The sequence below is a fragment of the Marinobacter daqiaonensis genome, from assembly GCF_900115285.1.
GTDB lineage: Bacteria > Pseudomonadota > Gammaproteobacteria > Pseudomonadales > Oleiphilaceae > Marinobacter > Marinobacter daqiaonensis.
In genome coordinates, this window is record NZ_FOYW01000001.1 from 172,315 (window position 1) to 228,960 (window position 56,646).

A 56,646-nucleotide genomic window follows, 5' to 3' on the forward strand; every position below is an offset into this window, starting at 1 on the left:
CGGGACAGATCACATGGAAATGGCGGGCCAGCTCAGGAGCCGCCTGGTGCCACATGGCATGGGTTTGCGGATAGCCGTGCAGCAGCAGCAGGGGAGGACCGGAGCCCCCATGAACCAGGTTGATCTCCGCTTCGGTGGTCTTTATCCGGATTTCTTCAAAGTCTCCTGGAAACAGCAAGCTTTTATCTCCGTGGCTGACACACAATCGATCCGTTCATGGGACTGTATTATGGCTCAAATCGCTGGGATCAAGTCCATCCGCTGCCGGATCCCCCTTACACCACCATTCCCAGGTTTCTCAGGTAATCATCATAGCTGCCACTGAAGTCGGTCACTCCGTTTTCCGACAGTTCGATGATGCGGGTGGCCAGGCTGGATACGAAAGCCCGGTCATGACTGACGAAGATCAACGTGCCCGGATAGTTCTCCAGGGCCAGGTTGAGGGCTTCGATGGATTCCATGTCCAGGTGGTTGGTGGGCTCGTCCATGACCAGCACGTTGGGCTTCTGCAGGATCAGTTTGCCGAACAGCATGCGACCCTGCTCACCGCCGGAGATCACCCGCACCGACTTGGCGATGTCGTCGGCGGAAAACAGCATGCGGCCCAGGGTTCCACGTACCAGCTGCTCGCCCCCGTCCGTCCATTGCGCCATCCAGTCGAAGAGGTTGTCGTCGCGGGCAAAGTCGTCGCCGTGTTCCTGGGCAAAATAGCCCACGTCGGCGGCGTCCGCCCACTTGACCGTCCCGCCACGGGGCGCCAGGTCGTCTACCAGCGTGCGGAGCATGGTGGTCTTGCCAATGCCGTTGGGGCCGATGATGGCGACCCGTTCGCCGGCCTCGATCTGGAGGCTGAGGTTCCGGAACAGTGTTTCCTCGTCGAAGCCCTGGCTGACCTTGTCCATAACCACGGCCTGGCGGTGGAGTTTACGGTTCTGGTCGAAGCGGATGAACGGGCTTACGCGGCTGGAGGGACGGACTTCCTCCAGCTGGATCTTGTCGATCTGACGGGCACGGCTGGTGGCCTGCTTGGCCTTGGACGCATTGGCGGAAAAACGGCTGACAAAGGTCTGTAACTCCGCGATCTGGGCCTTCTTCTTGGCATTGTCCGCCTGGACACGTTCCCGGGCCATGGTCGCAGCGGTCATGTATTCGTCATAGTTGCCGGGGAACTGGCGCAGTTCACCGTAATCCAGATCCGCCATGTGGGTACATACACTGTTCAGAAAGTGACGGTCGTGGGAGATGATGATGATGGTACTTTCCCGGGCGATCAGGATCTGCTCCAGCCAGCCGATGGTGTTGATGTCCAGGTGGTTGGTGGGCTCATCCAGCAACAGTATATCCGGATCGGAGAACAGGGCCTGGGCCAGCAGCACCCGCAGCTTCCAGCCCGGAGCAATCTCGCTCATGGGGCCGGTGTGCTGCTCCAGGGGAATGCCCAGCCCCATGAGGAGCTCGCCGGCACGGGACTCGGCGGTGTAGCCATCGAGTTCCGCGTATTCGTTCTCCAGCTCACCAATGGCCATGCCATCCTCTTCGGACATCTCTTCCTTGCCGTAGATGCGCTCCCGTTCCGCATGGACCCGCCACAGATCCTCGTGGCCCATGATAACCGTATCGAGTACCGTGAAGTCCTCATAGGCGAACTGGTCCTGGCGGAGCTTACCCAGACGCACGCCCGGCGCCAGCATGACCTGGCCGCTGCTGGGCTCAAGCTCCCCGCCAAGAATTTTCATGAAGGTGGACTTGCCGGAGCCGTTGGCGCCGATCAGGCCATAGCGGTTGCCACCGCCAAACTTGACGGAAACATTTTCAAACAGGGGCTTCGCCCCGAATTGCATGGTTATATTCGCGGTAGAGATCAAAAGAGACAGTCCTGGAGGGAAGAGCGATTGCAGCCACCGTCGGGCAACGGCAATAGCGGAAAAATTGGTCGCGTAGTGTACAGGCTATTGAGGAGGAGTCATAGGCGGCCTGACTCGGGAAATGCCGCTACGACTCTGCTCTTTCCGGGAAAGGCGTTCGTCGGCGACTGCATCCGGTGCAGGCACCATTCCCCCTTCCGGAAAACGATGCCTGCGCCCGGTCTATAGCTTGAAACTAAAGTCCGGGATGCCCGCTCAGTTTGCCGGCAGTTTTGCGTAGGCGTGACCGCCATCCACGGCAATGGTGTCGCCCACCACGTAATCGCCCGCCCTTGAGGCGAGGTAGATGGCGGCGCCGGCCATATCCTCGTCAGTACCCACCCGGCCAAGCGGTGTCTTCCTGGCCACTTCATCAGCCTCGTCCCGGGCCGTGCGATTCATTTCCGACGGGAATGGGCCCGGGGCAATGGCACTCACCACAATACGATCCTCGATCAGTTTTGCGGCTATCCGGCGGGTCAGGAAGATCAGGCCGGACTTGGAGGCATGGTAGGAATAGGTTTCCCAGGGATTCAGGCGGATGCCGTCGATTGAGGCGATATTGATCACCTTGGCGGGCTGCTGGTCGGAGGCACCGGCTTTCAGCATTCCATGGAGGGCCTGGGTCAGGAAGAACGGTGACTTCAGGTTCAGGTCCATGACCTTGTCCCAGCCGTGCTCTGGAAACTCGTCGAAGTCGGCGCCCCAGGCAGCACCGGCGTTGTTGACCAGGATGTCCAGGTGATCTTCCTGGGCCTTCAGCTTTTCGGTGAGCTCCCGGCAGCCTTCCACCGTTGAGATATCCTGGGGCAGGGAGATACACATGCCGTTGCCCTTGGAGAGTTCCTCAGCGGTCGCGTCGCACTGGTCCGCCTTGCGCGAGGAGATATACACCTTCGCACCCTGGGCGATAAAGCCCGCGGCAATCATCTTGCCAATGCCGCGGGATCCCCCGGTTACCAGCGCCGTACGGCCTTTCAGGGAAAACAGGTTCTCAAACATTGTTGTGTCTCCATTGGTTAATTTTTGTCATGGTTTCATGCAGATACAGGGGGCGCCATTCGCGCTCACTGCAAACGGTCGACAGGCAAAGGTAGCACTGCTGGCGGGATTGTTCACCACCTGATGATGAGTAGGGCGGGTGGGCGCCCATGATATGGCAATCTCCGGGGGCGGGCCGGCTCGACAGAAATGCCAGCGAAAACGACGACGGTACGGCCAGCCTGTCATGAAAAAAGCCAAGCCATGTGTTTGCGCCGTACCGTGAAGAGGCTGGCGAGGAACTGGAATTCATTGCCCGGGAGCTGGACGACATTTTCGAGGCGATTGGCAGGGAAGCAACTCAAAGGTAGCGCATCCGGCCTCGCCGGCTGCTCACGGGTTGCCGTGAGTGACGGGGAGGTGGCCGGTTTTCACCCAGATAATGGTTTCCTGTTCCACGAACGGGTGGTGCTGACTCAGGTGGGGGCTGCGTGTCCACGTGCCTGCGGGGTAGCGACCGTGTTCATCACAGAACTCACCCGAAAGGACGAAAATCTCCTCGCCGCCAAAATGACGGTGGGGCTGGAACTTCTCGCGGGTGGGCCACTTCACCAGCGCCACATGCTCGTGCTCGAACTCGTGTAGGGGCATCACTTCCAGCCCTCCGATTCCGGGCAGCCACGGTGTGGTCCGTGTATCCACCCGTACCCGGGCCTGGTCGCCAGGGGCGAACTGATGCAGCTTGACCAGCAGCGTACAACCTTCCCGCGAGAAGGGCGCATGGCCACTTCCCGGCGGATTGCGGAAGTAGGTGCCGGCGGGAAAATCTCCGGTTTCATCGGAGAATACCCCCTCCAGCACCAGGATTTCCTCGCCGAGGGGGTGTTCGTGGCGTTGGAAACTGGCGCCGGGCTCGTAACGTACCACGCTGGTGGCATGGCCCCGCTCCGCCTCCTGCCTCGCCAGAGGCTTGCGCAGTACGCCGCCGGCCGGACTGGGAATCCAGTCCTGCCGGTTGGTGTCGATGACCACCCTGCGGTCGAAGTCCATGTTCAGCATCTCTGATCCCCCAGTCATGAATTTGGTAAGATGCTTACGTAACCGGCGCTAGACCGGATGCTTATCCGCCACAGGCCTGCTCCGGGCCACAACGTTGCCGCCGGCTTTCGCCCCCCGCAAGGCGTGCAGTTTCCGGTAACTCTCGATCAGGCGCAGGTGCTTGTCCAGACCTTCCAGCTGCATGTTGGTTGGGGTCAGGCCGTGGAAACGCACCTCACCGTTCACCGAGCCGATCACCGCATCCATGGTTTCATCGCCAAACATTCGCCGGAGGTTGACCTCGTAGTCACTCAGCTCCAGCTCGTCATCAAGGGCGATTTCCAGAACCGCGTTCACCGCCCGGTAGAACAGGTTGCGTTCGACGGTATTGTCGTTGAACTGGAGGAAGGCTTCCGTCCGTTCCAGGGCTTCCTCGTGCTGCTGCAGGGCAAGGTTGATCAGCAGCTTCAGCTCCAGGATGGTGAGCTGGCCCCAGACCGTGTTCTCGTCGAACTCGATGCCGATGAGGGTAATGATGTCCGTGTAGTCGTCCATCTGGCTTTCTTCCAGACGCTCGGCCAGATCATTCAGTTGCTCGTCGTCCAGAGAGTGGAGGTTGAGGATGTCCTCCCGGTAGTCCAGGGCCTTGTTGGTGTTGTCCCAGATCAGGTCCTCCACCTCGTAAACCTCGGAATAGCCCGGCACCAGGATGCGGCAGACCGGCGCGCCCAGGTCCTCGTGCACTGCCATGTAGGCCTCCTTGCCCAGATCCTCGAGGATACCGAACAGACGGTTGGCTTCCTCTTCGTTGGTACCGGAGAAATCCCACTCGCAGAACTCGTAGTCCGACCGGGCACTGAAGAAACGCCAGGACACCACCCCGGTGGAGTCGATAAAGTGCTCCACGAAGTTATTGGGCTCGGCCACCGCCAGACTGTTGAAGGTGGGCGGCGGTACGTCATTCAGGCCTTCAAAGCTGCGGCCCTGCATAAGCTCGGTGAGGCTGCGCTCCAGGGCCACCTCGAAGCTTGGGTGCGCCCCGAAGGAGGCGAACACACCGCCGGTCCTGGGGTTCATCAGGGTCACGCACATCACCGGGAATTCACCACCCAGGGAGGCGTCCTTTACCAGCACGGGAAAGCCCTGTTGCTCCAGGCCCCGGATGCCTTCCAGAATGTTCGGGTACTTCTCCAGCACCGACAGGGGCACGTCCGGCAGCGCGATCTCTTCCTCGATAATCTGCTTTTTGACCGCCCGCTCGAAGATCTCCGACAGGCACTGTACCTGGGCCTCCTGCAGGGTGTTGCCGGCACTCATGCCGTTGCTGAGGAACAGGTTCTCGATGAGGTTCGAGGGAAAATACACCACCTCGCCGTCGGACTGCCGGACAAAGGGCAGGGCACAGATGCCCCGTTCCACCTTGCCGGAGTTCGTGTCGATGAGGTTGGAGCCGGCCAGCTCGCCGTCCGGGTTATAGATGGCCAGGCAATGGTCATCCAGAATGCCTTCGGGAAGCTCGTCGTTCGGTCCCGGTTTGAACCATTCTTCGTTCGGGTAATGGACAAAGGCGCTGTTGGCGATCTCCTCCCCGAAGAACTGATCGTTGTAGAAGAAGTTGCAGCTCAGGCGCTCAATGAACTCCCCCAGAGCGGAACACAGGGCGCTTTCCTTGGTGGCGCCCTTGCCGTTGGTAAAGCACATGGGCGACGCCGCATCGCGGATGTGCAGTGACCATACATGGGGGACGATATTACGCCAGGAGGAGATCTCGATCTTCATGCCCAGGTCCGCAAGGATGCCGGTCATGTTGGCGATGGTCTGCTCCAGGGGCAGGTCCTTGCCCTCAATGTAGGTGCTCTGCGCGCTGTCCGGTTTTACCATCAGCAGGGCCTGGGCGTCAGCGTCCAGGTTCTCCACTGTCTCGATTTCAAACGTTGGACCGGTCTGCACCACCTTCTTGACCGTGCAGCGATCGATCGATCGAAGGATGCCCTGCCGGTCCTTCTCGGAAATGTCCTCCGGCAACTCCACCTCAATCCTGAAAATCTGGTTATAGCGATTCTCGGGGTCGACGATGTTGTTCTGGGACAACCGGATATTCTCCGTGGGAATGTCCCGCGCCAGACAGTAAACCCGCACGAAATAGGCCGCGCAGAGCGCCGAGGACGCGAGGAAATAATCGAAGGGGCTGGGCGCCGAACCATCTCCCTTGTAGCGGATAGGCTGGTCCGTGACGACGGTGAAGTCATCAAACTTGGCTTCCAGTCTGAGGTTGTCGAGAAAATTGACGTTGATTTCCATTGCGAGGGTATCCGGATTGAAGAATTTGGCGCGCCAGGGCGTGGCTGGAGACATTATCCAGTTTTCGCGGGCCTTCGTCTCGACCAGTGGCGACAAAATGCGTTTCCGCGGACCTTCTCCGGCGGGTGTCTGCCACCGGATTGAATGGGAGCTGGACAGCTTCCCGCCACTAAAGTTTCCCGACGCCCCGCCGATCAGTAAAAGAGTTTGATATTCGTCAGGAATCTATCCCCCGGAGCATCTCGTATCAGGTGCACCGCCAGTCAGTCGGCAGAACGGTAACCCATAATGGCTCATTTGAAAGAATGGTTTGGATTGATACGGCACCGGGTCTATTTCCTGGTGGGGTTGGGCGTGATGGTGACCCTGCTGGCGGGCTCGGTCTCGTATTTCGTGTTCAATACCCTGGATGTGGTGACCCTGATCGCAAGGCTCGAGCGATCCCATACCGTTGATGTATTCAGGGCGAGTTCCAGCCTGCACCAGTACGTCAATACAGAGGATGAAGCCGACTACGGGGAATTCGAGGAACGCCTCGGACGCGCCCTGGCCTACAGCGAGCTTTTCGCGGCGACACCTGAACTTCTCGAAACAGAATCCACCTCGGCGTTTGCCCGGCAACTGCAGCAAACCTTCCGTGAGATCAGGGACGCGGACCAGGCCAGGGGCTTTGCCCTGCGCCTGGAGATACTCGAGAGCAATCCCATCGCCCAGCGGCTGATCGCATTATCGGCTGAAGTCTCTGGCGTCTCGGAACAGATACTCGCCGTTGCCGCGGAGCTCAGGAATACCACCGACCCGTCGCGGCGCCAACAGCTTATCGAGGAACTTGATGTCAGAGAAAGGGAGGTCAACGAACTGGCGCATCAGTTCTCGGATCTTACCGGTGAGCTCTCCCAGTTCGCGATTTCCCTGGCCGTGACGGTTCTCGTTCTTGTGCTGATCCTGGGCATGCTGGTGCTGGGGATTGTCGCCTGGCTGCTTCTCCGTCCCATGAATCGCTCGGTGGCCCAGGCCGTGGAGACTATCCAGAACCTTGCCGACGGGTACCTGGATTCCAGACAGTACACCGCTCCGGGGGAAATGGGTCAGATCCTGGCAGCCACCAACCGCCTTCAGCAACAACTGAGCCGTGTGGTCAGCGACAGCCATTCCATTTCCCAGACCCTGGCCAGCAGTGCCGAGGAGCTGTCGACAACCACAGACGCTCTGCTTCAGGGGGCCGAGGAGCAGTCACAGGGAGTGAAAGTGGTCAGTGGTTCCGTCCAGCAGATGTCGGAGAGTGAAGCGACGGTCGCTGGCAAGGCCAGGGAGACCCGCGACGTATCGATGCAGACCGAAACGCTTGCCCGGGAAGGCGGTGAGAGTGTGACCCGGGCCGTAGCGGGAATGAACCGCATGCAACAGGCGGTAAGCCAGTCCTCCACCACGACGGAAGCCCTCACCAGAGCCAGCGCGAGAGTCCATGAGGTGGTCGACACGATACAGGCCATTGCGGAACAGACCAATCTGCTGGCCCTGAATGCGGCCATTGAGGCGGCCAGGGCAGGGGAGCATGGCAGGGGCTTCTCCGTTGTTGCCGACGAGGTGCGGGCACTTTCGACCCGGACCCAGGAGGCAACCCAGGACGCCGCCAAGGCCCTGGATACCATTGAAACCCAGGTGTCACAGGCGACGACCTCGATGGAACTGTGCCAGTCAGAAGTCCAGGCGGCGCTGGATGTCACCAATGAGCTAGAGCGGGCGTTTCAGGGCATTATGGCTTCATCCAGTGAGGGCCGTTCCCATAATGAGCATATTGCCGGTGCTCTCCAGGAAAATGCGACGCGGGCAGAGCAGATCCTGGAACAGGTCAGTGGCATAAGCCGCATTACCTCAAATACAGAGCAGTCAAGCCAGCAGATCAATACTGCGGCAGACCAGCTCGCCAGGACCGCCGCGGAACTGAAGGACCTGCTGGAGTGGTTCAAGGCCAGTGGGCGCTCGAAGCGATAGCAGGAATTTCAGACTGTTCTACGATCTGGGTCAGGACCTGCGAAGGCCCGCCTGTCTGCTGCGCCCATTGTTTCCATAAGCGTCGCTGCGCTCTACTGCCAATTGGGACAACATGGCCATCGTTCTTTTCTCCGGGTGAAACCGATTCCCTATCGCCAAATGCGATATTTACCCATGTCCTCTTACCGACTTTAATGAAGGAACTCTTTCCTCCTTTGGCTCCAGGCTCCTCACAGCTTGGGGTGGCAGAAAGGAAGCAGCCACCGCCGCGCAGCGACAGAAGGACATAACCATGCCTTATCAGAAAAACTCTGAACTACCGGACAATATCAGGGATAACCTGCCGTCCCATGCCCAGGAAATCTACCGGAAGGCCTTTAACTCCGCCTGGGACGAGTACAGCGATCCGGACGATCGCCGTGGCGACGACAGCCGGGAAGAAACGGCTCACCGTGTCGCCTGGGCGGCGGTCAAGAAGGAGTACCATAAGAAAGGTGACCGCTGGGTCAGGGATGCGAATTGAGGGGAGGAACGCCAGCTTCGCCTTAACCTGCCTCACTGTTCCTTGTCGTAGTTAACGTCGGGGAACCGTTTTGACACGTATTCGCTGTGGCACTCGAGGCAGTTGCCCGTCATTTCACCGAAGATTCTGTGTTGTTCGTTTGTGTTCCGATTTCGACCTGCCTCAGCCAGTGATGCCGCCAGCCTGTGAAACTCCTTGTCCAGTTCTATAAAGCCTTCGGGCACCGCCGAGACGAGGTCTTTGCGGTCCTGCTCGGTCAATGACTGCTTAAGAATGAAGCTGTCATGAATCTGCTGGGCACTCTGTGCAACAGCCTCATGCTGGCCCATCACCATGGCTGAATGGATGGACGTCATGGCGCCCTGTATCGAACGCATTTCTTCCTGCAGCAGACGGCGTAGTTTGTCGGTGAGATCAGGCGTTACGGGCTCAGCCGCCAGGGGGCTGATTGCCAGGGCCAGGCACAGCGAAAAGCTTCCCAGGACTTTTCTGATGATGGCGATCATGAAATAGATTCCTTTTAATTGCAGGTTTAAAAAGACCATAGCATTGCATCTGGAGTTTGTCAGGGGAGGCGCCCTGGCCGGATTCAGGGTTAACAAGCCGTCCGCGTCAGGCGGGCGGCCCGACAGAGATTTGTCTTCGCTGCCCCATAAACTAGATTCTGAGTACCGGCCAAAGGAAAGCGGCGTTTGGTCATCACCAGTTAGCAGGGGAAGCTGAATGTCTGAAATAGCGGTCAAGCGGAACTTCAAACGATGGGCTCAGCTGGGCTATGGCTCGCGAGGTGTCGTTTACCTGGTGATAGGAGGCCTTGCCCTCCTTACCGCATTTGGTGAAGGTGGCGGTACTACCGACAGTCGCGGTGCGATTCTGGAAATACTCAGGCAGCCTTTTGGCCGGGTCTTGCTGGGATTAATGATAGTGGGCCTCCTGGGGTATGTGGCCTGGCGGTTCCTTCAGGCGGTCAAGGACACCGACGGCCACGGCCGTTCAGCAAAGGGTATCGTTGTGCGTGCGGGCCTGCTGGCAAGCTCGGTTACCCACGCTGTCCTGGCGGTCTGGGCCATCGGCCTGCTTATTCCCGGCAACGGCGGCTCTTCCGGCGGGCAGGGCAGGGAATCATTCCTCGCCACGGATGTAGGACAGATCGTTCTGGCCGTCGCGGGTATCGCGGTTTTTGTTGCCGGATTTGCGCAGGTATACAAGGGAGTGGCGGCCCGGTTCGAGCGCCACATGAGCATTCCCCCGGACAAAAAGGCCTGGGCGGATCCGGTTTGCCGCTTTGGCCTCATTGCGCGAGGTATCGTGTGGTTCATCATCGGCTGGTTCCTGGTCAACTCGGCGATAACCGCTTCTCAGGGTGAGATAAAGGGGATCGCGGCGGCGCTCGATGCCGTTCGTACCGCCGATTATGGTCAATGGTTGCTGGCCGTGGTCGCCGCGGGTCTGTTCTCTTTCGGAATCTATGGCATTCTCGAAGCGCTTTACCGTCGCATCGACATGCAGGAGGTCTGAACCATCAGACAGCTTCGGCTTCGGTGAGTGCTGGCCCCGGCAGGTGGCTGCTTTTTGAGGTTGGCTTCGCTATCGTCCCAGTGGTAATGATAACCCACTAAAAAACGACGTATACGGAGAGCTATCCCTTGAAAACAATAAATCCCACGTCCACCGCAATGTCCGAAGTGCTGTCAAAAACCCCAAAGGGCCAGCCAGTGGTAATGCTGAATCTGCTGAAGTTCCGCGAACAGGCGGACTATAAAGAGCGAGGCGGCGGTGTCAGTGGTCGTGACGCCTATCGGGAGTATGGGCGTGGGGCCATCCGTTGTATCCAGGCCGTCGGCGGGCAGCTGGTATGGTCCGGGAGGCCAACCGGTACCCTGATCGGCCCGGAAGACGAGCAGTGGGACGAGGTGCTGTTGGTGCGCTATCCCTCGCTGGATGCTTTCCTGAAAATGATCGACAGCCCTGAATACAAGAGCATTGTCCACCACCGGACAGCCGCTATCGAAGACTCCCGGCTGATGCCCATGCTGGAGTCGTAGAATACGCCAGCCAGAGTAAACACCTGTCCTCATCCTGATCTTTTACCAGTCCGTCTGCCCGAGCCGGGGGCAGACGGAGAAGCTGGGTCCTATCAAAGTGGGCATGGCGCCGACGCGTCCGGCGGTCAATATCTGCCCGTCTTTCGCGCTTCCCACCTCATACGTTGCCCCTGTCGCTCCAATCCGTAGATCAGGTCTCGAAAATTCCCTCTGACATTAATTTACAATCAGGAAACTGTCCGGAATTAATGCAGCGCCCCAGCAAAGGCCTCGACGGGTGCCTGCATCTGGTTCGACCGGGCAATCCGATTTTCCGAAAGACAAAGGGAAGCGATGGTGAGTGTCGTGATGGATCAGGCTGAGAACATCAACCTGGACAGCTGGAATCTGCCTGGTAATGACATGCAGCGCCAGACCTGGGCAGTCCCTCCCAGAAAGACCTGGAGGGTTGAGAACAAGTTTCGTCAGACCAGCGGCCGGGGCAAAACCAGTACGCTGTTCAAGCGATTCAACGGCCATTATCTCTCCATCAAGACTCATCGACGCAGAAAAGAGCTCCCCGAGCAGGTCATTGACCTGACTTTCGTGGAACCGACGCCCCGGGAGGTCAAGGATTACCGCTATGCACTCTGGTTCTTTTCCGTCTGCCTGCTGATACTGCCTGCGAGCGTTTATTCGCTGGTTCCGTTCTCGCCGCTTTGGCTTGGGGTGCCGGTGGTGGTCTCGCTGATACTGATGCTGGCGGCCGTGTGCCTGAGACGTCACCGGTTCGATTTCCTGGCGCTCAATAGTGACGTTGTGCTTTTCTACATAGACGCTCTGGCGACCGATCAGGAAAAGGTGACTGCCTTTATCGAAACGGTGTGCGACGGCATTGCGCGAGGCCAGCGACAACTGCCCGTGGGCAAGCAAAGGATACCCCTGGCAGTAGTGGAAATGCGCCGGCTCGCGGGTGAGGGGGTTATCACCTCAGGGCAATACGAAACCATCAAGAGGAACTGGTTTTCCCTTTAGGAGATTCACCTGGACGGTATTGATCGACGCAGAAAAGGGATGGCAGAGGCGGTCGCCTCTGCCTCCCGATTACTCAACCTTCAGTGGAGAAGGCTGGAAATTACTTCTGTGTTTCGTACTCAGGTGCAGACTGCAATTCCTCTCGGGTCAGGTTGATCCGAAGTTCCTGCTCATCCGCAGTGCCTGATTTCGTGAGGTGGTCCCAGCCAATGGCTACATCTTTTTCACCCATGCCGAGGAATCCGCCGACACCAACGACAAGAGCCACAACCTGCCCGTTCTTGTCGATAATCAGATCACTCACCGAGCCCACTTCCTCATCACCAGTGGTGTTGACCTCGGCACCGATCAGCTCGCTCGCCTGCATCCCTTCAGCGGGAGCGGATTGCATGTAGCGCTGGCTTGGCAGGGAAGACTTGTCCTGCATTTTGTTGTCGCCTTGCGCCATCCTGTCCTGGGATTGCATGGTGCCCTGGTCACTCTGGGAGCTCTGTTGATGCATCTCTTTGTCTTTGGTTTTGTCTGCGGATTGCTCAGCCAGCACGGAACCTGCCCCCAGCGTCATAATTGGGGCAACCAATGCGTAAAAGGCAACTGAATGTAGAGTTCTCATCTGATTCTCCTTCGAACCGGGTCCGTCAGTCGGACAGAATGTCCGTTTTTGACCGCTTCATCAGAGCTTTTTCTTCCCGGGTATCGTTCTTGGGTTTGAGACTGAATCACTGCCTAACATCGAGTTCAGGATGAGGTTTCAAGGTACGCCGGGTGAGTTGGCCGGTCGGTTCGCTGACGCACTGAGACGGCGTTTCTTTCATGACGCTTCTTTCATCCCATGGTAACCGGACGTCTCGGGGCTTAAAGGCGGCGGAATGGCAGCGACAGGAGCGTTGGAAAAAGGGGCTATGCGCTTAACATTTTCGCTACAGACATCTGTCAGCATTGCCAGTAACTTGCCGGAGCAATCCAGATCCTGACTTCATAGCCGGCATTCTGGAGCTGCTCGTTTCAGCTCGGGCATGAGTGAAAGGGGCCCCGCTTGCCGGGTCGATTCCGGTGATGTCAGTTACTTCTGTTCGGAGACTGCCGTGCGAACAGCTCTGGGTGCGCGTCGTTCCATGTTCGGGTTGGTATTGGCCACATTCCTGCCATTGGCGTGTCCACTGGCTGCCGATAACCGGGAAGTCGGATATCGGCTGCTCGAACTGGATGGCTACAAGGTCAAGTGGGGCGAGCAGAGGCTGGGTGAGGGGGCGAGCATCAGCTATGCCTTTGCTGACCAGGTAATGCGGTTTGATGATGCGCGCAACTGTGGTGACCTTGCACCGATGACAGCGCTTTCCGGGCAGGACCTGTCCTTTGAAACCCTGGTGCGCGAGACCACCGCGGCGTTCCGGGTCTGGGAGCGCGCCGCCAATCTGTCATTCCACCGGGTTGACGATGCCCGGGATGCGGATATTGTTCTCGGTGCCCAAGGTCAGCCGTTCGGACGCGCATTTGCCAATGTAGCCTACGGCCCCGACCTGAAAGACGATATCCGCGTCATCGACCAGGCCCTGATATGCCTGAACCCCCAGCACAGATGGAAAGTGGGCTTTGACGGCGACAATGAGGTCTACGATATCCGCTATGTGCTGATTCATGAGATCGGTCACGCCATCGGCCTGGATCACCCCGGCCCTTCCGGGCAGGTGATGGGGTTCCGCTATACCGAGGAATTCGCTGAACTGCAGCCAGGGGATCTCGACGGTGTCCGTCGGCTCTACGGCCATCGTACCGAAAGTCCCCAGGTGGCCACTGGTACCGACGCCCGTGTCATCGAGATGCTGCCCGAAGCGAACCATCCAATCATTCCCATCGACAATGCCGCAGCAGGCTCCACCGGGAACGAAGACGCGCGCACGCTCTGAGCCTGACCGGATGAACGACTATTCAAACGCCCACCGGCGTCCGACCGCTCTCAGGGGCGGGCGTCAGCAAACCCGGCAACGCGACGCACCGCATCAATATCGCCCTCGAATGTCATGGCCTTCTCCGAGCGGACCAGCGCCATCCGGGAGTGCGCCCGGGCTGTGGCCGTCATCGCCTTATCGCCCGTTTCGGCCAACGCATGAAAAGCCTTCTGAAGCCGGATGGACACTTCCACGATACCCGCGCCGTCCCGGGCGATTGCGGTAAAGGCATCGTCGAACAGGTCGTCAATCACCAGCGTCGGAACAGACACGCGGTCATAGGTGACTGGCTGTAACCGGTCATCGTCAAGGGGAGATTGCCAAAGGGTGAACAGTCTTACCAGTGCACCAATGACATTGATCGCGGTGCCCGGATCATTTATGCCGGGCGACAGCGCCTTGTCGGCGATCTCGGACAACGCAAGAAGTCCGAAGCGGGGATCATCCTCGAAGGTGCGGTTTGCCCCGATCGTGAAGGCTGAGGAGACGTCGTCCGGCTTGAACTCCGCACTCCCCTCGATGTAAAGCAGCGGCCTGCTCGTGCTCACAAATGTCCCGGGAAGAGTTGCCACCCTTACGCGGCAATTGAGCGCTTCGGCCCGGGATTGTAACGTCTCCAGATCAATATGCTGGATGTAACCAACCGTCGGAGCGTACACGGCGATACCCTGGTCTGCGTCCTGATGCGGGGAGGTTGCCAGAGCCCCGAGCGTGGGCGCATGGCGGCGACGATCCAGAGCATCACCGGCAGCGTTTTCGACCTGCTTGATGGTGTTCACCACCCTGCCCAGCCGGGCAATCCTGTCCACCCATCGAACGAACGTGACGATGACAACGGCCAGCACCAGGAGGGTGAGTACGAACACGGCAAACAGTCCGGCAGAGTCGAAAAGGTCATTCTGGACGGCTGTCAGGGAAACAACACTGAAGATGAAGGCCCCTATGAATACAGACAAGGCATTCTGGGAAACGTCATCATCAATAACCAGGGGTATGGAACGCGGCGTCGCGCCGGTGCTGGCGGAGGCATAAGCGGCGATCATGGAGCCCACCGCAAACGTCGCGATAACCAGCATGCTGGAGGCCATGATTGAGAGCAGGGACTCGACGGATTCCAGGTTAATCTCGGGCAACACGCTGGCAAGCCCGGTGTTGTCCGCCAGTCTCGCGAGGAATGTAGCACCGATCGAAAGCACGCACAGGACCAGGGGTTTCACCCACAATCGCTCCTTGATCCGGCTGTACAGAAAGCGCAGCCTGTCCGAGGTGAACAGTTTTGATCGGGCCATCGTCGTATCTTCCATGTAGTGTACAGGATGGACAGGAGCAGGGCATGAAAACGCCCGGACTTCCCGGCAGGATGGACTCGATGTTACGCCTGCATGGCGCAGGAGACACCATGTGCATGGTATGTTCCAGGCGGGGCTCCGCAGTGGAAGTCTGAACCCGGGTATATGTACCTACGGAAAACATTAGGTAATCGAGGGCTGCGTAGGTTACTGTGTGGGGGTAGAAAAGATTTGTTACGAACTTCAAGAATACGACGTTTCTCTGGTTATTACTGGTAGTGCCCGTCCTGTTTTCGAGTCTTCATATTTTTTCCGCATATCGCCGACCGGCCGTCATTCCGATGAACCGGCAGCACACCAGATGATTGATCTCAGGATATCTTTATATGTCTAACACCACCGGTACTGTTAAGTTCTTCAACGAAGCAAAAGGCTTTGGTTTCATCACGCGTGAAAGCGGCCCGGACGTCTTCGTTCACTTCAGCGCCATCCAGGGCAGCGGTTTCAAGACTCTGGCAGAAGGCCAGCAGGTTGAATTCGATGTCAGCCAGGGCCAGAAAGGTCCCCAGGCGGATAATGTTGTCGCTATCTGAATAGCGGCGGCATGATCAAAAAAGGCAGCTTCGGCTGCCTTTTTTGGTGATTATGGCCCGTTCAATTCGGTCTGATCCGGTTGAAGCGCTCTTACTCCTCAGGCGTGACCCGGTAGATTTTCCCCGCATCAACCGCCACATACAGGTCGCCGTCCGGACCCAGGGCCAGTGAGCGGAAACGGGCCGATCCCATGGGTGCCGGCATTTCGGTAACATCACTGACCGAGAGGCCATCGCTCTTCTCCAGTTCGATGAGGTCAATCCGTTCGCCCGCGGGCGTTCCTCCGAAACCGATTCCCAGGAAACTGACCGCCAGGCGACCGTCCCAGGCCCCCCATTTTTCGCCAGTCAGGAATACGGCACCACTTATGCCCTGAGAGAGGCGATTGTTATTCCAGAGTGGTTCCATGGCATCGGGATAGGTCTGTGTATCCGTCATCGGCATGTACTCCGCGCGCTTTTCCGGCTTCATACCCTCGTTCTGATTGGGCTGATAACCACAGTAGTCATCCGGACAATCGCCACGACCTGCCATGTTCGGTCTGGGATCCCAGCCGCTGTTGCCTCCGGCCACCAGCGCATTGACCTCATCGGAATGCCAGGGGCCATGCTCCGTGACGATAGGCTGGGAGGTCTCAGGGTGAAAGGCGAGGCCCTGCACGTTGCGATGGCCGTAGGTGAAGATCCGCGGGTCGAAGCCTTCCGGCGTCGCGTCAGCGTTTCCGGGCGCCGCTTCGCCGTTCCGGTCGATACGCAACACTTTGCCACCGAGTGAATCTCCGGATTGTGGCAACCTGCTGTTGTGATTATCGCCTGTGGTAACGTAAAGGTATCCGTCATCCGGGCTGAACTGGAGCCTGCCGCCGTTATGGGCGCCCGGTCCTCCAAAGGGGTGGTCAGTGGCGGCCTCTTTATAGGGAATGTCCTCGACGATATCGGTGCGGTTGGAGATCTCGCTGAAGTCATCGTTCAGCGTCAGTCTGAGCACCCGGTTTGTGGGTGGGCTGTTCATTTTAGAGACCGAGTAGACGTAAATGGTCCGGTTCTCCGCGAAATCGGGGTCAACGGCGACTCCGTTCATTCCGGCCTGTCCCTCACAGAAAAGGTCATCTTCGGTAGAGGCATAGCCCTCGGTGTCATTCATGCCCAGCAGGTTGTTGACGGTTCCGTCTGGCAGGCGTACTGACAGGCCGCGGCACTTTTCGGTGAAAAACAGCGTTTCATCCGGGAGAAGGGTCATGCCCCATGGGCTTTCGAGCCCCGATAACACGGTAGTATGTTGAAGGTCCGGAGTGTCCGTGCTTGAGGTTGCAGCAATCGGCCAGCCGGTAATCAGTAAAGATGCGGCGACCGCGGTAAGTGGCCGCCCGGATAGTTTCTGAGACATTTCGGGGTACTCCTTTCCTTGTGAATCTTTGTGGATTCTTTTGGTGCACGATTTGAGTCTAGATTCACCTATTGGATGGTCAAGTTTTAACCATTGGGCATTTTGCTTTTGGGGCACTAGGGAAAGGCGACCATCTTTTGCTGGCTCTCGTCCCAGAGTTTGAGCCGGAAGGTGTTCAGGCTCTGTCGGAGAGTCAGGGGCTCTTTGGCACGCATGGCCGGTACTTCCCTGTAACACTCGGGCAGACGGTAATTGGGGATTCGGGCGTTGAGGTGGTGGATATGGTGATAGCCAATGTTAGCCGAAAACCACCTCAGCACACCTGGAAGTTGATAGAAGGAACTGCCCTCCATGGCGGCGCGCAGTGGATTCCACTCACTCTTTCGTGCCCAGTAGCCGCCCTCGAACTGATGCTGGACGTAAAACAGCCAGATGCCGCCCATGCCGGCCAGCCACAGTACGGGCAGCTGGATCAGTAAATAGGTCTGCCAGCCGATCGTCAGTGCCGCAATCAGGAATACGCCGAGGATGGCAAGATTCGTGAGTAGTATGCTTATGCGCTGTTTGTGCTGCACTTTCCGGCCCGGCAACCGGTTCCGGAGCAGGAAATTGAATATGGCGCCGAAACCCAGAAGTATCAGAGGATTTCGGTAAAGCCTGTAAAACCAGCGTTGGTGCGTCGGCAGTCTGGCATATTCCCGCAGGGTGAGGGTCCAGATATCGCCAAAGCCGCGGGTATCGAGATTGGCGTAACTGACGTGGTGACGAAGGTGGCTGAGGCGCCAGTCGTCGAATGACGTAAACACGAGGACACCCAACAGGCGTCCTATCCAGGTGTTGGCCTGCTTCGACGGCAGGAAGGACCCGTGGACGCAGTCGTGGAACAGAATGAAAAGGCGGACCAGGAATGCCCCTGCCAATACCGCAAGCGCCAGGGTCCACCAATAGGAATAATCCTGCTGGATCGAAAGGATCATCAGGTACCACAGGCCCGCATAGGGGGCCAGAGTATTGACGAGTTGCCAGACGGCCCTGCCGCGACTGGGCACCCGGTAGGGGCCCAGGGCCGGACGAACATCCGGCCATGAGGATTCGTCTTTCATACCGCCTCCATTCGATCCTTGCGGAGCCCGGGCCAGACCGGATACGTCTGATTCCCAGGCTCTGGCGCTGGTCCTGCACCGTCCTTCTTAATCAACAACCGAAAGGATAAGGCCCGGTCAGGTCGGGAGAGCGGACCTGTGGCTCAGGTCCTTCCTCAGTTTGATACGGCTCCTTTTCAACGCCGTCATAGTGAGCCTAGCCGCTGCCGGAAGGTTTTCAATGGACCATGATTACCGTTAGCAAATGTTCGGTCGTGGTTTAGCGGGACGATATCGCCGACTGTGGTGGAAGCGACCGGACCGGCAGGAACGGGGGACTGTGGATCTGTGTCGACAACCGGGACTATCTACGGTCTGTGACCGCCCATGAATGTGTCTTTACTCGTCGCTCCTGGCCCTGTGTCAGATTCCATACAACGCCTTCAGGTGGGCCATGAATTCCGGGCGATTGGCTGCAGCGTCAGCCCGTACTTTCCTGACGTGGGGTCTTTCCTCCATGCGCCTGAAGTAGTTATCCAGTCCGGGCACCTCTGACAGGGGATCCCGGTCCAGGAACGCCTTGCCGACGTTCCGTACGATGGGAAGGTTCAGAATCGCGGCAATATCCGCCACGGTGAACTGATCGCCATAGGCATACCGCTCGAAAGTCGACAGTTTTGGCAGCGCCTCCACAGCCTTGTTGAGGCTCTTTTCGACTTCTTTCAACACCGCGGGATCTGGTTGGGTTCCGCCCAGCAGGTTCGGAATCAGGCGGCGCGCCACAAGCTCGAAATAGAGCTCGATGAACTGCGACAGTTCCTGCACTTTGGCTATGTCGAAGGGTGTGGCTGGAAGCAGTGAAGGCTCCGGGTAGGCTCGTTCGATATATTCCAGAATCGCACGGGATTCACTGATGAATCCCTCAGGTGTTTCAAGGGCCGGCACTTTGCCCAGGGGGCTTTTGTCGAGATACTCCGGTTTGTACTTCGGTCCGACTCCGGTGAAGGACAGAACTTCCTCAAACTCAATGCCTTTCTCCAGAAGGGCGAGCTTGGGCACGTTGTAGTAATTGCTGGCGGAAAAGCCGTGAAGTCTGATCATTTTTATTCCCGTTATTTGTGACTGTGAAGCGTTCACTGGACCTGAAGTCAGCTCCAGGACGGTAAGCCATTGGCACAGATTATTATCGTCGGGTGGATACGACCGTCTGCTATCGTGAGGCCAAACGATAGCCCTCTTCCGGATTTTTCGCCAGTGCTCCCACCCGGGGCTACACTGATGGCTGGGAAAACGGAAAAGGAGGGGCATTTATGGACAGGCCCACGTTCGATGAACTCATGGATTTGGCCCAGCGTGACCCGGAAGGCTTCGAGGTATTGCGCACTGAACTGATTGAGGACTGTATCCGCCGCAGCTCAGGGAGAAACCAGCGCCGGCTGCGGGGCCTTCAGTTTGTGATCGATGGCCGGCGCCAGGTCGCCCGCACTCCCACCAGGGCGTTGCTGGATATTCAGGCCATGATGCACGACTCGCTTCTCGGGCTGCAACAGACCCTGCTGGGCCAGCCGCGCACCTCCAGGCCATCGGTGCCCACAAGTGCAAGCATTCTGCCGTTCCGACGATGTCAGTCATCCTGAATCATTGGTTCCCGGCTACCACACAGCCCCGGTTTGCGCACGACTGCCTGAGATAGTCCGAACGCCGGCGGGGCAGGCGTATTGTTGTCGCCTGACGCCTGTTCTGTTTTCCTTTTGCTGTCCGGGGCCGCAGGGTGGGAGCAGCGGTCACCCGTGTGATCAGGTGAAACGGTCAGGGCGAAAGGCCGCCAGGCCCATCGCCGGGGTTTCCCCGTCCAGCAGCTGACCGATGATTTCCCCGCAGCCGGCCGACAGTGTCCAACCAAAAGTGCCGTGGCCGGTATTTAGTAGCAGGTTTTCCTGGTGGCCCCAGCCCAGTATCGGAGGACCATCCGGCGTCATGGGGCGAAAGCCGGTCCAGGCCTCGGCTCGGCCAAGGTCGGCGGCGCCGGGAAAGCGTGACGCAAAGCCTTCCCGCAGTACCTGCAGGCGCCGGGTGGGAATCTTCCGCTGAAAGCTGTCCAGCTCCACAAACCCTGTCACCCTGACCCGCTTCCCGAGCCGGGTGATCGCCACCTTGTAGCCGTGATCCACAACGGTGGAGCGGGGAGCCTTGGAGGGATCCTCCAGGTCTGAGGTGAGGGAGTAGCCCTTGACCGGATAAATGGGCAGGTTCAGTCCCAGTGGCCTGGCCAGGTCACGGGAAGCGCAACCGGCACAGAGCACCACCTGGCCGGTCTCCAGGTAGTGCCCGGACGGCTCGTCTTTCGCGGACCCGCCCGGATGCTCGGGGAGGCTCTGCAACCACGCGCCCCTTATACGCCTGCCTTCCAGGTCCCAGTCCCTGATGGCGGTGCGATACTGAAAGTGCACGCCCTGCCTTTCACAGGCGCGGGCCAATGCGCGGGTAAAGCGGTGGCAGTCACCGGTGCCGTCATGGGGCAGGCGCAGCCCTCCCACCAGGGTTCCGGAACCCTGCATGCCCGGCTCCCGTTGCCGGACCGCCGCGGCGCTCAGCCATTCATGTTCTATGCCCAGTTTTTCCAGTGTCCGGGCCTTGGTCCGCAGTGCCGAGCAGGCGGCCTGGTTGCCCGCCACTTCCATCAGGCCGTCATGCTGTCCGTCAAATTTCCGGGCAGGGGGCTCCTCCAGCGCCAGGAAACATTGCCGGCTGTACTCTCCCAGTTCCAGCATGGCGGCATGGCTGACCGCATAGTGCCGCTGACTCAGGCTGTAGCGGGCCGTCATGGCCAGAAACTCAAGGGTGCGCGGTGACCACGGGGTGGTGATCTTGAGGGGCCCATAGCGGCTGAGCAGTCCTCGCAGGGCCGTACCCACCATGCCCGCGGCGGCCCAGGGATAAACATAACCGTAGGAACGCTGTCCGGCATTGGCGAGGCTGGTTTCCAGGGCCGCCCCTTCCAGCCGGTCGACCACGGTGACTTGGTGCCCACGACGGACCAGCGCCCAGGCGGCCGTAACTCCCACCACTCCGGCGCCAACGATCAGTACGTTCATCCGACGTCTCCTGAACGGTGACTGGGTAGCGGTGGCCGGAAGGTCCTGAGGTCCGGATGACGATCAGGCACAGTTCGTCAGTTCCCAGTCATTGTGGGTCAACGGCTCCACCTCCCACTCTCCCACCATAACCGTATTGCTCATGCCGATGCCCCATTTGCCGGGCAGGCGCAGGCACAGGGGCAGGTGAAAGACCATGCCCGGGGCGAACAGCCGTTGCTGCCCCCGGGCAATATAGCCGGTTCCCTCGACCCAGCTGGGCGGAAACTGCGCGCCCACGGAATAACCGAAAACGCCGGAAAAGAATACCTCTCCGGCCACCGGCGCAAGTGCCGCCTCCGCTGCCCGGGCAGCGTCGTCGAAACGGTTGCCAGGTCGCATGGTGTCCAGCAGGGCATCGTGAATCCGTCGACAACAGTCACCGAGCCTGTGCATAAAGGCACCTGGCTCGCCGGCCACCACCGTGCGCATCATGGGCGCGGTGTAGCGTTGGCAGACAGCTCCGAATTCCAGGAAGACCGGGTCTCCGGGCTGGATGATCCGTTGCTGGTGATTGAGGTGAATCACACCAATGCGCGGACCGCTGGTAACAATGGGCTGCAGGCTCATGAACTCGCTGCCCGCCGCCAGCATGGCGCTCGCGCCTGCGGCGGCGATGATATTCTCATCCACACCCGGGCGGATCGTGGCAATGGCGGCGCGCAGGCCAGCCTCGGTGATGCGGGCGCTTTCCCGCAGGCACTCTATCTCGGCCCTGGTCTTGATCAGGCGAACGTCATCAAGCAGATCGCCACAAGCCTCAAATCGCTCCGCTCCCAGGTGTGCTGTCAGTTCGTTCATCAGCCCATGACGCAGCCCGGCACCCCAGGGGTCGATGCCCACACGGCGATAGTCCCGGAGCTGGGATACCAGAGGCGCAACCACGGACGTGATGTCTTCCCACTGATAACCCGCGATCTCGTCCACCCAGGCCGTGGTCACGGCCGGCCCGGTCTCGATGGAGGGTACCTGCAGGAAACAGTGTTCCGGACGAAATATCAGAGCGGCGTGGACAGACACCTCGAAGGTCTTGTAACCGGTCAGATAATGAATGTCAGCGGGGTCCGTAACCAGCAGGGCGTCCAGCCCCCGATCGGCCATGGCTTCGGCTACGCGGCTGCGGCGTACGGTGAATTCCGCCGGCGAGAAAAAGCGCTCGGTGCCAGCGCTGGACAGCGTCAGGGCGGTCCGATAGGCGTTGTGGTCCATGATCCGGACTCCTGTGAGGCGGGCCTTATTACACACTAGCTCAGATTCTGGCGACCGGAACCCATCCGACACCAGTTGTTGGCGATCCAGGGAGTTGCGTCTACAGTGGGGTATTCGAGCGGTGCGGCGATTTACGGGATCGAGAGTCCCGATTGTGCGGGACCGCCGGGTTTTCAGCGGAAGTTAAAGAGGTAGCTTAGATGGCGACACTAGAACCGGGCGGCTTGGGCATCAAAACGCGTCTGTTCCAGGTCATTTTCGAATCGGACACCCCGCTGGGAAAAGCCTTTGATGTTTTTCTGGCTTTACTGATATTCCTCAGCGTCGGCGTTATTCTCCTGGATAGTGTGCCCAGATATCATGCCCGCTTCGGTGAGCTGTTTTATGTCATGGAATGGGGGATAACGCTGCTGTTTACACTTGAACTTTGCCTCCGTATCTACTGCCTTGAGAAACCGAGGCTTTATCTCAAGAGCTTTTACGGCGTTATCGATGTTCTGGCCGTCATGCCCACTTGGCTGGCACTTCTGTTTCCGGGTGCGCAGACTCTCGTGGTCTTGCGCCTCCTGCGTACCTTGCGCCTGTTCCGGGTACTGGAAATGATGACGTTGGTGGGCGAGGGCCGCCTGCTGATGGATGCCCTGCTTCGCAGCCGGGATCAGATCCTGCTTTTCCTGTTCACCGTGCTGATGGTCGTGACCATCTTTTCTTCCCTGCTCTATCTCATTGAACCGGCGGAAGCCGGCTTTACCAGCATTCCCAAATCCATCTACTGGGGTATCGTGACACTGACGACGGTGGGCTACGGCGATATAACGCCGGTGACGGCGTGGGGGCAGTTTATTTCCATGATGATCATGTTGACGGGCTACTCGATTATTGCGCTTCCCGTCGGCGTATTCTCCGCGGAAGTCATTCGCGCCCTGCGGGCCGAACGCTACTCCGATGAAGCCTGCCCCGGATGCGGCAAGCACCGGCATGAAACCGATGCGAACTACTGTAAATATTGCGGTACATGGCTGGACGAAGAGAACCCCGAGCCGGGCGGCTCAGGGTGACAGGGTACTGCTGCAGGGCTTCAGTTCATACGTTCGTCACGGCACTCGTAGGAGCCCATCTCGAATTCCCGGCAGATCCAGGGGCGGTTCTCGTAAATCGTGCACAGGAAGGTTTCCCGATCCAGGGCAGAGCACCAGCCATCTTCCAGGCGAAGCATGGTTTCACCGCCCCACTCGTCGACAGCGATATGCCGCTCGGGAACACCGGTATGGGAAATGATCATGACTTCCAACCGACAGCAACACGCCCGGCAGTCTGAACAGGAAATCTCAGGATCAGTCACATCCCTGACGTTGCCAACCGGTGACCAGCCATCAGCCATCGGTGCTGTCAGCGGGCTTTCAGACTGATCTGCTTAGAACCTGTAGAGCCGAACTGGCCACTTTTGCCCTTCACCACATATTCAACGGTCCCACCGGACTTCAGAAAAGCAGCCGTCTGCTCTTCAATCATGGCAGTCGTTAATGTCGCTTTAACGGGTTTCTTGCTCATTACGTTCTCCAGGTCAACCGTCGGCTTTTCGCCAACTTCAAGTGACCATCATATCCCAAATGGAAAGATATTGTTGGAGTGAGTCTTAAGGCTGGACACTCACAACAACCGTTCCGCCAGCAATCAGCGTGATACAGCAATCAAGACAGTCACTTGTGGTTCCGGCGATAGACCTCGGAGCCACCCAGAAGAAGCGCTGCCGCAGCCCCCAAGGCACCAACCGCCAGTCCGGTCCTGGCGCCGGAGGAGAGGTGATCATCCTGAAATTGTCCTCTCACCCGCTTGATCTGACGGTTGGCCTTCCGTTTGATCCGTTGCGTTCTGGTATTGGTGTGCTCGTGGTAATACCAGGCTCCGGCGATCAGCCCGAGAAGACTCAGAACCAGCGTTGAAATGCCCACCGTCCGGGCCGAGGGTTTGCGAATGCGACTGGTATCCATAGGACGTTCTCCTGATGAAAAAACGGATTGTGTTGCTGGATGGACAGGAAGACCGCAGGACTATCCTGTGGAACGAAGTACCTATCAACGTAGGCGGGCCTGCCGGTATTGGCAAGGAAGGTCGAGCCGCAGCTTTTTGCGCTTGCCCAGCTCAAGTCCTTTCGCAATTGGCCGATAAGTGACCCATTGCCAAAATCCGAGACACGATATCATGTTCAGGAAAACAAGGGAGCTTGCCAGGAAAGTGGAACAGCAGGCCCGCGAAATTGAGCGGCTCGATGATGCCCTGCGAGCAATCCGCACAAATGTGGGTTATATCGAGTTCACGCCCACCGGCGAAATCCTGTCTGCGAACGACCTGTTTCTGTCTTTGACCGGTTATTCAGCGGAGGAAGTAAAAGGCAAACATCACCGCATCTTCTGTGACTCGGAGATGGTGAAGAAACCTGACTACTCAGAGTTCTGGCAGGCGCTCGCCAGAGGTTTCTCACAAAAGGGTACGTTCAAACGCCTGACGAAAAATCAGCAGGTGCTTTGGCTGGACGCTTCCTACTTCCCGGTGCTTGACCGTGACGGCAAGGTCACCAGGATAATCAAGATCGCATCTGACGTGACTCGCGACCAGGAGGACCTGAATCGAAAAAACGCCATGTTTACGGCTCTGCACAAATCACTGGCCGTGATCGAATTTACTCCCTCCGGGGAAATCATAACCGCCAATGAGAATTTCCTGGGAACGGTCGGCTATTCGCTTGATGAGGTGAAAGGGCGGCATCACAAAATGTTCTGCGATGACAGCTTTTATCGGCAGAACCCCAGATTCTGGGAAGAGCTTGCGGCCGGAGCTTTCAAGTCCGGTCGTTTTCACCGGAGGGCTGCCGATGGCCGGATAATCTGGCTGGAGGCTACTTACAATCCGATCCTTGATGAAAAAGGTTGTGTCATCAAAGTAATCAAGTTTGCCTCTGACATCACCGAGCGGGTAAATGCAGCAGAGGAGGCGTCTGCCGCGGCGGCAGCAACCTCTGATCAGACTTCCCAGATTGCCGCAGGTGCCAGGGAGGCGCTGGGTGCAGCGGTGGCCACCTCTACTAACATCAGCGAGCAGGTAGCTGACGCCAATCGCAACAGCCAGGCTCTCAGCGAACAGTCCAGAAACATCACCAAGATTGTCACCACCATCAATGCTATCGCCGAGCAGACCAATCTGCTGGCACTCAATGCAGCCATCGAAGCGGCCAGGGCCGGTGAGAGCGGGAGGGGCTTCGCGGTGGTGGCCGATGAAGTCCGCAAGCTGGCCTCGCGCACCAGCGAGGCCACTCACGAGATTGACACTGTGGTTACGGCCAATGCCGGACTGATTGAAAAGATCCACACCCAGATGGAAGAAATCAATGCAATGGCACTGGAGGCTCAGGAGCGGTTGTCTGGCGTAACCGGTGGCATCTCAGAGGTTGAGCAAGGTGTCGCCAACTTCGCTCAGCTGGTGCATCAGTTAAATGGCTGAACGGGGACATAGGCCCGTGTAGACGTTTGCTGATGTCTGTCCACCTGCCCCTTCCAGGAGGTTTAACGACTCCGGGAGTATCTGTCCTGCCTTAGTGACTGGACATGAATGTACGGAGTTTTACGCCAAACTGTCAAAAAACGTAAAACCTTTATTCAAGCCGGAAGTTATATCGCGTTTCCCATCGTTTTCGCTTCCTGATTCTTTTATCCTCCGGGCCTTCGTAAAACATGAAATTTCTGTCATGAATTCGGATTCGTGGAGCTTCTCCTGGTCCGCGCAGGAGGATGATTCGTCATGTCTACGTTTCTGCTGTCGATGCTTTACGGCGCTGTCTTCCTGACGAGCGCGAAACTGAATGAATTTGCCAAGAATAATGCCACCTGGCTGAGGGAATATATTCGTCTCGCCGTCCTGGTCACTGGCTTATCATTCTTTGTGGCATGGAGCGCCAGCGTCCTGGCCCGCTACAGCGCCATGGCCGAACAGTTACTTCATGTTTTTACGCTTTTTGTTCTGGCGGCGGTCTGGTTACTGATTGATTACTGGCGCCAACTCTTCACTCTTTTCAGCAAGCCCGGAGACGAGCGCTCTGTCATTACCGCGATGCTGGAGCTCGTAGTGCCCCTGTCCATCGCATCGATCGTCGTGCCATCCGTCAGGGGGGACATGATCTATGGGCTCATGAAAGTGTTGATTTTTCTGGTGTGCCTTGGCCTGTTCAGCTTCATTCTGACCGGATTCCGTCGCCAGTTCGCTCAGTTGCTGCCGGTATCCTTGAGGAGAAACTGGGTGCATTACAGCTGGACGGTCTTCGGGTGTCTGATGATTGTCGTGACGCTGGCACTCGCTGTGTCCCGCGCGCCCGCGCTCTACGGAGAACTGGCCCAGTGGGGTGGCGCTTTGGAGGCGACTGGAAAAGCCTTGATCGGCCTGCTTCTGCACGCCGACCTTATCTTTCGGGCGTTCTACTGATTTTCAGTCAGACACCGCCGGAACGCCTGAATAAGCGAACGAGACCACCATGAAAATTGCCGTTGTAGCAGCCATTTCACTGGTAAGCCTTATTTACCTTAACCGGAGACGTCTTCGGGTTTTCACGAACGACGGCCTCCGGATCTACCTTGGAGTCGCGGCGATTGCGATCATTGCTGCACTCAGCTTTGGCCCTCCGGAATACATTGTGTTCAAGCCGGGGGGACGTATGGCAGAAATAAACGGCAACATGAAGGAAGTCTACCCGGGTTGGCAGTTGAACCGGCTGTTGCCCATGGAATCTTTTGCGACACCAGTCCTGTACGGGGCGCGTTGGGGAGACATTTACCCCGCTACGGAAGCCGACAAGGCGGTCTTGCAGGGCGCTTTTCAGGTGCCGGGCAGTCCCGTATCCCGTTTCATCTGGATCATACTGATTCTTGGCATTGTTGCTGCGGACATGGTGATCCGCTTTCTGCGCAGAATCCTGGAGGCAAGGCAGGCCCTGGCCAGTGCCCGGACTCGGGATACGATCAACGCGTACAATAGTTTCATACAGCGCTATCGCAAGGGCTTCTTCAGGCCCCGGAGCCTGCTCAGAAAAGCGGAGAATGGGCGGTCTGACGTTTACGAGCGATATGTCCGGCGAACGATTGCCCTTAAGGCCATCAACGAGCGTCAGGTTCAGTTCACAGAGCAAACACTGGAGAATAGCAACCTGACTGCCACAGAACAGCGGGAATACAAGATCCTGCTTGAGCAGCGACGGGGCTACAGCCGTGTGCTGAAACTGTTGGGTGAGGTGCTGGCGCACAATCGCCTGAAGGGCGCAACCAGCTTGCCGTTTCAGCTGGACGTGTCCTCAGGAATCTACTCGGACGACTTCACGCAGCAGTACGACACGCCGCTGGTCCTTCTGGAGGCTACCAGAGACGACCTGGAGCAGAAGCTTGAACGAACCATGCGTTTGCTGGGACTGCCTGAATTCCCCGCGATTCTGGAACAGCACCGTGACCAGGCCGCGGCTGCAAAGGCGGGGCTGGCCCGACATTCATGGGCTGAATACAGCCAGCTTGCGTCCAGCATCAGACACCAGATCGAAACCGGGGCTCAGTCATCGCTCCTTGAGCCGTCTGAGGTCAAGAACCTCCAGTCGATTGCGACGATGTATGCCCAACAGTATCTGTTCGTAAAACTAACGTGCGGGTTACCGGTAAATCGGGAATTCCGCCAGTACCAGCAACGATGCGCCGTTGCGGTGGAGAATCTGCTGCTGGATGTTTTCAATCGCTTCATTCCGGATGAACAGGATGACCAGGGTGAGCTTGCGATGTTCCGCGACTGGTCTCCCACGGAAAAGTCGGTCCTGAGAGTCGATCTTGCGTATACGGGAAGCGCTTTTACAAGCGGCCTCATTCCCTGTAAGGCTCGATTCACTTTTATCATGGACGACCAGCTGGTCTGCGAGAGGGCGGGACGACCAGCCTCGGCTGATGAGAATATCGACATAAAGAAGCGTCCCCTTGTCGATATGCTATACAACTGTGCCATCGCTTTCAGCCCTCCACCGGCGCCCCGCTCGGAGAATTCGGTTTCGCCACCCCAGAGTGAGACGGCGCTTCGTGTGCTGCTTGAAAAACTGGACGACGAAATCAACGAGCATGCCAAGGATATGGCCAGGGACGAACTCGAGAACGCCCTGTATGAGCAGCTACCGGATGAACTCCAGGAAACCGTCATTGCAGTCAATCAGTATATTGAGCGGCAGCTGGATCAGATGACCGACGAGGCAATCGAGATGGCAGGCACTCTCCTGGATTTAATACTCAACAGCGGAGCCGGTGACGAATGAAAACCCGGTTGAAACCCATTTTTCTGTTGACCGCACTGCTGGCGTCCCAACCTGCCTGTGCGGCCTCCTTGATGCCGAGCTGGAGTCACCTGGTGGGCCAGGTGCTGAGTCAGATGCCGATATTGGAAAATGTTGGCGAAAAGATCCTGGCCAATCGTATCGTATACATTGAACTGTCGGATACATCGGCACACTCTCGACCCGCAAACGCGCGGGTAAGACTCGATCTCGGCTCGGCAGCAAACGTCCGCGAAACCCCTGGGACCGGCGCGGGAAGCAGGATCGTCACCCAGCTCCAGCCAGGGGACAGTTTATCGGTGATTGGCCGTGTCGCTGGCAAGTCATGGGTCCGGATACGGCTTCCCGATGACCGGATCGCATATATTCACCAGAACCTGATTGAACTGAAATAGTTTTCTGCCAGGCTTACAGCATTGCTCACGCCAGTGCTGGATATTGAGGGAAACCCTGCGCCCTATCTAAGGAAAGACTATCGAGGGCTAAGGAAAGACTATCGAGGGAGCCCTGTCCCCATCTAGTTGTGCCTCCATTCGGAAGGGTAGCCCTCTACATCCGAATCTATGGCTTTGGCTCCCTGTCAATCGCCGACTGTACCTGTCTGAAAAAGGCCAGACGCTTTTCACCGTGGTCGCCGCCCTGACGATCCGATGCCTGGGGCCAGTTACCGTTTGAAGCGATGACCAGTTGCCGCTTGGGATCGATGAAAATAGCCTGGCCGAATATTCCCCGTGCCATAAAAGCCCCATCATCCAGGGTCCACCACTGATAGCCGTAACCGTAGTCGGGGCTGCCAGTATCGGCATGCTTCATTGTTGCCTCTGCAATCCAGCCGTCAGGCAACACTGGCTCTCCATTGGCTACCCCTCCGCCCAGAATGAACATACCGAAACGCGCGTAGTCGCGGGTTGACGCCTGTACGCAGCAACCACTGATTTCGTGGCCCGTGGGGCCCAGCAACCAGCTGGCATCCTGTTCCATACCGAAAGGCCGCCAGACCTTCTCGGAAAAATAGTCAGACAGGTTCTTCCCGGTGGCTGAACTGACCAGTACGCCAATCAGGTTGGTTTCCCCGGTTTTATAGACCCACTTCGTGCCCGGAGTGGCCTCGGATTCCAATTGGCGCATATAACTCACCGTGGCATCGACACCCGGATCGGCTTTGTGAGTGTTGAATAACGCGACGTCGGATTCAGGGTCGGCGTAATCCTCATTCCATTTCACGCCCGATGTCATGGTCAGGAGCTGTCTGATCGTGACGTTGTCATAAGCGGAACCTCTGAGGTCCGGAATGTAGTCCGACACCTTGTCTTCAATGCTCCGGATATGGCCGTCTTTCACGGCGGCGCCGACCAGTGTCGATGTAAATGACTTGGCAACCGAGAAACTGGTCCAGCGTCCCTCGGGGCCGAAGTCGAGTCCATATCGCTCAAGCCGTATCTTGCCGTCCTGGACAATCACCAGAGCGGCGGTGCGCTGGGCCTCCATATAGGCATCGATATCCGTGCCTGTATCCAGGGGCTCCCCCTCAGGTAATGGAAAAGTATTGTCACCCGCGGCGATAATCCGGGATTTCGAGAGGATTGGCACCCGGTCCATCGAGCGGAATACGGCATCCCTTTGAGGAGTTGACCAGAAAAGAACATCGGTGTCAGTGGGCATATTGAGAACCAATCGGCGCATATCCTTGTCAGCCATCGCCCAGAATGTTCCGAGCGCAAGTGCGAGCAAAACGATGACTGAAACGATCCATTTTTTCATAATGCTTCTACTTCTGCTTTCTGTTGGGGCGGGCCTGGAGCGCACCTGATTCCGGGATACAAGGCTATCCATCCAGCCAGGGATAGAAGTCACGTCTTCGTTTGCACTCTATCAGATGATTACCGGCTGTTCTCGGCAAAGTTGCGGACTTTAGTGAACACGTTCGCTGAACTTGGACGGACTTCTGCTTCTGATGATGCAACCGGCAATCCGCGTCTCTTTTTTTGAACGCCTGTCCAGGTCCGGTTTATTGCGGACTACCGGAACTTCCAGTCCGAGAACAGGGTGGGCCCGCGCACCTCCAGGCCCAGCGCCCGCAGCCAGTGGGCGATGACTTCATTTGACTGGTGCATGAACCAGTAGTCCTTGGGGAAGGGCACGAACTCAAGCCCATAGCGCGGCTGGTAATGGCGTTTTTCCGGGTTCTCGAAATAAGCGTCAAGACGATCGCGCAGTGCCGTCACCCGGCTCTGACTGACCTGGAACCCAATGGCTTCGGCATAGCCTTCGGGTATGCCCGGTAACGGCCGGCCGGTTTCGGGGGAACGATCCAGGGTGCCCCGGCCGATGGTCGCTTGGGTGGGCCAGAGGATGGCCTGCATCGCCCGCAGGGGCCCCGTCTCGTCGAGGGCGTACCAGCGCCACTCACCATGGACATAACGCCGCCACTGGCCGTCAGGGTCGGGCAGTACAAGGCTGGCATGGCGGCCGTGGTTGACCAGGTAGGCCTGCACCGGAGACGCCGGGTCTTCCGGCACCGTTACGTGGTTGGCGCAGCCGCTGATGGCCGCAACGACTATCGCCAGGTGGACGGGACGAACCCGTCGGACCGCAGTGACCACCTGTAACCATTCCAAATTCAGTAGTGCCATCGATCAGAGTTTTCCAGGCCAGCGGATAGAGAATATTTCAGTGGTTGTAGGCGTCACCTGACTCAAGTAGCCTTCTTATGCTATCCCACTGGGGCATGGTATCCTCTGTTTTCTTTGGCATCCAACAACCGACGTAGCTTACGCTACCGGCTGGAGCGTCCTCCCAAAACACTTCTTTTCACCTGCTTCCTGCCGTTTACGGGGCCCTAAGAAACGAATTCGACTGGAGTCTTCATGTTGCCACGCCTCCCTGGCGATTGCCGTCCTGTGTCTTCAGCGGGTGCAGGTGTTCGTCTGTTCTGGATATTCATGACACTGGGCTTACTGGGTCTGAGTGCCGATGTGCTGGCCCATGCTGTCGCCCAGGGCGATAAGGGATACATTCAGGAAATTACCGGTGTAAACCTCATTGCATTCACCTACCTCGGGGCCAAACACATGGTCACAGGTTATGACCACCTGCTGTTCCTGCTGGGGGTCATTTTCTTCCTGTACCGGATGCAGCACATCGCCGTTTACGTGAGCCTGTTTGCCCTGGGGCATTCCACCACGATGCTGCTGGGGGTGTACTTCAACGTGGGCATCAACAGCTACCTCATTGACGCGATTATCGGTCTGTCCATCGTGTACAAGGCACTGGACAATATTGGCGCCTATCAACGCTGGTTTGGTTTCCAGCCCAACACCAAGGCCGCCACGCTGATCTTCGGTTTTTTCCACGGTTTTGGCCTGTCGACAAAGATCATTGAATACGACATCTCGCCGGACGGACTGATTCCGAACCTCCTGGCCTTCAACGTCGGCGTGGAGCTCGGGCAACTGATCGCCCTGGCCATGATCCTGATTGCCATCAGCTTCTGGCGTAAAACCGACGGCTTCTTCCGCCACGCGTACACAGCCAACGTCGCCATGATGAGTGCGGGTTTCCTGCTCTTTGGCTATCAGCTCACCGGTTACTTTGTCGCCTGATCCTGGAGATTCGCCATGTACAACACCGATATACCAAACCGTGAAGAATTGCCCAGCACCGGCAAACTGATTCGATCAACCATCGTCGCTGCCATTGTGGCCCTGGTTCTGCTGGTTACCGTTGTCATGCCTGCTGAGTACGCCCTGGACCCGACCGGCGCCGGCCGACTGCTGGGATTGACCGAAATGGGCGAAATCAAGAAGCAGCTCGCCGAAGAAGCCGCTGCTGACGAGGCTGCCCAGATGGTTGCCGTGGAGTCCTCAGTTGACGAAAAGGCGCCGGAACTCAGAGAACCTGTCGTGGCCGAACCGGTTGAGGACCCCGCCTCCGCTCCCGAGGCCGGGGTTGCGGCTACCGAACCAGAGGCTGAACCCGTGATTGCCGGGCCGCAGTGGCAGGATGAAGTGAGCGTGGTTCTCACACCGGGAGAAGGCACTGAATTCAAGCTCACTATGGAGGAAGGGGCTGTAGCCCGGTTCTCCTGGGTGTCTGAAGGTGGTCCCATCAATTACGACACCCATGGCGATGGTGGCGGCCAATCCATCTCCTATGAAAAGGGGCGCGGTGTTCCCGAGGACGAAGGCAAACTTGTAGCAGCCTTTACCGGCAACCATGGCTGGTTCTTCCGCAATCGGAACGACAACGACATCACTCTGGTACTTCGCATCGCAGGGGAGTACGGGCAATTGAAGAAGATGTTGTGATATTCAGAGCCAGTCTGGACCGTGGCCAGACCTGCCAGCTATCCCCGCCTGCGGGGTTTTCCACCTTGATCACCTCTGCGCCCTGATCTGCCAGCATCATGGTGGCCAGAGGGCCGGATATCATCGCGGTCAGATCAATAAGGTCAGTTCCGGTTCTTCAGAACCTCATAAATCCGGGACACCGGCCCGTCCTGCGCCTGGTCTTGCACCACGTCCTCAAGCAGCTCAAGAACCCGTTTTTCATCGTTGCTCCGAAGGCCTGGCCAATACACATAGGGCACCAGATCCGGATTCCGGATGAAGAAAAGGGCCGTCTCTTCCGGATCGTTGTCGATGTCTCCCCGCAGACCCACGGTAAAGCGTTCGCCGTCGCTGCCCCTGAGCGTTACCAGCAGGGAATTGTCCCGTTCGATGAACCGGCTGTCCTCCACGGAAACAGGCCCCGCGAGATCGGGCACCGAGGTTATGTAGTACTGAAAGCCGAGAAACGCCAGTAGCACGACAAGTAGTGCCGGCAGGGCAATGGACTTGATCATCAGGAGGATTCCGAGTCGGTCAGAAGAGGGCGTATGGTAACTCTCTATCCGGAGCCAGGTCTTGTAGTTTGCTTTTTCCATAGACGGGCGGGACAGGGTTCTTTTTAGACTGCCTGCCCACGCTTAGCTCACAATCTGCAGCTACTTGAATCTCTTGATGGATCCAGCGTTAACGACTCCGGCAAGCGTCCCGACGACCAAACCGACAATAGCCGCTATTGCGATGTTCCCGCTAGCGAGGTTCGTCAATACTCCAGCGATGCCACCAGCAATCACAAACGTGATCGCAAATATGAAGCCGATCTCCACAAAGTAGACGACTTTTGACTTTCGGTCGGTGTAGATGCCTTTGGCAAGCCCCTCGTCCACGAGCCGCGACTCGGCCTCACTCGCTGCCGCCTGATTGCGCACCGGTGTTTCTCGGCGGACATCGCCGGCGGGCGCGGCTCCTGTGGTCCCCTCAGCGGACGAATCCGCTGCGAGCTTCCAGATCGCACCGGTGTGGTCAGGTTGCATGGCGAGGACGGTCATATACTCTATCCGCGCCTCTTCGAACCGGTTACATCGTTCAAGGCAAAGGCCGATGTAGTACCGGGGCTCCACAAACAGACCGTCCAGAGAGACTGCATCACGGAAGTGTCTCTCCGCTTTTTCGAAGTCGGACTCCCGGAAATCGCACACGCCGGACAGATAGGAAACTCTTGCATCTGTCGCCTCCTCGTTTTGGAGGGAAGCCAGAAGGCGTCGGACATCAGCCACTGCGCCCTGCTTGAGAAGGTCACGTGCGGTCATGAAGATTTCGTCGTTCATCTAGGCCCCCAGGGGGTTGGGGCGGCTGGACCTACAGGGGCTCACTGGCGTCGGCCTCGTTGTCCACCTCGTCCTGATCATTATTGCTGTCGATCTCGCCATCGACCTCGTCTGGAGCCGGTAGATAGGATACTTGTGCGTCGCCGTCGATCTCGTCCGGGGACGGAAGGTGTGACACTTGCCCGTCGTAATCGATCTCGTCCGGAGCCGGAAGGTGCGACATTTCCGCGTCGTAATCGATTTCATCCGGATCCGGGGGATACGACACCTGGGCGTCATTGCTAACCCCGTTCTCCACCTCGTCGCCGGCCTCTTCGGGCGCTGACCGTAGCGACATGTCCGCAACTCCGTCTCCATCCGAATCGACCGCGTCCACGATCTCATCGCCGATGATGTCTGAGGTCGGCTGTCCGCCAAAAGGGGTGTCGATCGGGGGGAGCGCATCGGTTTCGTCGATCAGCCTGGCACTTTCGTGGCAGTGCGCCTGAATGCTGTTTGCCTGAACCAGACCCTCATCCGCGTTCCTAAGATCGGCCAGCGCTTCTCTGATGCCGTCGATGTCGTTGCGGACCCGTTGATGCAACTCGGCGAGGGTAGGGTGGGTCGCATCCACCGAGAACAGGAGTTCCTGGGTGCCCTTTTCGGCAAGCTTGTCGGCAATGACCTTGAGGTTGCTGTCGGCTGGACCGATCAACGCTTCCGCGAGCTTTTCATGGGAGAAGGATTCACTGGGCATGAATTTGCCGATAACGGCACCTGCGATCTCGCCGACTGCGTCCAGACTCCGTTCGATTTTGATGGCGTTCGTGACACTAATGAGAAGCGTAGCCTTATCGACGTAATCCTTCGTCTCTAGCAGCAGATTGACCGTCAGTTCCATCTCGGCGCTCCGGTCTTCCACAGCGCGAATATCATCGATCACCTTGACGAGCGTAGCCCGGTCTTCGACGAGGCGACTCTCAAGTTCCCTGACCGTTCTCTCGCTTCTGATTTTCTGGTTGTGAAAAGCGCCTTCAAGACCATCGGCGAGGGACTTCCGCAATGCATTGGACAGCTCGATGTCGCGGGACCAGTTCTCCACAAGGAACGGGCTCTCCACCCCCGGACTGTCGTTCCGGCTATTTTGGTAAAACGTTTTCCAGGCCGTCAGCCGATCCTGGACCTCTCGGTGCTGGTCGAACTTGTCCGAATAGAAGTTCATCTCCTGGAGGTTGCCACGGTCGGGACGGTAGGCCGGGTCGAGCTCGCGGGAGGTGCGGCGCTGCAGCAGATCGAGGTTTCTTCCCATCCTGATTCTCCCTTTTGCACCCGGTGCCTAAAGGTTTTGACTTCCCAGCAGGGCCCCGAGTGCCTACTCCCGAAACTTTCACAGCGCGGACCAGAGGAAGGCGAGCCTACCTGCCAACGATGGCAAGACACGAATCAATCACCAATACTCGAACCTCTGACCCGCCTGTCTGCCAGCAGAACTGGACCTCGGATGCCAGAAATCGGATCTGCAGTGGAATCAGTATAGAGCACACTGGGATGGGGCGGCGGTTTTCCACCGGGGCCCGTTCCTGCTATCACCCTCGACAAGACCTTCGTTCAGGGAATGGCGGAATAGCCGACACTGTTTGAACAGGTCCGTCGTGATGTCGATGAAGACTATGACGACGGCGTTCTGTACTAGAGTGTTGGTATGGGCTTCAATGTCTGAGGCCACATAAGGCAGTTGCTAAAGGAGATAGCTATGAGAGTGACATTGACGGATGGGTCCATATTCCGCTCCTTGATGGTCGTACTGTTGCTTGCAGCTGGCATGGCTGGCTGCAACACCATGGAGGGGTTCGGAAGGGACGTAGAATCAGCCGGCGAGGAGATAGAAGACCAGGCGGATTAATATCCGACCGGTTGCGCTATTGAAAAGATGAGCAGTGAACGCACGTCTGCAATGATGAAGGGCAGGAACCACTTGGAGGTTAACCATGCCCTTTGTCAGCCGGTACAGACTTGAACTCCCCCACGCGCGAACAGATTAATGAGGCCAGCGGATCGTTAGCGATTGAATTCAAAAGCTTCTCTGAAAGTTTGCTTCCCTCAGAAAGTTTCTCCAAGTGCCTGATTTTCTCCGAGTGCCTGTCCACCTTCCGTTCTTAAACCCGAAAACGCCGACCGACAATAATTCGAGGGGTATTTTGCGAAGCCCAACGCGGTCTCGATAGTGGGTTTCGGGGGCCTTAGTCGATTGGCACAGTTGACATTTTTTGGTGAGGTCGCGGAACGATGATAACGAAAGCGCTGAAGTGCCAGCTAAAAAATAATCATCTATAGTGATGAGTAACCCGTATTACCGCCTACTGCTTGATCGGGAAAAACCATGAAAAACACAGTCCTTCAAGTCGCCACATTTCTTGGCGCTCTTTCATGTTTAGGATCGTCAAATGCGGCGGAGACGAGAACCGCTCTCGTTCCGCTTCCTTCTATCGGCGATTTTACAGATGGCGATGGTTGGGGTGTTGGGCTTGGGCTGGGCGTTGAATATGAGACTGCTTATGAGGGTTCGGACGAATTCGAGTTTGAGATCGATCCGGCCGGGGGTGTTCAGTGGCGAACTGGTGAACACATTTTTTTCTGGGCAGGTGAAGCAATTGGGTGGCGAACACTGGCCAAGGATGCCTGGTTGTTTCAAGCCACGGTAGGCTACGAAGAAGGCCGTGAAGAGGATGACTCAGAAGATGGCAGACTGGATGGGTTAGGCGAATCGAGTTCAGGGGTGATATTGCTTTTGGAAGTGCGTCGTGCCCTTGCAGACGACTGGCGTTACTTTCTGGATGGCCGTGTATTAACAGGCGAGATCGGTACGCTGGGGATTCTAGGCGCAGGAACTTGTTTGGCTTGCGAAGCTGACGGCACTGGCTGGGAAGTTGGCGCCGCTGTCACCTTCCACGATGGTGAGTTAGCCAACCGGGACTTTGGTGTCAACGCACGGCAATCCATAGACTCAGGTCTTCCGGAAACCGATGTTGATAGCGGGTATAGATCAACTGGTGTCAATGTTAACTATCGAAATTACCTGAACGAAAACTGGCAGATCTTCGGTGAAGCTCTTTACGAAGTCTATGGCAGTGACGTTTCAGACAGCCCAATATCCCGGAACGATTACGAGGCCGAGATCGGTGTTGGCTTCATTTATGTTTTCTGATGTTCCCCCTCTGTCAGCCTGGCTGTCCCGTTGGTGGTTTCTCCTCCGAGAGACTCAGTAAGCTCTTTATTTGTAGAATTTCCGTCACGCTGCCAGGGGTTCAGTACCCCCTGATCAAGGGGGTTGGACAGCCTGGGACCGGAATCCAGTACTGAGGTCAATCCTGAGAAGTAACTCTCAATCAGAGCCAGTCCTACACCGCGTAACGGATTCTCCTGCATCATCTTCAAAAGGACATTCTGGAGTAATCAACTAATCCCTTCGCTTCCTTGCCGTAAACGTTGTCGCCAACTAGGTTGTCGGATAGCGGGTAATTTTTGCACAACCACCTCTGGTTCAGGGGGTGGCTCCCCTAACCTCAATCAATGAGGGCACAACAATGAAAACGATATCTCCTCTCAAAACCGTCGCCATCGGCATTACCATCGCAGGACTGACGACCGCCAACATCGCAAGTGCCACCGAACTCCGCTTTGCAACCGGTGCTCCCCAGAACACGCTGGGCACCAAGGCCATGGATGCATTTATCGAAGCTGTTGAAAATCGCTCCGGCGGCGATATCAGCGTGAAAGGTTATGCTCAGTCCTTGCTGAGCTTCATGGAAACTCCGACCGGACTTCGAGACGGTATCGCAGATTTGGGCCACGTGCTTACACCATATTTTCCGTCAGACTTCCCCAATACCATCATGCTTACGGAACTGACCATGGCGCTTGAACTCGCCGATGTGAGCTCGCAGGATGCTGTGTTTGCCTACACCGGTGCGATATCCGAGTACGTTATCAACAATTGCCCGGAATGTCTGAAGGAACACCTTGACCGCAATCAGATATTCCTCGGCCTCGCCAGCTCTTCGCCGTACGGCCTGTTCTGCAACGAAGCGATTACAAGCAAGGAGGATATTGAAGGTAAACGCATCCGTATCGGGGGCCCGCAGTGGTCACGATGGGTCGACGCCATGGGTGGCACTCCCGTTTCCATTCCGGTTAACGAAACCTATGAAGGACTGAGCCAGGGTGTTGTCGACTGCACGGCCCACAACCTGTCGGATTATCTCAATTTCAAGTTTATTGAAGTCGCCAGCGAGGTCACCATGGGGGTTCCCGGCGGCACATTCGGCGGGGTTGGGACAAACATGAATGCCGATGCCTGGAAATCCCTGTCTGAAAAAGACCGAACATCCATTCTTTATGGTGCGGCGACCACTTCAGCCGAGATAGCAAAAGTGTACCTGGAGAACCATCAGGAGGCCCTGAGGAGGATCGACAAGCAGCCGGAACTGACGCTCCACGAGCCAGATGAAGAGTTTCGTCAGATGACCAGGGACTTTATCGAAGAAGACCTCAAAAAAGTGGCGGCAAACTATTCAGAGAGGTACGACGTGCAACGGGCTGATGCCAAGATGGACGAGTTCCAGCAATTGCTGGATGAGTGGGTCGGCAAAGTCGAGGGTATCGAGACCAGGGAACAGCTCCGCGACCTGTATTGGCAAGAAGTTTTTTCCAAGGTTGATGTCAGCTCCTATGGGATCTGAGCAGCGGGCCCCGGTGTAATGCCGGGGCTTGGAGCCCCCTCCGGCCATAGAGCATAAAGCTGACACTTCCGACCGCCATATCAAACTTGCCCGATAGTGCTCGCCGACCTTGGACTCACCCAAAGAGCCTAGATCGTGATTTTTGGAGAAATAGCGATGAACTTAAAAGACTGTTTAAAGATAAAAACCGCTTTAATCTTTCTGGTACTCGCGCTGGTGCCTTCGGTATCAAGTGCGATCATAATAAATAGTTTCACGGGCAGCTTCTCTGATGGCTCACGTATATATATTGACCTGAAAGGTTATGATTTTGGAAAGGGAGAATTTTATGCTCCACCGAATGCTTGGAGTGAAATAGATGATCCGTCAGATTATCCTTACATTGAACCCTTTGATACATATTTTTATTCATCGTCACTTATGCGATCTGAGGTGCCTTGGGCTCCTTTTGGGAAAATAACGAGCGCTCACTTTGGTGACGGTCTTTATTTTGAGATTGATAATTATTATTCGGTCCATATGACTGAATTGTTCTATCTTTTTTCAGCGCCAGATTGGTCTATTTCAAGCAGCGGGGTTGGTTTTTATTATGAACAATACGTTACGGGATTTATGGGCGGATATTTTGATACCTCGATCTCCCCATATCCAGTCACCGAAACCACCAACCTGATGCTGCTTATTTCTGGTATCTTCGCAATTTGGTTGCGGAGGCGATGCAGAACAGTGAATTCATCAAATTACGTGCATCGCTAAACATTGAGAGAAACGCAGGAAATAGCCGTAAACCCGGGATTCCACGCAAGGGAACCGGTCGGTCTCAGTGTCGCACATCGACAATGAGGCGCGGCGGGTCGCTCAGCTCACGGACCCGATAGCGGTTCGGCGACCCGACACCGAGGACCCACGTCACGACAGCCTCGAAGTCGCAGGTCAGCTCCACTTCAGAGAGCACCGGCAGGCTCGTCAGGCGCTCACGCTCTGTAACCGTCGGCCGGCCCTCCCGGGTGTGCGCATTCGCAGGGTACATCCTGACCTCGAGCCAGCCATCGCCGCCAACCTGCGTTACCTTGCCAGACCCGCACTTCCGCACGGGTTGATCAATGTACTCGGTGTGATAGCCCGGCACCCGTTCGTCGAACTCGAAGACGATCCGGTCGAAGCCCTCGTGAGTGTCAGTGCGTACGGCAAGAAGGGTCGCCGGAGGCGCATCTGGCTGCGGCCGGTCGATAATTCCGGCAGTCCATTCAGACGTAGAGGTGGCATCCGGGCCGGCAACTGTCTGTCCTGCGCCATCCCGTTCGCCCAAAACGCCGCCGCATCCGGCCAGGGCGATGAAGGCGGTTGCAGCAACTGCTGTGGCGTACTGTCGAATCCTCACTGTCCTTCCTCCTCGTTCGACTTCGGGCGAATGGTGTCGTCCAGGTTCGGTTTGGTTCGGTTAAGTCTATGCCCAGGTTGGTCTATAGCCCACGGATTAATATATTTTTTGATTTCCTGTCCACGTTCCACTTGAACGGGGTAGCACTCGATTGCGGTTTCCTGACCTTAGCTGGACCGATTGCCACGCCGGGATGATTCGCAGCGATCTCGACTTCGTCACGGCGCTTGGCCAAAATCGGAACCACACTGTCTTTGACTGGCCAAGGCAACGTCGGACAAGTGGCGACCTCCCCCCATCATTCACTTTGAGGAACACCCAATGAGAACAGGCCTGCTGATCATCGCAGCATTCTGGTTCCTTCCGGTTTCGTCACAAACGCTTCAGATTATGGGGTCGGACGAGGGCTTTCTGCCGTTCTATTACGGGAAAAACCTTAACAAAGGCATTCTGATCGAGGTGATCAATGATTTCACCCTGGAGACCGGTATCGCAGCCGATTTCCGCCCCCTGCCTCGTAAACGCCAGGCTTGGGCCCTGGAAGAAGGACGAGCCAACGCGGTTTTTGCCAACCCGCTATGGATGCCGCTGCCGGACCGGATGCATGCCGTCGGACCGGTGTTAACCTGGCGTGACCGTGTGTTTGCGCAACCTGGCCGACAACCGGACTCCTTCGATGACCTTCAGGGCAGCATCTGTCTGCGCAAATGGTTTGTCTATAGTGATGGACTCGAGCGGCGGATCGGTACCGATCTGGTCCGCCATGACGCGTACAATGCTCAGCAGATGCTGGGCATGTTTCTGCACAAGCGGTGCGATTACACCGTCATGAACGAAATGGAGTTCCGGTTCCTGGCACTGCTGGGAAAAGTCGATCCGGATCGTTACAGCACGGAACTGATCGACGCCGAATGGCCGGTCTATCTTGGTATCCTCAAAACCGAAGCGGCTCTGATTGAAGCGGCGGAAGTTTTTTTCGCTACTCACACGGTTGACGCTGAGGCCATGCTACCCAACCTGCCGCCGCCGGACCGGAACGTCTCGATTCAGCCAGACAAGTAGCGCAGCTCGCGGCCAAGATCCATCCGACAGGCACTTAAACGGTTTGATCACTGGCATAAGAAGCAAGTCGAAAACAGAAAGCTTTTCAGAGTGCCTGTCCAAGTTGAGTTTCACGTTTCGATCCATGTCCCAGATATCTTCCCCTCATTTTAACGGGTAACATCGGTTGGCGAAGTCCCAGCCCCCTCAACCTTTGCAGGAGAAAAAAGTGTCAGATAACAACATCGAACTTACTTCCACCATTAGCGAAGACAACAAACTGGAACTTGCCCTGCGCGAGATCGAGATCCCCCAGCCGGGCGAAAACCAGGTGGTCATCCGCGTCGAGGCCGCCCCTATCAACCCGTCTGACCTGGGAGTGATGTTCAGCGCGGCTGACATGACGACCGCCAGCCAATCCGGTAGCGCCGATCGCCCGGTCATCAGCGCCGATGTCCCGGCCAAGTTCATGGGCGCCGTTAAAAAGCGTGTTGGCAAGCCCATACCCGTGGGCAATGAAGGCGCCGGTACCGTCGTCGCGGCAGGCTCATCCGCCGCAGCGCAAAGCCTGATGGGCAAAACCGTTGCGTTCATCGGCGGCGGTAGCTACCGCAAATACCTCTGTGCCAATGTTCAAAGCTGTCTGGAACTGGAACCGGGTACGACTGCAGCCGAAGGCGCTTCAAGCTTTGTTAATCCGCTGACTGCATTAGCCATGGTAGAAACCATGCGCGCTGAGGGTCACAAGGCTATCGTTCACGCTGCCGCGGCCTCTAACCTCGGGCAAATGCTCAACCGCATCTGCCTCGCCGACGGCATCGACCTGGTCAATATCGTCCGCAAACCGGAACAGGAAGCACTACTGCGCGACATGGGTGCCAAATACGTGGTCAACTCCAGTAGCGACAGCTTTATGGCAGACCTGACCCAGGCACTGATCGACACCGGCGCTACTATTGCTTTTGACCCAATCGGTGGCGGACGGCTGGCCAGTGATATTCTCACTTGCATGGAAGCCGCCGTCTCTCGCGACATGACCGAATACAGCGTGTACGGATCCGACATCTACAAACAGGTTTATATCTATGGCGGCCTTGATCGCGGCCCCATCACACTGAATCGCAACTTTGGTTTTGCCTGGGGTGTGAACGGCTTTCTATTGTTCAATGCATTAGGAAAACTGGGTACGGAAACCTACGCTGCCATGCGCAAACGCGTAGCCGCCGAGATCAAAACCACGTTCGCCAGTCACTACACTCATGACGTATCTCTGGCCGGTGCGTTACAACTGGATGCAATCTCGGCTTACGGCAAAATGGCGACCGGAGAGAAGTTCCTGATCAAACCACAGAGCTAACGATTGGAATCTGGCCGCAAGGCCATCCCGGGGCGCTGAAGTCAGATTGGCTTCAGCGCCTGCATGGAAGTTACCTGTCCAGGTTCAGTTCTCATCCTCTCCCGACTTTGCATGCCAGCCGATGAATGGCTGCAGGAAGCCTGTGAATTCGAGGCCCGCTACAGGGAAAACCGGCGGGCAGAGCAGGGAAGGCGACCACGAGCGGACTGATTCCCAACTGATCGACTGAAAGTCTTGGTAGTGCCTGTTCCTGCTTGGTTCCTGCCTGACTGACCGGGCGGCCCGCCGGTTTGGCGGGCCGCCAGTGTCATAAATGACAGGTGCAGTACGGAAGGTCGCTTTGCCCGCCCCGCTGACCGCGGGTTACCATGATCGTTCTTTCACCCTTCTTCACTGCCAGACAGAGCCTTGAACCCGGACAATCCCGCCCCCGTGCAGACCATTGACCCCGCCGAGGCCCGCAGAAACTTCTTTATCATCTGCATGGCCCTGACCTTCTGCTTCGTCGTTTACTCCATGTTGATTGTTGCCGTGCCGGTCTACGGCCTGCGCCTGGGTGCCTCGCCTTTGGTGCTCGGTGCGGTGCTCAGTACCCAGTACCTGTTGCCATTGCTGTTTGCCATCCCCCTGGGTCAGGTAGTTACCCGGTATGGGGGGCGCAGCACCCTGGTGGCCGGGGCCATGATCATGGTGGCCGGTCTCCTGGCCATGCACTTCTGGTATGGCTACCCGGGGCTGATTCTGGGACAGCTACTGGTGGGGCTGGCGCACCTGCAGATGGTACTGGCGGCCCAGACGCTGATCTCCAATCTTGGCACCGGGCCGCGGCTGGAACAGTATTTTGGCTGGTACGCCACCTGGCTGTCCGGGGGCCAGGTGGTGGGGCCGCTGTTGGCGGGCCTGTTGCTGCCTGAGGATCAGGGCGTCGGCCAGGTGTTCCTGGTGATGGCCTTGTTTGCCCTTCTCGGCGGTACTGCCGGCCTGTGGCTCACCGGACAGGCCCGGGAGCGACTGGCGGTGGCGCGACGGCAGACCGGCTTCCGTGCGCAGTGGGCCCTGATGCGGACCAGCAGTGGCGTACAACTGTCGGTATTGGTGACCGTGGTGGGGATGTTCGCCCTGGGGGTGTATGGCAGCTACCTGCCGGTCTATCTGGAGAGCCTCGCCATGAGCCCTGCGGTGATCGGCGTGCTGGTCAGCCTGCGCGCTGCTGTGGCAATGGTAATCCGGCCCTTCATGGCCCGCCTGATCGCCCTCGCCGGCGGCCGTGGGCCAGCGGTACTGCTGGCCTTCGGCACCCTGGCCCTGGGCATCACCTTTCTGGGTGTATCGGCGCACCTGGTGCTGATCTCCCTGCTGGCGGTTCTGGTGGGCCTGGGCTCGGGCCTCACCCAGCCCCTGTCGATGGTTATCCTGGCTGAGGCGGTGGACCGGGAGCAGCGCTCCGGTGCTCTGGGTATGCGGCTGATGGCCAACCGGGCCATTCACTTCCTGGCGCCCCTGCTGTTTGGGGCCTTGCTGTCGGTCGGTGGCTTCGGGCTGGCCTTCGGGATGTCCGGTCTGCTTATTGCGCTGGCGCTGGTGATAACGCGGCGGTTGTTCCGGGCGGTGGCCGGTCAGGGCGTGGTCTGAACCTGGGGGAAGGGAATTCAGTCAACCCGCACCAGCTCCCCCTTCTCCCAGCCCAGTCGCCCGGTGGCCACCACTTGCCGGCGCATACCGGGCACCGGGCGGACCATGAACAGGTCGCCATTGCGACCAAGCAGGGCCTTGGGTACGCCACACTCCCGCGCCAGGCCAGCGTGGGCCTGCATGTGCTCGGCCTCACCATGCACCGGAATGGCCACGTCGGGCTGTACCCACTGGTACATTGCACGCAGTTCGTCCTGGGCCGGGTGGCCGGAGGCATGGATGGGCAGATCGGCATCTTCGGCGGTGATGACTTCCACGCCCTGTTCCCGGAGGCTGGCAATCAGCGCTTCGATGGCGTCCTCATTGCCGGGGATGGCGCGGGCGCTGAAGATCACCCGGTCCCCCGGCTCCAGCTCGATGTCGGGGTGCGTGCCCGCGGCCATGCGGCGCAGGGCGGTGCGGGGTTCGCCCTGGCTGCCGGTAGCGACGGCAAGCACTTCCGCTCGCGGAAGGTAGCCCAGGTGGGCAGGGGGGATGAGGTGGTCATCCGCATTCCATACGCCGGCTGCCTTGGCGGCACCGCTCATGTTGATCAGGGAACGCCCCAGCAGGCCCATGTAGCGGCCGGTGGCCCGGGCGACATTGGCCAGGGTGTGCAGCCGGGCAATGTTGCTGCCAAAACAGGCGACAATGACCCGCCCCGGTGCGCCGTCAACGGCGACCAGCAAGCCTTTTTCCAGGGCTGATTCGGAGATGGAGTGGCCCGGCACGGTAGCGTTGGTGGAATCGCACACCATCGCGGTCACACCTTCTGCTGCCAGCGCCTTGAAGGTGCCTGGGGCATAGCCATGGCCCACCAGGGGTTCTTCGTCCAGCTTCCAGTCGCCGCTGTGGAAGATGCGGCCGGCGGGGGTACGGATCATCAGGGCGTTGGGGTCGGGGATGGAGTGGGTGAGGGCCAGCCACTGTACCTCAAACGGGCCGATGGCCCGGCGCTCATCCACATCCACTACGTGGATCGGCACCCGGTGTAACAGATCGGCCTCCGTCAGCTTGCGTCGCAGGATCTCGGCGGTGAATCGGCTGGTGTAAACCGGACATTGCAGCAGTGGCCACAGGTAGGGCACTGCGCCGATATGGTCCTCGTGGGCATGGGTGATGATCAGCCCGACGAGCTGCTCGCGGCGGTCCGCGATAAAGGTGGGATCGGCCATCTGCACCGGCGGCTCACCGCGCCCGTGCACGGTGCCGTCGGCAATCACCCGGCCAGGGCGGGGGAAAGTAACCCCGCAGTCCACCATCAGCCAGTGGCCATCGTGGCCATAAAGGTTCAGGTTCATGCCGATTTCACCGGTGCCACCAAGGGGCAGGAACCAGAGATCATTGTGATCGGGTGTCATGGAGACCTTGTCGAATTCGGGAATGGGATTGGGCAGCAGTGTAACCCAGAACCCGCGCTGGCTCCCGCCACTGCCATTGAGAGGGGCGCGGCAGCCAGGAGAAAGCCAGTCCGACTATTGACACCAGAATGCCGGTTACTGTATCGGCCCGTTCGTGATCGCCAATGGATTCCTCTCGGTAGCGGCCGAGGGAGAGAATCCGGCAGATAGGCCAGCTCTTATAGCAGGCGATGATTTCGACACACAAATCCCGGATGAGCCAGATTACGGAGTGATCGTCGCCGCTTTTCTTTTTTGGGAGTGCCTGTCCACGTTCCGTGTAAATCCGACGACCGCAATGTCGGTAACCGAACTCGCTCCATATCGCCAGCAGCGATATTTACGGGCGTTGCCTTACCCGTTTTAATAGAGGCGACCACTCACCTCATGAGCAACGGACTTGCCATGCCCCGCCCAAGAGAACAGCAGATATCCCTCTCTGATACGCCTTACTACCACGTCATCTCCCGCTGCGTTCGCCGCACCTTCCTATGCGGCGTGGATCGCCAGACCGGTCAAAGTTACGAGCACCGGCGCCGATGGATAGAGGAGCGCATCCGGTTGTTGTCGTCCATCTTCACCATCGACCTCTGCGCTTACGCCGTGATGTCCAACCATTATCACCTGGTGGTGAAACTCAGCCCGGAGCAGGCAGACGATTGGAGTGATGATGAAGTGCTGTCTCGGTGGACCAGCCTGTTCAAAGGGCCGCCCCTGGTTCAGCGGTGTCAGTCCGGGCAGAAACTGCATGAGGCTGAAGAACAATTCCTCAAGCGGGTTGTCGATGTCTACCGGAAGCGACTGGCCGACCTGAGCTGGTTCATGAAGTGCCTGAACGAGCCGATTGCCAGAGAAGCTAACCGCGAAGATGACTGCACGGGCCATTTCTGGGAATCCCGCTTCAAGTCGCAGGCATTGCTAACCGAACAGGCCTTACTGAGCTGCATGGCCTACGTAGACCTCAACCCGGTCAGGGCAGCTATGGCGGATACGCCGGAGGACTCCGACCACACCAGCATAAAGGAGCGACTGAAACCGCAGTTTGATCTGGCAGAGGCCATCCAGAGCCAGATCGATTCCCACTACCTGCGCCCGTTTCCGGTTTCGCTCAAGCCCCTGCTGAATTTCGAAGGCAGCCACCGAGACGAAATACAACGGGGCATCCTGTTCAGCCTTCAGGACTACCTGGAACTGGTGGACTACACCGGCCGGGTGATTCACCCGTCAAAACGCGGGCATATTTCCGAGACCACACCGCCAATCCTGAACCGCCTGGGCTTCTCACGGGAGGAGTGGCTGCAGGAAGCCTGCGAATTCGAGGCCCGCTACGCCCGAAACCACAGGGCAGAGCAGGGCAGGCGACGACGAGCGGCCTGAATACCACCCCACCTGAGCAAAATCTCCTTACTGGCTAATAGCCAGGGGTCTCGCTTGGCCTGAATTCGGAGAAAACGAGCCGAATTCGACGATATTGGTGAAAAAGTAGCCATTGGCCCTGAGGTTGACCCTGTAGGGTGGCACCTGGAGGCTATAGGGCTACCGTTTCGGGTTTTCTTTTTTTGGGAGTGCCTGTCCACGTTCGTTCGCTGTTTTTTGGGAGTGCCTGTCCACGTTCGTTCGCTTCACGTTCGTTCGCTTATGACATTTAACGCGAAGCTTTGCGGCAATTTTGTAACTGCGTAGCGGTGGAGAAATTGTCCGGCAACAGCGGCTGGTTATACATTATTCGTAGTGGCTCCAGAGCCTGAGAACTTTCACCACTTGCTCGTCCTCGAGCACCTGGTATACCAGACGATGCTGAATATTGATGCGGCGTGAATAGGCCCCCGCAAGATCACCAATGAGCTTCTCAAACGGAGGCGGCTTGCGGTATGGGTCTTCCGCTATCAGCGCCAACAGTTCTTGAGCTTTTGGTTTGAGGCCGCTGGAGGCCAACTTCTTTGCATCTTTCTGGGCTTGCTTGGTGTAAACCAACTTCCATGTCACCAGTCCAGCTCCTCATCGCATTCACCCACCGGGGTATCCATCCCCTCACGAATAGACTCCCGCATACCTGGTACGGAGAGCAGGTAAAGTGTCTCCTGAATTGCCGACCAGTCTTCCTCGGAAACCAGGACCGCTTTGTTCCGCTTACCCATGATGACGATTGGTTGGTGGGACTCGGCGGTCTCGTCAATCAACCGATAAAGGTTGCTGCGCGCCTCAGTTGCTGTGATTCCTGTCATGACGCACCTCTTGCGTGTTCAATCTTCCATCAAGTGTACGCCTATGGACACGTACGTCAAGACGAACGCTTTTGAATAACAGTTGATTCTACGCCAAAAACGGCAATATATCCGGCCATGCTCGCTGCAGGAAATCCCAAGAAAATCAAAATAGATCAATACCCTGCCAGTACACGGTTGCCCAGCACGCTGCATATCAATTCCGACAAAAACGAAAAAGCGTCGGTAGCTTCCAAATATATTGTCAAACCTGGCTGAATATCCGGCGGATCTCCGTAAAAAAGCGTCACACACCCGCTGATCTCCGCCCGGAAAAAAAGGCCCGACAATCACCAATCGCCGGGCCTCCTCATCACTTCAGTGCGGTCACCAACTCAACCACACTTACTATCCCCACAAGACAGGCACGTCGCACACCCATCCATAACAACCACCGCCTTGGTACTACACTTCGGACACAAGGTGGCGTTGGCAGGATAATCCCCAACACTCTCGTCGTTGGAGGGAGTCTTCTGAGCCGTCTCAAACTCAGCCCGCTTCTCAGCCAGGATCCGCTTGGTCACATCACTCAACTCTTCGCTCTCGATGAGACCAATGGCCTTCAGGTGCCGCTCAATCACCGCACCAATCTCAGCCACCAGGGAAGGCATGAACACGCCACCCTTCTTGAAGTAACCACCGTTGGGGTCATACACCGAGCGCAGCTCCTCCACCAGGAAGGTGACGTCGCCCCCCTTGCGGAACACCGCAGAGATAACCCGGGTGAGGGCGATGACCCACTGGAAGTGCTCCATGGACTTGGAGTTGATGAACACCTCGTAGGGCTGCCGGCTTTCGTGGTCGGTGCCTTCGTTGAGCAGGATGTCGTTGATGGTGATGTACATCGCGTGCTCCGCCACCGGCGGCTTGATCTTGTAGGTGGTGCCCAGCAGGAAGTCCGGACGCTCAATGGTCTCGTTCATCTGGATGGGCTTGTTCACCACCGGTTGGTCAGCGGCGGCCTGGGCCTCCGGGTCCGCTTTCTTGACCCGGTAGCCGACGATCTTGTTGGTAATCTTTGCAGTCATGGTCATAAGTTCCTGTCAGTTCCCGGATCAGTATTTGCCGTAGGTGCCTTCTTTAAGGGCGTCGAAGAGGTTGGCGGCGGTGTGAATCTCGCCGTCGTACTCGATCTTCTCGTTGCCCTTGAAGGTGACCTTGCTGCCGTCGTCCAGGGTGAACTCGTACAGAGTGTTTTCAAGGTCCGATTCTTTCACCAGCACGCCCTGGAAGGCTTCCGGGTTGAAGCGGAAGGTGGTGCAGCCCTTCAGGCCCTTCTCGTAGGCGTACATGTAGATGTCCTTGAAGTCCGGGTACGCGAAGTCCTGGGGCACGTTGGCGGTCTTGGAGATGGACGAGTCCACCCACTTCTGGGCCGCCGCCTGGATGTCTACGTGCTGCTTCGGAGACACGTCGTCGGACGTGGTGAAGTAGTCCGGCAGCTTCTTGTCGGCATCCTCCGAGAAGGGCATGGCGCCGGAGTTGATCAGGTGGCGGTAGGCCAGCAGCTCGAAGCTGAACACGTCCACCTTCTCCTTGGTCTTGCGACCCTCCCGGATGATGTTGCGGGAGTAATGGTGGGAGAAGCTCGGCTCGATGCCGTTACTGGCGTTGTTGGCCAGGGACAGGCTGATGGTGCCGGTGGGAGCAATGGAGGTGTGATGGGTGAAACGGCCCCCTTTGTCGGCCAGCTTCTCCACCAGTTCCGGCTCCACGGCGCCGATAAGCTGCATGTAGGCACTGTACCTGGCGTGGAGGACACGGCCCTTGACCTTGTCGCCCAGCTTGTAGCCGTCCGCGGACAGCTGCGGGCACTTGGTCAGCATCTTGGGGGTTACCTCGAACTCCTCATCCATGATCGGGGCCGGGCCTTTCTCTTCCGCCAGGGCCAGGGACTGGCGCCAGCCTTCCACGGCCATCTCACGCACCACCTCTTCGGTGAAGGTTACCGACTCATCGGAGCCGTAGGGCATGCGCAGCATGGCGAGGGTGGAACCCAGGCCGAGGATGCCCATGCCGTGGCGGCGCTTGGTAAGGATCTCGTGGCGCTGCTCGCCCAGGGGCAGGCCGTTGATTTCCACCACGTTGTCCAGCATGCGGGTAAACACCGCCACCACCTTGCGGTACTTCTCGTAGTTGAAGCTGGCCTTGTCGGTGAAGGGGTTCTCCACGAACTTGGTCAGGTTCACCGAGCCCAGCAGGCAGCTGCCGTAGGGGGGCAGGGGCTGCTCGCCGCAGGGGTTGGTGGCGCGGATGTCCTCGCAGAACCAGTTGTTGTTCATCTGGTTCACCTTGTCGATGAGGATGAAGCCCGGTTCCGCGTAGTCGTAGGTGGAGGTCATGATGGTGTCCCAGATGAACTGGGCCTTCAGGGTCCGGTAGATACGGCACGCTACCTTGCCTTCGTCGTTGGTGACATAGCCTTCGGTCTGGGGGAAGTCCCGGTAGACGAACTGGCTCTCGTCGGCCAGGTCCAGGCCCTCGTCATCGGCTTCCTTGCGGGTGACCGGGAACGACAGGTGCCAGTCGTCGCCGTTGCGCACGGCTTCGATGAAGTCTTCGGTGATCAGCAGCGACAGGTTGAACTGGCGAAGGCGGCCGTCTTCACGCTTGGCCTGGATGAACTCGATCACGTCCGGGTGGTGCACGTCGAAGGTGGCCATCTGGGCGCCACGGCGGCCACCGGCGGAGGACACGGTGAAACACATGCGGTCGAAGATGTCCATGAAGGACAGCGGGCCGGAGGTGGTGGCGCCGGCGCCGGCGACATAGGCGCCGCGGGGGCGCAGGGTGGAGAACTCGTAACCGATACCGCAGCCGGCCTTGAGGGTCAGGCCCGCTTCGTGGTTCTTCTCCAGGATGTCGTTCATGGAGTCCTTGATGGTGCCGGACACGGTGCAGTTGATGGTGGAGGTGGCCGGCTTGTGGGCCTCGGCACCGGCATTGGAGGTGATGCGGCCGGCGGGAATGGCGCCGTTCTGGAGGGCCCAGATGAATTCCTTCATGTAGTGGTCGCGCTTGCTCTTGGCTTCCACTTCAGAGAGTGCCTTGGCCACCCGCTTGTAGGTGTCGTCAATGGTGCGGTCTACAGGTTCGCCGGTCTTGGTCTTCAACTGGTACTTGCTGTTCCAGATGTCCAGTGAGGCATCCTGCATGGGGATATCTGTGGTTACTACCTGTAGTTTCGCGCTCATCTCCACCCTCGGTCTGCTTGATTTTTTTGTGGTCGGAACACCGCCGGAGGCGTTGTCCACTGCGAATCCGGCCTGCCTGTCGGGACTGGGCCAAACACTATATCTAGTTGGGATGTGCGGGATTATAGACACTATATAGTGGTCTGTGAAGAAAGCTAAGGCTATAAACAGCAGCGATTTGAAAAAGAAAAAGTATCGAAAAGGGTCTTGAAAATGCCCGAAGCCAGACGGCTCAAGGGGTAGGGCAGAAATGGGTATATCCACTACAGATATTGAAAATGTGAAGCAGGGCACTGCACTGGTCAGGCCCTGCTCAATCTGTCGGATTTCTGAACTTTTGCGGGCGCGGCCGTCAGCCCAGCAGCAGGCTGTCGTCTTCCACTTCCAGGCCGCGCTGCTTCTCGAACAGGTCCAGCAGGTCTTTCACCTCCAGGCCTTCCCGCTCCTGTCCGGCGATATCGAACACCACCTGGCCCTGGTGCAGCATCACCGTGCGGTCGCCCACCTCCAGGGCCTGCTTCATGCTGTGGGTGACCATCAGCGCGGTGAGTTTCTGCTCGGTGATGATCTCCTGGGTCAGCTCCAGCACGAACCTGGCGGTCTTCGGGTCCAGGGCGGCGGTGTGCTCGTCCAGCAGCAGGATGGAGGAGGGCGTCAGGCTGGCCATCAGCAGGCTGACCGCCTGGCGCTGGCCCCCGGAAAGCAGCCCCATCTTGTCGCCGAGGCGGTCCTCCAGGCCCAGGTTGAGCTTGGCCAGGGCCTGGCGGAACCTTTCCCGGTAGTTGCGCTTGACGGCGGTGGTGAGCCCCCGGCGCTGGCCGCGCTTGATGGCCAGGGCCAGGTTCTCCTCGATGGACAGGCCCTCGCAGGTGCCCGCCAGGGGGTCCTGGAATACCCGGGCCACCCGGCGGGAGCGCTTGTGGGTGGGCAACCTGGTAACGTCCTGGCCGTCCACCTCGATGCGGCCGGAATCCACGATCACCTCGCCCGCGAGAGCATTGAGGAAGGTGGACTTGCCGGCACCGTTGCTGCCGATCACGGTGACGAACTCACCCTGGTTCACGGTCAGGCTCATGCCACGGAGGGCCGGGTTCTCCAGGGGGGTACCCTTGCCGAAGGTCAGCTCCAGGTTCTGTGCACTGATCATATCGCTCTCCTTCAGGCCTTTTTGCGGGTCAGACGGGCGCGCACGGTGTTGCGGAAGCCGGGCAGCACGATGGCCAGGGTCACCAGTATCGCGGTGATCAGATTCAGGTCCTGGGCCTTCAGGCCCAGTATGTCGGCGTTCAGGGCGAAGGCGATCGCCAGCCGGTAGACAATGGCGCCCACCACACAGGCAATCAGGGCCCGCAGCACCGTGCTCGGGGTGATCACCGCCTCACCGCCGATAAGGGAGGCAAGACCAATCACAATCACACCCACGCCCATGGTGACGTCGGCCGCCCCCTGGCTCTGGGCGAACAGGGCGCCGGCAAGGCCCACAAGACCGTTGGACAGGGCCACGCCCAGCACGATCATGGCGCCGGTGGCGATGCCCTGGGCCCTGGCCATACGGGCATTGGCGCCGGTGGCCCGCATGGACAGGCCCACTTCGGATTTCATGAAGCGCCACAGCAACACCAGGGCGATAAAGGTCACCAGTATGAACAGCGCCACCGGTACCTGGTGGAACGCCAGACCCAGTTCGTACCAGGGTGTCAGCACCGTTTCCTCACCCAGGAGGGCCAGGTTGGGGCTGCCCATGATGCGCAGGTTCACGGAGTAGAGGGCGATCATGGTGAGGATCGACGCCAGCAGGTTGAGAATGCCCAGCTTGACGTTCAGCAGCGCGGTGACCGCGCCCGCGGCCATGCCGGCCACGATGGCCATGCCAGTGGCCAGCCACGGGTTCCAGCCACCGAGAATCAGTACTGCGGCCACCGCTGCTCCCAGCGGGAAGCTGCCGTCCACGGTCAGGTCCGGGAAGTCCAGCACCCGGAAGGATATGTAGATACCAAAGGCCACCAGGCCATAGATCAGGCCGGTCTCGATGGCCCCGTAAAGGGCAATATTGCTCAGCATGGGGAGGCTTTCATGTGCAGGGATGGAGCGGGCCCGCCGGTGACGGGCCCGCTATTGGCTCAGCGCTTGGACTGGACGACCTTGCTCGCTTCGGAGATCAGCTCATCACTCAGGGTGATGCCCATTTTCTCGGCCGCGGCCGGGTTCACATGAAGCTCCAGGGCCTCCATGCTTTCCACAGGCATATCGGCGGGGCTTGCGCCTTCGAGAATGCGGGCCACCATGGCGCCGGTCTGGCGGCCATGCTGGTAGTAGTCAAAGCCCATGGCCGCCACGGCGCCACGCTCGACGGTGGCGGTATCGGCGGCGAAGACCGGAATGTCGGCCTGCTCACCTACGGAGATGACCGCTTCCACCGCGCTGATCACGGTGTTGTCGGTGGTCAGGTAGATGGCGTCGGCCTTGCCGACGAGGGAACGGGCGGCGCCCAGTACTTCCGAGGTCTTGGTGGCGGCGGCTTTTTCCAGTTTCAGGCCGCGGTCTGCCAGTTCCTGCTCCAGCATCTCCACCAGGGCAACGGCATTGGCTTCGCCGGGGTTATAGACGGTGCCGATACGCTTGGCGTCGGGTACTACCCGCAGCACCATGTCGAGGTGACGGTCCAGGGGCAGCATGTCGGTGACGCCGGTGATGTTGGCGCCGGGGTTGTCGAGGTTTCTGACCAGCTTGGCGCCCACCGGGTCGGTGACGGCGGAGAACACCACGGGGATGTTACGGGCGGCCGCGGCGATGGTCTGGGCGGAGGGGGTGGCGATGCCCACGATGATGTCCGGCTGCTCGCCCACGAACTTGCGGGCAATCTGGGAGGCAATGGCGGAGTTGCCCTGGGCGCTCTCGTGCATCACCCGGAGGTTCTCGCCCTCGACATAACCCTGTTCCGCCAGCTCGTCCCTGATGCCCTGGTAGACGGCGTCCAGTGCCGGATGCTCGACAATCTGGGTGATCGCAACCACCTTGGGATCTTCCGCCTGGGCAATGTTCAGGCCGGTAAGCAGCAGGGCGCCTGCAAGAATGTGCAGAAAGGTCTTGGCCATGAGCCGGTTCTCCAGAAATTGGCGTTGGTGATGGCCCGGTGACGACGGGCCGGCAGAAAAACGGAGGCGGGATTTTATCACAAGGGTTGGCGTCGCGCAGCCAGGACAGGCCCGACCGGCCCACGCGGAGGTCGGCAAACGATCGTTTGAGACCCAATCTGATTTTGTTGACAACAGGCTTTGACGGGAAGGACTATGATGCAATAGTCTTCGGTAATGGCCCTCGTGCCTGAAATTCCAACGATAACAACAACCACGACGTTCCTCCCCCCGGAGAAACCGTCTTAGTCACAGTTCTGTGGGAAGACACATGAGCAAACAAGAAACACTTCCGCTGGATTTGATTTACCACTGGGAAAGCGCCAAGGCCGAGTCCGTATACATGACCCAGCCCGTGGGCGGCGGCAAGACCGTCGACTACACCTGGCGCCGGGCGGTAGGCGAAGCCCGCCGCATGGCCGCCTACCTGAAGTCCCTGGATCTCCCTGAAAACAGTCGTATCGGCATCGTGTCGAAGAACTGTGCCCACTGGATCATGTCCGACTGGGCCATCTGGATGGCCGGTCACATTTCCGTTCCCCTGTATCCGACCCTGAATGCCGACACGGTAAGCTACATCATTGAGCACGCCGAAATACCGGTCATGTTCGTGGGCAAACTGGATGACTGGGACTCCATGAAATCCGGCGTGCCGGAGTCGGTGCGCTGCATCAGCTATCCCCTGAGCCCGCCCACGGATTTCGAGACCTGGGATGACATCGTCGCCAACAATTCTCCCCTTGAGGAGAACGTCAAGAGGGAGGCGGATACCCTGGCGACCATCGTCTACACCTCCGGCAGCACCGGCCGGCCCAAGGGCGTCATGCTGAGCTTTGCCAACCTGGCCTATGCGGCCTCCGGTGCCGCAGACCGGCTGGAAGTCACCAGCGAGGACCGTTACCTGTCCTACCTGCCATTGGCCCACGTGTTCGAGCGTTATGTGGGTGAGCTGGTTTCCATGAACAAGGGCTTCCACCTGTACTTTGCCGAGAGCCTCGAGACCTTCGTGGATGACCTGCAGCGGGCCCGGCCTACCCTGTTCATCGCAGTACCACGGATCTGGACCAAGCTCCAGCACGGCGTTTTCGAGAAAATGCCGAAAAAGAAACTCGACAAGCTGCTCCGGATTCCCCTGGTCAACAGCCTGATCAAGAAGAAGATTCTCACCAAACTCGGCCTGCAGCACGTGCGTTACGCCGGCTCCGGCTCCGCGCCGCTGCCCCACGACATTCTGGAGTGGTACCGCAACCTCGGCCTGGAGCTGCTGGAAGGCTACGGCATGTCCGAGAACATCGCCTATTCCCACACCACCCAGCCGGGCCGTGCCCGCACCGGTTACGTTGGTGAACCGCTGCCGGGAGTGGAGCAGAAGATCGGCGAGAACAGCGAGATCCTGGTGAAGAGCCCCACCACCATGATGGGCTACTACAAGGATCCGGAGAAAACCAGGGAGGCGTTCACCGAGGACGGTTTCCTGCGTACCGGCGACATGGGCGAGATCGATGAACTGGGTCGCCTGAGGATCACCGGCCGGCTGAAGGAGATCTTCAAGACCAGCAAGGGCAAGTATGTGGCGCCCGCGCCCATCGAGAACAAGCTGATGACCAACGACAACATCGAGGCGGTGTGTGTATCCGGTGAAAACCAGGTACAGCCGTACTGCCTGGTGATGCTGTCGGAGGCGGCGCAGGCCAAGCGCGACGATCCGGATTTCCGCAAGGAGCTGGAAAAAGAGTTCGTGGACCTGCTGAAGGACGTTAACCAGACCCTCGATCCCCATGAGCACCTGCGTTTCATGGTGGTGGTCAAGGAACCCTGGACCATCGAGAACAACTTCCTGACGCCCACCATGAAGCTCAAGCGCAACGTGGTGGAGGACGCCTACCGCGACAAGGTGGACGACTGGTACGCCCAGGACAAGACCATCATCTGGGAATAACCCGGGCAAACGGGGGCTGGCGCCGGACGCCAGCCGCTTTTCAGTAAGGCAACCGGAAACCGGCGACTGTGCCGGTTTCCGCGTTTTGGGGACTCCTGAGTGAGCCA

The 56,646-nt window shown here is 58.2% G+C and carries 56 protein-coding genes (2 of these 56 cut by a window edge); 25 read left to right on the forward strand and 31 right to left on the reverse strand.

Annotation, left to right across the window (positions count from 1 at the left end; genetic code table 11):
• The 5 genes from BM346_RS00750 to BM346_RS00770 form a co-directional block, all read right to left on the reverse strand.
• A protein-coding gene (locus tag BM346_RS00750; RefSeq protein WP_092008411.1) for an alpha/beta fold hydrolase crosses the window boundary here: on the reverse strand, positions 1-178 show its beginning. It extends 701 nt beyond the left edge of the window; 178 of the gene's 879 nt are visible here — the first part of the coding sequence; its start codon is at positions 176-178; the stop codon falls past the left edge of the window.
• 97 nt (positions 179-275) lie between these two features.
• On the reverse strand, positions 276-1,865 hold the full coding sequence (locus BM346_RS00755; protein WP_092008412.1) for an ABC-F family ATPase: 1,590 nt from the start codon (positions 1,863-1,865) through the stop codon (positions 276-278).
• Between the two features lie 255 nt (positions 1,866-2,120).
• Positions 2,121-2,906, reverse strand: coding sequence for an SDR family oxidoreductase (locus BM346_RS00760; protein ID WP_092008413.1), 786 nt, complete (start codon positions 2,904-2,906; stop codon positions 2,121-2,123).
• 372 nt (positions 2,907-3,278) lie between these two features.
• Positions 3,279-3,944: a cupin domain-containing protein gene (locus tag BM346_RS00765; RefSeq protein ID WP_092008414.1), complete on the reverse strand. Its 666-nt coding sequence runs from the start codon at positions 3,942-3,944 to the stop codon at positions 3,279-3,281.
• 48 nt (positions 3,945-3,992) lie between these two features.
• Entirely contained in the window at positions 3,993-6,224 is a 2,232-nt protein-coding gene (locus BM346_RS00770) for an OsmC domain/YcaO domain-containing protein (protein WP_092008415.1), read from the reverse strand.
• A gap of 288 nt (positions 6,225-6,512) precedes the next feature.
• On the opposite strand from BM346_RS00770, the gene BM346_RS00775 reads away from it, so the two are divergent.
• Both BM346_RS00775 and BM346_RS00780 read left to right on the forward strand, forming a co-directional pair.
• Positions 6,513-8,219 (forward strand): methyl-accepting chemotaxis protein, encoded by a 1,707-nt coding sequence (locus tag BM346_RS00775; protein WP_092008416.1) that lies wholly within the window; start codon positions 6,513-6,515, stop codon positions 8,217-8,219.
• A 292-nt stretch (positions 8,220-8,511) separates the two neighbouring features.
• Positions 8,512-8,742: a ChaB family protein gene (locus tag BM346_RS00780; protein WP_092008417.1), complete on the forward strand. Its 231-nt coding sequence runs from the start codon at positions 8,512-8,514 to the stop codon at positions 8,740-8,742.
• Positions 8,743-8,774: 32 nt separating this feature from the next.
• Here BM346_RS00780 and BM346_RS00785 read toward each other — a convergent pair whose 3' ends face one another.
• Positions 8,775-9,485: a cytochrome c gene (locus BM346_RS00785; RefSeq protein WP_139229881.1), complete on the reverse strand. Its 711-nt coding sequence runs from the start codon at positions 9,483-9,485 to the stop codon at positions 8,775-8,777.
• On the opposite strand from BM346_RS00785, the gene BM346_RS00790 reads away from it, so the two are divergent.
• From BM346_RS00790 to BM346_RS00800, 3 genes are all read left to right on the forward strand, one after another.
• Positions 9,466-10,260: a DUF1206 domain-containing protein gene (locus BM346_RS00790; protein ID WP_092008419.1), complete on the forward strand. Its 795-nt coding sequence runs from the start codon at positions 9,466-9,468 to the stop codon at positions 10,258-10,260. The genes BM346_RS00785 and BM346_RS00790 overlap by 20 nt on opposite strands.
• A gap of 128 nt (positions 10,261-10,388) precedes the next feature.
• Positions 10,389-10,787, forward strand: a complete 399-nt coding sequence (locus BM346_RS00795; protein WP_092008420.1) for a DUF1330 domain-containing protein — start codon at positions 10,389-10,391, stop codon at positions 10,785-10,787.
• A gap of 345 nt (positions 10,788-11,132) precedes the next feature.
• Positions 11,133-11,801, forward strand: a complete 669-nt coding sequence (locus BM346_RS00800; protein WP_139229882.1) for a hypothetical protein — start codon at positions 11,133-11,135, stop codon at positions 11,799-11,801.
• A gap of 100 nt (positions 11,802-11,901) precedes the next feature.
• Here BM346_RS00800 and BM346_RS00805 read toward each other — a convergent pair whose 3' ends face one another.
• The gene (locus BM346_RS00805) at positions 11,902-12,414 is read right to left on the reverse strand and encodes a PRC-barrel domain-containing protein (RefSeq protein WP_092008422.1); all 513 of its coding nucleotides are present in this window, start codon (positions 12,412-12,414) and stop codon (positions 11,902-11,904) included.
• Between the two features lie 472 nt (positions 12,415-12,886).
• On the opposite strand from BM346_RS00805, the gene BM346_RS00810 reads away from it, so the two are divergent.
• On the forward strand, positions 12,887-13,708 hold the full coding sequence (locus BM346_RS00810; RefSeq protein ID WP_206675713.1) for a matrixin family metalloprotease: 822 nt from the start codon (positions 12,887-12,889) through the stop codon (positions 13,706-13,708).
• Between the two features lie 50 nt (positions 13,709-13,758).
• Here BM346_RS00810 and BM346_RS00815 read toward each other — a convergent pair whose 3' ends face one another.
• Positions 13,759-15,039, reverse strand: coding sequence for a DUF2254 domain-containing protein (locus BM346_RS00815; protein WP_092008423.1), 1,281 nt, complete (start codon positions 15,037-15,039; stop codon positions 13,759-13,761).
• Between the two features lie 386 nt (positions 15,040-15,425).
• Between BM346_RS00815 and BM346_RS00820 the strand changes: the two genes are divergently transcribed.
• Positions 15,426-15,632: a cold-shock protein gene (locus BM346_RS00820; protein ID WP_092008424.1), complete on the forward strand. Its 207-nt coding sequence runs from the start codon at positions 15,426-15,428 to the stop codon at positions 15,630-15,632.
• A gap of 91 nt (positions 15,633-15,723) precedes the next feature.
• On the opposite strand, the gene BM346_RS00825 is transcribed toward BM346_RS00820, so the two are convergent.
• The 3 genes from BM346_RS00825 to BM346_RS00835 form a co-directional block, all read right to left on the reverse strand.
• Entirely contained in the window at positions 15,724-17,019 is a 1,296-nt protein-coding gene (locus BM346_RS00825) for a PQQ-dependent sugar dehydrogenase (RefSeq protein WP_092008425.1), read from the reverse strand.
• Between the two features lie 116 nt (positions 17,020-17,135).
• Positions 17,136-18,122 carry a fatty acid desaturase gene (locus BM346_RS00830; RefSeq protein WP_092008426.1) on the reverse strand — a complete coding sequence of 329 codons (987 nt, stop codon included), beginning with the start codon at positions 18,120-18,122 and terminating at the stop codon, positions 17,136-17,138.
• A 402-nt stretch (positions 18,123-18,524) separates the two neighbouring features.
• Entirely contained in the window at positions 18,525-19,202 is a 678-nt protein-coding gene (locus BM346_RS00835; RefSeq protein WP_092008427.1) for a glutathione S-transferase family protein, read from the reverse strand.
• A 209-nt stretch (positions 19,203-19,411) separates the two neighbouring features.
• Here BM346_RS00835 and BM346_RS00840 point away from each other — a divergent pair, with 209 nt between their 5' ends.
• Positions 19,412-19,738 carry a DUF3135 domain-containing protein gene (locus BM346_RS00840; RefSeq protein WP_092008428.1) on the forward strand — a complete coding sequence of 109 codons (327 nt, stop codon included), beginning with the start codon at positions 19,412-19,414 and terminating at the stop codon, positions 19,736-19,738.
• 159 nt (positions 19,739-19,897) lie between these two features.
• Here the strand turns inward: BM346_RS00840 and BM346_RS00845 are convergent, their stop codons facing one another.
• Both BM346_RS00845 and BM346_RS00850 read right to left on the reverse strand, forming a co-directional pair.
• Positions 19,898-21,196 (reverse strand): D-amino acid dehydrogenase, encoded by a 1,299-nt coding sequence (locus BM346_RS00845; RefSeq protein ID WP_092008429.1) that lies wholly within the window; start codon positions 21,194-21,196, stop codon positions 19,898-19,900.
• 63 nt (positions 21,197-21,259) lie between these two features.
• On the reverse strand, positions 21,260-22,444 hold the full coding sequence (locus tag BM346_RS00850; protein ID WP_092008430.1) for a M24 family metallopeptidase: 1,185 nt from the start codon (positions 22,442-22,444) through the stop codon (positions 21,260-21,262).
• A 200-nt stretch (positions 22,445-22,644) separates the two neighbouring features.
• On the opposite strand from BM346_RS00850, the gene BM346_RS00855 reads away from it, so the two are divergent.
• Positions 22,645-23,502, forward strand: coding sequence for an ion transporter (locus tag BM346_RS00855; protein ID WP_092008431.1), 858 nt, complete (start codon positions 22,645-22,647; stop codon positions 23,500-23,502).
• A 20-nt stretch (positions 23,503-23,522) separates the two neighbouring features.
• Here BM346_RS00855 and BM346_RS00860 read toward each other — a convergent pair whose 3' ends face one another.
• The 3 genes from BM346_RS00860 to BM346_RS00865 form a co-directional block, all read right to left on the reverse strand.
• A complete protein-coding gene (locus tag BM346_RS00860) occupies positions 23,523-23,825 on the reverse strand; it encodes a YkgJ family cysteine cluster protein (protein WP_092008432.1) in 303 nt (100 codons plus the stop codon).
• 8 nt (positions 23,826-23,833) lie between these two features.
• Positions 23,834-23,995, reverse strand: coding sequence for a hypothetical protein (locus BM346_RS18000; RefSeq protein WP_167812661.1), 162 nt, complete (start codon positions 23,993-23,995; stop codon positions 23,834-23,836).
• A gap of 149 nt (positions 23,996-24,144) precedes the next feature.
• Positions 24,145-24,435 carry a hypothetical protein gene (locus tag BM346_RS00865; protein ID WP_092008433.1) on the reverse strand — a complete coding sequence of 97 codons (291 nt, stop codon included), beginning with the start codon at positions 24,433-24,435 and terminating at the stop codon, positions 24,145-24,147.
• A 244-nt stretch (positions 24,436-24,679) separates the two neighbouring features.
• On the opposite strand from BM346_RS00865, the gene BM346_RS18350 reads away from it, so the two are divergent.
• From BM346_RS18350 to BM346_RS00885, 4 genes are all read left to right on the forward strand, one after another.
• Entirely contained in the window at positions 24,680-25,942 is a 1,263-nt protein-coding gene (locus BM346_RS18350) for a methyl-accepting chemotaxis protein (protein WP_320083487.1), read from the forward strand.
• A gap of 297 nt (positions 25,943-26,239) precedes the next feature.
• On the forward strand, positions 26,240-26,917 hold the full coding sequence (locus tag BM346_RS00875; RefSeq protein ID WP_092008435.1) for a hypothetical protein: 678 nt from the start codon (positions 26,240-26,242) through the stop codon (positions 26,915-26,917).
• A gap of 49 nt (positions 26,918-26,966) precedes the next feature.
• A complete protein-coding gene (locus BM346_RS00880) occupies positions 26,967-28,769 on the forward strand; it encodes a hypothetical protein (RefSeq protein WP_092008436.1) in 1,803 nt (600 codons plus the stop codon).
• Entirely contained in the window at positions 28,766-29,182 is a 417-nt protein-coding gene (locus tag BM346_RS00885; protein ID WP_092008437.1) for an SH3 domain-containing protein, read from the forward strand. Before BM346_RS00880 ends, BM346_RS00885 begins: the two co-directional genes overlap by 4 nt.
• 166 nt (positions 29,183-29,348) lie before the next feature.
• Here the strand turns inward: BM346_RS00885 and BM346_RS00890 are convergent, their stop codons facing one another.
• Positions 29,349-30,593, reverse strand: coding sequence for a serine hydrolase domain-containing protein (locus tag BM346_RS00890; RefSeq protein WP_227662968.1), 1,245 nt, complete (start codon positions 30,591-30,593; stop codon positions 29,349-29,351).
• A gap of 212 nt (positions 30,594-30,805) precedes the next feature.
• Positions 30,806-31,420, reverse strand: a complete 615-nt coding sequence (locus tag BM346_RS00895; protein WP_092008439.1) for a hypothetical protein — start codon at positions 31,418-31,420, stop codon at positions 30,806-30,808.
• A gap of 309 nt (positions 31,421-31,729) precedes the next feature.
• Here BM346_RS00895 and BM346_RS00900 point away from each other — a divergent pair, with 309 nt between their 5' ends.
• Together BM346_RS00900 and BM346_RS00905 are read left to right on the forward strand one after the other, a co-directional pair.
• The gene (locus tag BM346_RS00900) at positions 31,730-32,389 is read left to right on the forward strand and encodes a HupE/UreJ family protein (RefSeq protein ID WP_227662967.1); all 660 of its coding nucleotides are present in this window, start codon (positions 31,730-31,732) and stop codon (positions 32,387-32,389) included.
• A 15-nt stretch (positions 32,390-32,404) separates the two neighbouring features.
• Positions 32,405-33,094 (forward strand): hypothetical protein, encoded by a 690-nt coding sequence (locus BM346_RS00905; protein WP_092008440.1) that lies wholly within the window; start codon positions 32,405-32,407, stop codon positions 33,092-33,094.
• Here the strand turns inward: BM346_RS00905 and BM346_RS18355 are convergent.
• The 4 genes from BM346_RS18355 to BM346_RS00925 all read right to left on the reverse strand — a co-directional run bounded on the left by BM346_RS18355 (position 33,039) and on the right by BM346_RS00925 (position 35,728).
• Entirely contained in the window at positions 33,039-33,218 is a 180-nt protein-coding gene (locus BM346_RS18355) for a CoA transferase (RefSeq protein ID WP_323807467.1), read from the reverse strand. The two genes, BM346_RS00905 and BM346_RS18355, sit on opposite strands and share 56 nt — an antisense overlap.
• Before the next feature lie 19 nt (positions 33,219-33,237).
• Positions 33,238-33,630: a hypothetical protein gene (locus BM346_RS00915; protein ID WP_092013143.1), complete on the reverse strand. Its 393-nt coding sequence runs from the start codon at positions 33,628-33,630 to the stop codon at positions 33,238-33,240.
• Between the two features lie 141 nt (positions 33,631-33,771).
• The gene (locus BM346_RS00920; protein ID WP_092008441.1) at positions 33,772-34,440 is read right to left on the reverse strand and encodes a tetratricopeptide repeat protein; all 669 of its coding nucleotides are present in this window, start codon (positions 34,438-34,440) and stop codon (positions 33,772-33,774) included.
• Positions 34,441-34,471: 31 nt separating this feature from the next.
• Positions 34,472-35,728, reverse strand: coding sequence for a hypothetical protein (locus tag BM346_RS00925; RefSeq protein ID WP_092008442.1), 1,257 nt, complete (start codon positions 35,726-35,728; stop codon positions 34,472-34,474).
• Positions 35,729-36,259: 531 nt separating this feature from the next.
• Between BM346_RS00925 and BM346_RS18170 the strand changes: the two genes are divergently transcribed.
• The 4 genes from BM346_RS18170 (at position 36,260) to BM346_RS17870 (ending at position 39,914) form a co-directional block, all read left to right on the forward strand.
• The gene (locus BM346_RS18170; RefSeq protein ID WP_228704309.1) at positions 36,260-36,322 is read left to right on the forward strand and encodes an entericidin A/B family lipoprotein; all 63 of its coding nucleotides are present in this window, start codon (positions 36,260-36,262) and stop codon (positions 36,320-36,322) included.
• Positions 36,323-36,799: 477 nt separating this feature from the next.
• Positions 36,800-37,624: a MipA/OmpV family protein gene (locus BM346_RS00935; RefSeq protein WP_092008444.1), complete on the forward strand. Its 825-nt coding sequence runs from the start codon at positions 36,800-36,802 to the stop codon at positions 37,622-37,624.
• A 379-nt stretch (positions 37,625-38,003) separates the two neighbouring features.
• On the forward strand, positions 38,004-39,158 hold the full coding sequence (locus BM346_RS00940; RefSeq protein ID WP_092008445.1) for a C4-dicarboxylate TRAP transporter substrate-binding protein: 1,155 nt from the start codon (positions 38,004-38,006) through the stop codon (positions 39,156-39,158).
• Between the two features lie 135 nt (positions 39,159-39,293).
• Complete coding sequence (locus tag BM346_RS17870) at positions 39,294-39,914, forward strand: hypothetical protein (RefSeq protein ID WP_139229883.1); 621 nt, start codon at positions 39,294-39,296, stop codon at positions 39,912-39,914.
• A gap of 64 nt (positions 39,915-39,978) precedes the next feature.
• On the opposite strand, the gene BM346_RS00945 is transcribed toward BM346_RS17870, so the two are convergent.
• Positions 39,979-40,539, reverse strand: a complete 561-nt coding sequence (locus BM346_RS00945) for an AMIN-like domain-containing (lipo)protein (RefSeq protein WP_092008446.1) — start codon at positions 40,537-40,539, stop codon at positions 39,979-39,981.
• Between the two features lie 321 nt (positions 40,540-40,860).
• On the opposite strand from BM346_RS00945, the gene BM346_RS00950 reads away from it, so the two are divergent.
• The 3 genes from BM346_RS00950 (at position 40,861) to BM346_RS00960 (ending at position 44,569) form a co-directional block, all read left to right on the forward strand.
• The gene (locus tag BM346_RS00950; RefSeq protein WP_092008447.1) at positions 40,861-41,601 is read left to right on the forward strand and encodes a polar amino acid ABC transporter substrate-binding protein; all 741 of its coding nucleotides are present in this window, start codon (positions 40,861-40,863) and stop codon (positions 41,599-41,601) included.
• 208 nt (positions 41,602-41,809) lie between these two features.
• A complete protein-coding gene (locus BM346_RS00955) occupies positions 41,810-42,937 on the forward strand; it encodes a zinc-binding dehydrogenase (RefSeq protein WP_092008448.1) in 1,128 nt (375 codons plus the stop codon).
• A gap of 432 nt (positions 42,938-43,369) precedes the next feature.
• Positions 43,370-44,569 (forward strand): MFS transporter, encoded by a 1,200-nt coding sequence (locus tag BM346_RS00960; protein ID WP_227662966.1) that lies wholly within the window; start codon positions 43,370-43,372, stop codon positions 44,567-44,569.
• A gap of 17 nt (positions 44,570-44,586) precedes the next feature.
• On the opposite strand, the gene BM346_RS00965 is transcribed toward BM346_RS00960, so the two are convergent.
• Positions 44,587-45,969, reverse strand: a complete 1,383-nt coding sequence (locus tag BM346_RS00965; protein ID WP_092008449.1) for a ribonuclease J — start codon at positions 45,967-45,969, stop codon at positions 44,587-44,589.
• Positions 45,970-46,395: 426 nt separating this feature from the next.
• Here BM346_RS00965 and BM346_RS00970 point away from each other — a divergent pair, with 426 nt between their 5' ends.
• Positions 46,396-47,385 (forward strand): transposase, encoded by a 990-nt coding sequence (locus tag BM346_RS00970; RefSeq protein ID WP_227662965.1) that lies wholly within the window; start codon positions 46,396-46,398, stop codon positions 47,383-47,385.
• A gap of 345 nt (positions 47,386-47,730) precedes the next feature.
• On the opposite strand, the gene BM346_RS00975 is transcribed toward BM346_RS00970, so the two are convergent.
• The 7 genes from BM346_RS00975 to BM346_RS01005 form a co-directional block, all read right to left on the reverse strand.
• Entirely contained in the window at positions 47,731-47,994 is a 264-nt protein-coding gene (locus BM346_RS00975) for a Txe/YoeB family addiction module toxin (protein WP_068440496.1), read from the reverse strand.
• Entirely contained in the window at positions 47,991-48,233 is a 243-nt protein-coding gene (locus BM346_RS00980) for a type II toxin-antitoxin system Phd/YefM family antitoxin (RefSeq protein WP_092008450.1), read from the reverse strand. Before BM346_RS00980 ends, BM346_RS00975 begins: the two co-directional genes overlap by 4 nt.
• A 374-nt stretch (positions 48,234-48,607) precedes the next feature.
• Positions 48,608-49,300, reverse strand: a complete 693-nt coding sequence (locus tag BM346_RS00985) for a TSCPD domain-containing protein (protein ID WP_092008451.1) — start codon at positions 49,298-49,300, stop codon at positions 48,608-48,610.
• A 27-nt stretch (positions 49,301-49,327) separates the two neighbouring features.
• Complete coding sequence (locus BM346_RS00990) at positions 49,328-51,466, reverse strand: adenosylcobalamin-dependent ribonucleoside-diphosphate reductase (protein ID WP_092013153.1); 2,139 nt, start codon at positions 51,464-51,466, stop codon at positions 49,328-49,330.
• A gap of 352 nt (positions 51,467-51,818) precedes the next feature.
• The gene (locus BM346_RS00995) at positions 51,819-52,613 is read right to left on the reverse strand and encodes an ABC transporter ATP-binding protein (protein WP_092008452.1); all 795 of its coding nucleotides are present in this window, start codon (positions 52,611-52,613) and stop codon (positions 51,819-51,821) included.
• An 11-nt stretch (positions 52,614-52,624) separates the two neighbouring features.
• Positions 52,625-53,527 carry an ABC transporter permease gene (locus BM346_RS01000; RefSeq protein WP_092008453.1) on the reverse strand — a complete coding sequence of 301 codons (903 nt, stop codon included), beginning with the start codon at positions 53,525-53,527 and terminating at the stop codon, positions 52,625-52,627.
• 59 nt (positions 53,528-53,586) lie between these two features.
• A complete protein-coding gene (locus BM346_RS01005) occupies positions 53,587-54,561 on the reverse strand; it encodes an ABC transporter substrate-binding protein (protein ID WP_092008454.1) in 975 nt (324 codons plus the stop codon).
• Positions 54,562-54,871: 310 nt separating this feature from the next.
• Between BM346_RS01005 and BM346_RS01010 the strand changes: the two genes are divergently transcribed.
• Positions 54,872-56,539: an AMP-binding protein gene (locus BM346_RS01010; RefSeq protein ID WP_092008455.1), complete on the forward strand. Its 1,668-nt coding sequence runs from the start codon at positions 54,872-54,874 to the stop codon at positions 56,537-56,539.
• 99 nt (positions 56,540-56,638) lie between these two features.
• A protein-coding gene (locus BM346_RS01015; RefSeq protein WP_092008456.1) for a thioesterase domain-containing protein crosses the window boundary here: on the forward strand, positions 56,639-56,646 show its beginning. It continues 493 nt past the right edge of the window; only the first 8 of its 501 coding nucleotides appear in the window; it begins with the start codon at positions 56,639-56,641; the stop codon falls past the right edge of the window.

What these genes read in the sequence shown, in the direction of transcription:
- BM346_RS00760 (WP_092008413.1), bottom strand. Translation starts at nt 2,906, where the DNA reads ATGTTTGAGAACCTGTTTTCCCTGAAAGGCCGTACGGCGCTGGTAACC.
- BM346_RS00765 (WP_092008414.1), bottom strand. Translation starts at nt 3,944, where the DNA reads ATGCTGAACATGGACTTCGACCGCAGGGTGGTCATCGACACCAACCGG.
- BM346_RS00770 (WP_092008415.1), bottom strand. Translation starts at nt 6,224, where the DNA reads ATGGAAATCAACGTCAATTTTCTCGACAACCTCAGACTGGAAGCCAAG.
- BM346_RS00775 (WP_092008416.1), top strand. Translation starts at nt 6,513, where the DNA reads ATGGCTCATTTGAAAGAATGGTTTGGATTGATACGGCACCGGGTCTAT.
- BM346_RS00780 (WP_092008417.1), top strand. Translation starts at nt 8,512, where the DNA reads ATGCCTTATCAGAAAAACTCTGAACTACCGGACAATATCAGGGATAAC.
- BM346_RS00790 (WP_092008419.1), top strand. Translation starts at nt 9,466, where the DNA reads ATGTCTGAAATAGCGGTCAAGCGGAACTTCAAACGATGGGCTCAGCTG.
- BM346_RS00805 (WP_092008422.1), bottom strand. Translation starts at nt 12,414, where the DNA reads ATGAGAACTCTACATTCAGTTGCCTTTTACGCATTGGTTGCCCCAATT.
- BM346_RS00815 (WP_092008423.1), bottom strand. Translation starts at nt 15,039, where the DNA reads ATGGCCCGATCAAAACTGTTCACCTCGGACAGGCTGCGCTTTCTGTAC.
- BM346_RS00820 (WP_092008424.1), top strand. Translation starts at nt 15,426, where the DNA reads ATGTCTAACACCACCGGTACTGTTAAGTTCTTCAACGAAGCAAAAGGC.
- BM346_RS00825 (WP_092008425.1), bottom strand. Translation starts at nt 17,019, where the DNA reads ATGTCTCAGAAACTATCCGGGCGGCCACTTACCGCGGTCGCCGCATCT.
- BM346_RS00830 (WP_092008426.1), bottom strand. Translation starts at nt 18,122, where the DNA reads ATGAAAGACGAATCCTCATGGCCGGATGTTCGTCCGGCCCTGGGCCCC.
- BM346_RS00835 (WP_092008427.1), bottom strand. Translation starts at nt 19,202, where the DNA reads ATGATCAGACTTCACGGCTTTTCCGCCAGCAATTACTACAACGTGCCC.
- BM346_RS00840 (WP_092008428.1), top strand. Translation starts at nt 19,412, where the DNA reads ATGGACAGGCCCACGTTCGATGAACTCATGGATTTGGCCCAGCGTGAC.
- BM346_RS00845 (WP_092008429.1), bottom strand. Translation starts at nt 21,196, where the DNA reads ATGAACGTACTGATCGTTGGCGCCGGAGTGGTGGGAGTTACGGCCGCC.
- BM346_RS00850 (WP_092008430.1), bottom strand. Translation starts at nt 22,444, where the DNA reads ATGGACCACAACGCCTATCGGACCGCCCTGACGCTGTCCAGCGCTGGC.
- BM346_RS00855 (WP_092008431.1), top strand. Translation starts at nt 22,645, where the DNA reads ATGGCGACACTAGAACCGGGCGGCTTGGGCATCAAAACGCGTCTGTTC.
- BM346_RS00860 (WP_092008432.1), bottom strand. Translation starts at nt 23,825, where the DNA reads ATGGCTGATGGCTGGTCACCGGTTGGCAACGTCAGGGATGTGACTGAT.
- BM346_RS18000 (WP_167812661.1), bottom strand. Translation starts at nt 23,995, where the DNA reads ATGAGCAAGAAACCCGTTAAAGCGACATTAACGACTGCCATGATTGAA.
- BM346_RS00865 (WP_092008433.1), bottom strand. Translation starts at nt 24,435, where the DNA reads ATGGATACCAGTCGCATTCGCAAACCCTCGGCCCGGACGGTGGGCATT.
- BM346_RS00875 (WP_092008435.1), top strand. Translation starts at nt 26,240, where the DNA reads ATGTCTACGTTTCTGCTGTCGATGCTTTACGGCGCTGTCTTCCTGACG.
- BM346_RS00880 (WP_092008436.1), top strand. Translation starts at nt 26,967, where the DNA reads ATGAAAATTGCCGTTGTAGCAGCCATTTCACTGGTAAGCCTTATTTAC.
- BM346_RS00885 (WP_092008437.1), top strand. Translation starts at nt 28,766, where the DNA reads ATGAAAACCCGGTTGAAACCCATTTTTCTGTTGACCGCACTGCTGGCG.
- BM346_RS00895 (WP_092008439.1), bottom strand. Translation starts at nt 31,420, where the DNA reads ATGGCACTACTGAATTTGGAATGGTTACAGGTGGTCACTGCGGTCCGA.
- BM346_RS00900 (WP_227662967.1), top strand. Translation starts at nt 31,730, where the DNA reads ATGACACTGGGCTTACTGGGTCTGAGTGCCGATGTGCTGGCCCATGCT.
- BM346_RS00905 (WP_092008440.1), top strand. Translation starts at nt 32,405, where the DNA reads ATGTACAACACCGATATACCAAACCGTGAAGAATTGCCCAGCACCGGC.
- BM346_RS18355 (WP_323807467.1), bottom strand. Translation starts at nt 33,218, where the DNA reads ATGATATCCGGCCCTCTGGCCACCATGATGCTGGCAGATCAGGGCGCA.
- BM346_RS00915 (WP_092013143.1), bottom strand. Translation starts at nt 33,630, where the DNA reads ATGATCAAGTCCATTGCCCTGCCGGCACTACTTGTCGTGCTACTGGCG.
- BM346_RS00920 (WP_092008441.1), bottom strand. Translation starts at nt 34,440, where the DNA reads ATGAACGACGAAATCTTCATGACCGCACGTGACCTTCTCAAGCAGGGC.
- BM346_RS00925 (WP_092008442.1), bottom strand. Translation starts at nt 35,728, where the DNA reads ATGGGAAGAAACCTCGATCTGCTGCAGCGCCGCACCTCCCGCGAGCTC.
- BM346_RS00935 (WP_092008444.1), top strand. Translation starts at nt 36,800, where the DNA reads ATGAAAAACACAGTCCTTCAAGTCGCCACATTTCTTGGCGCTCTTTCA.
- BM346_RS00940 (WP_092008445.1), top strand. Translation starts at nt 38,004, where the DNA reads ATGAAAACGATATCTCCTCTCAAAACCGTCGCCATCGGCATTACCATC.
- BM346_RS00950 (WP_092008447.1), top strand. Translation starts at nt 40,861, where the DNA reads ATGAGAACAGGCCTGCTGATCATCGCAGCATTCTGGTTCCTTCCGGTT.
- BM346_RS00965 (WP_092008449.1), bottom strand. Translation starts at nt 45,969, where the DNA reads ATGACACCCGATCACAATGATCTCTGGTTCCTGCCCCTTGGTGGCACC.
- BM346_RS00970 (WP_227662965.1), top strand. Translation starts at nt 46,396, where the DNA reads ATGAGCAACGGACTTGCCATGCCCCGCCCAAGAGAACAGCAGATATCC.
- BM346_RS00980 (WP_092008450.1), bottom strand. Translation starts at nt 48,233, where the DNA reads ATGACAGGAATCACAGCAACTGAGGCGCGCAGCAACCTTTATCGGTTG.
- BM346_RS00985 (WP_092008451.1), bottom strand. Translation starts at nt 49,300, where the DNA reads ATGACTGCAAAGATTACCAACAAGATCGTCGGCTACCGGGTCAAGAAA.
- BM346_RS00990 (WP_092013153.1), bottom strand. Translation starts at nt 51,466, where the DNA reads ATGAGCGCGAAACTACAGGTAGTAACCACAGATATCCCCATGCAGGAT.
- BM346_RS00995 (WP_092008452.1), bottom strand. Translation starts at nt 52,613, where the DNA reads ATGATCAGTGCACAGAACCTGGAGCTGACCTTCGGCAAGGGTACCCCC.
- BM346_RS01000 (WP_092008453.1), bottom strand. Translation starts at nt 53,527, where the DNA reads ATGCTGAGCAATATTGCCCTTTACGGGGCCATCGAGACCGGCCTGATC.
- BM346_RS01005 (WP_092008454.1), bottom strand. Translation starts at nt 54,561, where the DNA reads ATGGCCAAGACCTTTCTGCACATTCTTGCAGGCGCCCTGCTGCTTACC.
- BM346_RS01010 (WP_092008455.1), top strand. Translation starts at nt 54,872, where the DNA reads ATGAGCAAACAAGAAACACTTCCGCTGGATTTGATTTACCACTGGGAA.